This is a genomic window from Pseudomonas palleroniana (genome assembly GCF_022836895.1).
Taxonomy (GTDB): Bacteria; Pseudomonadota; Gammaproteobacteria; order Pseudomonadales; family Pseudomonadaceae; genus Aquipseudomonas; species Aquipseudomonas palleroniana.
In genome coordinates this window covers 519,045-576,715 of the sequence record NZ_CP092411.1, presented here as the reverse complement: position 1 = coordinate 576,715, position 57,671 = coordinate 519,045, and the positions used below count along the sequence as shown (strand labels likewise).

49 protein-coding genes (2 of these 49 cut by a window edge) are annotated in these 57,671 nt (G+C 59.5%); 19 read left to right on the top strand and 30 right to left on the bottom strand.

All coding sequences use genetic code 11. The features are described 5' to 3' along the window. Positions 1–978 carry the 5' portion of an N-acetylmuramoyl-L-alanine amidase gene (locus tag MJP36_RS02450; protein WP_104995058.1) on the bottom strand. Its footprint begins 246 nt before the window's first position, so only the first 978 of its 1,224 coding nucleotides appear in the window; it begins with the start codon at positions 976–978; its stop codon lies beyond the left edge, outside the window. A 127-nt stretch (positions 979–1,105) separates the two neighbouring features. On the opposite strand from MJP36_RS02450, the gene folE2 reads away from it, so the two are divergent. The 6 genes from folE2 (at position 1,106) to MJP36_RS02420 (ending at position 6,389) form a co-directional block, all read left to right on the top strand. Next, positions 1,106–1,996 (top strand): GTP cyclohydrolase FolE2, encoded by an 891-nt coding sequence (gene folE2 / locus MJP36_RS02445; protein WP_244384803.1) that lies wholly within the window; start codon positions 1,106–1,108, stop codon positions 1,994–1,996. Then, positions 1,993–2,661: a metal ABC transporter ATP-binding protein gene (locus tag MJP36_RS02440; RefSeq protein WP_198761056.1), complete on the top strand. Its 669-nt coding sequence runs from the start codon at positions 1,993–1,995 to the stop codon at positions 2,659–2,661. The genes folE2 and MJP36_RS02440 overlap by 4 nt, the downstream gene beginning before the upstream one ends. Next, complete coding sequence (locus MJP36_RS02435; protein ID WP_205344286.1) at positions 2,661–3,527, top strand: metal ABC transporter permease; 867 nt, start codon at positions 2,661–2,663, stop codon at positions 3,525–3,527. Before MJP36_RS02440 ends, MJP36_RS02435 begins: the two co-directional genes overlap by 1 nt. 11 nt (positions 3,528–3,538) lie before the next feature. Continuing rightward, the gene (locus MJP36_RS02430) at positions 3,539–4,417 is read left to right on the top strand and encodes a metal ABC transporter substrate-binding protein (RefSeq protein WP_205344285.1); all 879 of its coding nucleotides are present in this window, start codon (positions 3,539–3,541) and stop codon (positions 4,415–4,417) included. A 70-nt stretch (positions 4,418–4,487) separates the two neighbouring features. Beyond that, positions 4,488–5,048, top strand: coding sequence for a gamma carbonic anhydrase family protein (locus tag MJP36_RS02425; RefSeq protein WP_060756602.1), 561 nt, complete (start codon positions 4,488–4,490; stop codon positions 5,046–5,048). A gap of 3 nt (positions 5,049–5,051) precedes the next feature. Beyond that, positions 5,052–6,389, top strand: a complete 1,338-nt coding sequence (locus MJP36_RS02420; RefSeq protein ID WP_104995061.1) for a dihydroorotase — start codon at positions 5,052–5,054, stop codon at positions 6,387–6,389. Here MJP36_RS02420 and MJP36_RS02415 read toward each other — a convergent pair. Continuing rightward, entirely contained in the window at positions 6,386–6,907 is a 522-nt protein-coding gene (locus tag MJP36_RS02415; RefSeq protein ID WP_090367856.1) for a DUF3617 domain-containing protein, read from the bottom strand. The genes MJP36_RS02420 and MJP36_RS02415 overlap by 4 nt on opposite strands. Before the next feature lie 130 nt (positions 6,908–7,037). On the opposite strand from MJP36_RS02415, the gene cls reads away from it, so the two are divergent. Next, positions 7,038–8,477 (top strand): cardiolipin synthase, encoded by a 1,440-nt coding sequence (cls, locus tag MJP36_RS02410; RefSeq protein ID WP_060756599.1) that lies wholly within the window; start codon positions 7,038–7,040, stop codon positions 8,475–8,477. Between the two features lie 26 nt (positions 8,478–8,503). Here cls and cfaB read toward each other — a convergent pair whose 3' ends face one another. The 8 genes from cfaB to hflK (MJP36_RS02370) form a co-directional block, all read right to left on the bottom strand. After that, positions 8,504–9,688: a C17 cyclopropane fatty acid synthase CfaB gene (gene cfaB, locus MJP36_RS02405; RefSeq protein ID WP_198761059.1), complete on the bottom strand. Its 1,185-nt coding sequence runs from the start codon at positions 9,686–9,688 to the stop codon at positions 8,504–8,506. A gap of 87 nt (positions 9,689–9,775) precedes the next feature. Further along, a complete protein-coding gene (locus MJP36_RS02400; protein WP_244384801.1) occupies positions 9,776–10,564 on the bottom strand; it encodes an HvfC/BufC N-terminal domain-containing protein in 789 nt (262 codons plus the stop codon). After that, the gene (gene bufB / locus MJP36_RS02395) at positions 10,555–11,400 is read right to left on the bottom strand and encodes an MNIO family bufferin maturase (RefSeq protein ID WP_090367852.1); all 846 of its coding nucleotides are present in this window, start codon (positions 11,398–11,400) and stop codon (positions 10,555–10,557) included. The genes MJP36_RS02400 and bufB overlap by 10 nt, the downstream gene beginning before the upstream one ends. Before the next feature lie 67 nt (positions 11,401–11,467). Further along, positions 11,468–11,719: a BufA2 family periplasmic bufferin-type metallophore gene (bufA2, locus tag MJP36_RS02390; protein WP_060756595.1), complete on the bottom strand. Its 252-nt coding sequence runs from the start codon at positions 11,717–11,719 to the stop codon at positions 11,468–11,470. Positions 11,720–11,837: 118 nt separating this feature from the next. Next, on the bottom strand, positions 11,838–13,724 hold the full coding sequence (locus MJP36_RS02385) for a cation-translocating P-type ATPase (protein ID WP_244384798.1): 1,887 nt from the start codon (positions 13,722–13,724) through the stop codon (positions 11,838–11,840). Then, positions 13,721–14,755, bottom strand: coding sequence for a protease modulator HflK (hflK, locus tag MJP36_RS02380; RefSeq protein ID WP_060756593.1), 1,035 nt, complete (start codon positions 14,753–14,755; stop codon positions 13,721–13,723). The genes MJP36_RS02385 and hflK (MJP36_RS02380) overlap by 4 nt, the downstream gene beginning before the upstream one ends. Next, complete coding sequence (gene hflC / locus MJP36_RS02375; protein ID WP_161548619.1) at positions 14,752–15,753, bottom strand: protease modulator HflC; 1,002 nt, start codon at positions 15,751–15,753, stop codon at positions 14,752–14,754. Before hflC ends, hflK (MJP36_RS02380) begins: the two co-directional genes overlap by 4 nt. Positions 15,754–15,762: 9 nt before the next feature. Continuing rightward, positions 15,763–17,679 carry a protease modulator HflK gene (gene hflK / locus MJP36_RS02370; protein WP_244384795.1) on the bottom strand — a complete coding sequence of 639 codons (1,917 nt, stop codon included), beginning with the start codon at positions 17,677–17,679 and terminating at the stop codon, positions 15,763–15,765. A gap of 247 nt (positions 17,680–17,926) precedes the next feature. Here hflK (MJP36_RS02370) and MJP36_RS02365 point away from each other — a divergent pair, with 247 nt between their 5' ends. From MJP36_RS02365 to pbpC, 9 genes are all read left to right on the top strand, one after another. Then, positions 17,927–19,720, top strand: a complete 1,794-nt coding sequence (locus MJP36_RS02365; RefSeq protein WP_244384792.1) for a hypothetical protein — start codon at positions 17,927–17,929, stop codon at positions 19,718–19,720. Between the two features lie 237 nt (positions 19,721–19,957). After that, on the top strand, positions 19,958–20,578 hold the full coding sequence (locus tag MJP36_RS02360) for a CDP-alcohol phosphatidyltransferase family protein (protein WP_060756590.1): 621 nt from the start codon (positions 19,958–19,960) through the stop codon (positions 20,576–20,578). 11 nt (positions 20,579–20,589) lie between these two features. Further along, positions 20,590–22,344 carry a bifunctional alpha/beta hydrolase/class I SAM-dependent methyltransferase gene (locus MJP36_RS02355; RefSeq protein WP_161548536.1) on the top strand — a complete coding sequence of 585 codons (1,755 nt, stop codon included), beginning with the start codon at positions 20,590–20,592 and terminating at the stop codon, positions 22,342–22,344. A gap of 2 nt (positions 22,345–22,346) precedes the next feature. Beyond that, positions 22,347–23,645, top strand: coding sequence for a phosphatase PAP2/dual specificity phosphatase family protein (locus MJP36_RS02350; RefSeq protein ID WP_244384788.1), 1,299 nt, complete (start codon positions 22,347–22,349; stop codon positions 23,643–23,645). Beyond that, positions 23,635–24,078, top strand: a complete 444-nt coding sequence (locus MJP36_RS02345) for a hypothetical protein (protein WP_060756587.1) — start codon at positions 23,635–23,637, stop codon at positions 24,076–24,078. Before MJP36_RS02350 ends, MJP36_RS02345 begins: the two co-directional genes overlap by 11 nt. Before the next feature lie 9 nt (positions 24,079–24,087). Further along, positions 24,088–24,708, top strand: a complete 621-nt coding sequence (locus MJP36_RS02340; protein WP_161548533.1) for a lysophospholipid acyltransferase family protein — start codon at positions 24,088–24,090, stop codon at positions 24,706–24,708. Position 24,709: 1 nt separating this feature from the next. Continuing rightward, entirely contained in the window at positions 24,710–25,642 is a 933-nt protein-coding gene (locus MJP36_RS02335) for a phosphatidate cytidylyltransferase (RefSeq protein WP_060756585.1), read from the top strand. A 144-nt stretch (positions 25,643–25,786) separates the two neighbouring features. After that, on the top strand, positions 25,787–31,597 hold the full coding sequence (locus MJP36_RS02330) for an alpha-2-macroglobulin (RefSeq protein WP_244384786.1): 5,811 nt from the start codon (positions 25,787–25,789) through the stop codon (positions 31,595–31,597). Continuing rightward, positions 31,578–33,887, top strand: a complete 2,310-nt coding sequence (gene pbpC, locus MJP36_RS02325) for a penicillin-binding protein 1C (RefSeq protein ID WP_244384783.1) — start codon at positions 31,578–31,580, stop codon at positions 33,885–33,887. Before MJP36_RS02330 ends, pbpC begins: the two co-directional genes overlap by 20 nt. Before the next feature lie 22 nt (positions 33,888–33,909). On the opposite strand, the gene MJP36_RS02320 is transcribed toward pbpC, so the two are convergent. The 18 genes from MJP36_RS02320 to mnmG all read right to left on the bottom strand — a co-directional run bounded on the left by MJP36_RS02320 (position 33,910) and on the right by mnmG (position 51,457). Next, entirely contained in the window at positions 33,910–35,112 is a 1,203-nt protein-coding gene (locus tag MJP36_RS02320) for a Fic family protein (RefSeq protein WP_244384780.1), read from the bottom strand. Between the two features lie 130 nt (positions 35,113–35,242). Next, positions 35,243–35,605, bottom strand: a complete 363-nt coding sequence (locus MJP36_RS02315; RefSeq protein WP_244384775.1) for an avidin-fold protein — start codon at positions 35,603–35,605, stop codon at positions 35,243–35,245. Positions 35,606–35,667: 62 nt separating this feature from the next. After that, positions 35,668–37,500 carry a glutamine--fructose-6-phosphate transaminase (isomerizing) gene (glmS, locus tag MJP36_RS02310; protein WP_090367819.1) on the bottom strand — a complete coding sequence of 611 codons (1,833 nt, stop codon included), beginning with the start codon at positions 37,498–37,500 and terminating at the stop codon, positions 35,668–35,670. Positions 37,501–37,510: 10 nt separating this feature from the next. Further along, entirely contained in the window at positions 37,511–38,278 is a 768-nt protein-coding gene (locus tag MJP36_RS02305; protein WP_244384773.1) for a DeoR/GlpR family DNA-binding transcription regulator, read from the bottom strand. Between the two features lie 206 nt (positions 38,279–38,484). After that, positions 38,485–39,852 carry a bifunctional UDP-N-acetylglucosamine diphosphorylase/glucosamine-1-phosphate N-acetyltransferase GlmU gene (gene glmU, locus MJP36_RS02300; protein ID WP_244384772.1) on the bottom strand — a complete coding sequence of 456 codons (1,368 nt, stop codon included), beginning with the start codon at positions 39,850–39,852 and terminating at the stop codon, positions 38,485–38,487. 123 nt (positions 39,853–39,975) lie between these two features. After that, positions 39,976–40,392, bottom strand: coding sequence for a F0F1 ATP synthase subunit epsilon (locus MJP36_RS02295; RefSeq protein WP_003177061.1), 417 nt, complete (start codon positions 40,390–40,392; stop codon positions 39,976–39,978). Between the two features lie 44 nt (positions 40,393–40,436). Further along, positions 40,437–41,813: a F0F1 ATP synthase subunit beta gene (gene atpD / locus MJP36_RS02290; RefSeq protein ID WP_060756579.1), complete on the bottom strand. Its 1,377-nt coding sequence runs from the start codon at positions 41,811–41,813 to the stop codon at positions 40,437–40,439. 27 nt (positions 41,814–41,840) lie between these two features. Further along, on the bottom strand, positions 41,841–42,701 hold the full coding sequence (gene atpG / locus MJP36_RS02285) for a F0F1 ATP synthase subunit gamma (protein ID WP_010207685.1): 861 nt from the start codon (positions 42,699–42,701) through the stop codon (positions 41,841–41,843). A gap of 50 nt (positions 42,702–42,751) precedes the next feature. Further along, the gene (gene atpA / locus MJP36_RS02280; protein WP_060756578.1) at positions 42,752–44,296 is read right to left on the bottom strand and encodes a F0F1 ATP synthase subunit alpha; all 1,545 of its coding nucleotides are present in this window, start codon (positions 44,294–44,296) and stop codon (positions 42,752–42,754) included. Positions 44,297–44,317: 21 nt separating this feature from the next. Further along, positions 44,318–44,854 (bottom strand): F0F1 ATP synthase subunit delta, encoded by a 537-nt coding sequence (locus MJP36_RS02275; protein ID WP_060756577.1) that lies wholly within the window; start codon positions 44,852–44,854, stop codon positions 44,318–44,320. A 12-nt stretch (positions 44,855–44,866) separates the two neighbouring features. After that, the gene (locus tag MJP36_RS02270; RefSeq protein WP_060756576.1) at positions 44,867–45,337 is read right to left on the bottom strand and encodes a F0F1 ATP synthase subunit B; all 471 of its coding nucleotides are present in this window, start codon (positions 45,335–45,337) and stop codon (positions 44,867–44,869) included. 56 nt (positions 45,338–45,393) lie between these two features. Beyond that, a complete protein-coding gene (gene atpE / locus MJP36_RS02265) occupies positions 45,394–45,651 on the bottom strand; it encodes a F0F1 ATP synthase subunit C (protein WP_002555987.1) in 258 nt (85 codons plus the stop codon). A 132-nt stretch (positions 45,652–45,783) separates the two neighbouring features. Beyond that, positions 45,784–46,653: a F0F1 ATP synthase subunit A gene (gene atpB / locus MJP36_RS02260; protein WP_024078254.1), complete on the bottom strand. Its 870-nt coding sequence runs from the start codon at positions 46,651–46,653 to the stop codon at positions 45,784–45,786. A 16-nt stretch (positions 46,654–46,669) separates the two neighbouring features. After that, on the bottom strand, positions 46,670–47,077 hold the full coding sequence (locus tag MJP36_RS02255; RefSeq protein WP_090367811.1) for a F0F1 ATP synthase subunit I: 408 nt from the start codon (positions 47,075–47,077) through the stop codon (positions 46,670–46,672). A 148-nt stretch (positions 47,078–47,225) separates the two neighbouring features. Further along, positions 47,226–48,098, bottom strand: coding sequence for a ParB/RepB/Spo0J family partition protein (locus tag MJP36_RS02250; RefSeq protein WP_244384770.1), 873 nt, complete (start codon positions 48,096–48,098; stop codon positions 47,226–47,228). A 9-nt stretch (positions 48,099–48,107) separates the two neighbouring features. Then, positions 48,108–48,905, bottom strand: a complete 798-nt coding sequence (locus tag MJP36_RS02245) for a ParA family protein (RefSeq protein ID WP_060756572.1) — start codon at positions 48,903–48,905, stop codon at positions 48,108–48,110. An 18-nt stretch (positions 48,906–48,923) separates the two neighbouring features. Then, complete coding sequence (gene rsmG, locus MJP36_RS02240) at positions 48,924–49,568, bottom strand: 16S rRNA (guanine(527)-N(7))-methyltransferase RsmG (protein WP_060756571.1); 645 nt, start codon at positions 49,566–49,568, stop codon at positions 48,924–48,926. Continuing rightward, a complete protein-coding gene (gene mnmG / locus MJP36_RS02235; protein ID WP_060756570.1) occupies positions 49,565–51,457 on the bottom strand; it encodes a tRNA uridine-5-carboxymethylaminomethyl(34) synthesis enzyme MnmG in 1,893 nt (630 codons plus the stop codon). Before mnmG ends, rsmG begins: the two co-directional genes overlap by 4 nt. A 567-nt stretch (positions 51,458–52,024) precedes the next feature. Here mnmG and MJP36_RS02230 point away from each other — a divergent pair. The 3 genes from MJP36_RS02230 (at position 52,025) to MJP36_RS02220 (ending at position 56,002) form a co-directional block, all read left to right on the top strand. After that, the gene (locus MJP36_RS02230; protein ID WP_205344273.1) at positions 52,025–52,531 is read left to right on the top strand and encodes a sigma-70 family RNA polymerase sigma factor; all 507 of its coding nucleotides are present in this window, start codon (positions 52,025–52,027) and stop codon (positions 52,529–52,531) included. Continuing rightward, positions 52,531–53,475 carry a FecR domain-containing protein gene (locus MJP36_RS02225; RefSeq protein ID WP_244384769.1) on the top strand — a complete coding sequence of 315 codons (945 nt, stop codon included), beginning with the start codon at positions 52,531–52,533 and terminating at the stop codon, positions 53,473–53,475. Before MJP36_RS02230 ends, MJP36_RS02225 begins: the two co-directional genes overlap by 1 nt. Positions 53,476–53,566: 91 nt before the next feature. Further along, positions 53,567–56,002 (top strand): TonB-dependent siderophore receptor, encoded by a 2,436-nt coding sequence (locus MJP36_RS02220; protein WP_244384768.1) that lies wholly within the window; start codon positions 53,567–53,569, stop codon positions 56,000–56,002. A gap of 17 nt (positions 56,003–56,019) precedes the next feature. Here the strand turns inward: MJP36_RS02220 and mnmE are convergent, their stop codons facing one another. Together mnmE and yidC are read right to left on the bottom strand one after the other, a co-directional pair. Further along, positions 56,020–57,390 (bottom strand): tRNA uridine-5-carboxymethylaminomethyl(34) synthesis GTPase MnmE, encoded by a 1,371-nt coding sequence (gene mnmE, locus MJP36_RS02215; protein WP_060756566.1) that lies wholly within the window; start codon positions 57,388–57,390, stop codon positions 56,020–56,022. Between the two features lie 79 nt (positions 57,391–57,469). Beyond that, positions 57,470–57,671, bottom strand: partial view of a membrane protein insertase YidC gene (gene yidC, locus MJP36_RS02210; protein ID WP_060756565.1) — the 3' end only. Its footprint extends 1,481 nt past the window's final position; 202 of the gene's 1,683 nt are visible here — the last part of the coding sequence; its start codon lies beyond the right edge, outside the window; its stop codon occupies positions 57,470–57,472.

The window sequence follows — 57,671 nt, the reverse complement described above, 5'->3', positions numbered from 1 at the left end:
GGTGATGTTTTGCAGGCTGCCCAGTACCGAGCTGCCCAATTGCAGACTGGACGCGATGGTGGCGTTCATCGACATATCAAGAATCACCCCCGCGAGCATCGGGTCCTTGTCCTTGAGATTGAGCAACGTGGTGGCGCCGAGCAGGTCCGCGCCGTTTTCGCGCTGAGCCATGAAGCGCGCCGTGGCAGAGGTAGCCCCCCCTTCGGAGAGTGCATACACCGACGCCCCGGAGGCCGTCAGCCGTGGCGCGGCATCGGCATGCACCGAGATGAACATATCGGCCTTGTGCTGACGGGCGATGTCCACGCGCTTGCGCAGCGGCACGAAGAAGTCGTCATTGCGCACCAGTTTCACGGCGAAGCCCTTCTCGCGCTTCAAGCGTTTAGCCAGCAACTGCGCGATGGACAGCACCACGTCTTTTTCGCGCTGGCCTTTGGAGCCAACGGCACCTGGGTCCTTGCCGCCGTGGCCGGGGTCGACCACCACGATGATGTCACGCTTGGGGTGCGCTTTATCTACCGTCGCCGCTGATGCAACTGTTGGGGGCGCCGTTTCTGAGGCCATCAGGCGAGGCGCGTGGGTGGCATTAGTCAGGTCCAGCACCAGGCGGTGACCTTGGCCATCCTGCGGCGGTAAGAGAAAGCTGTTGAGCTGCATCGGCGCGGCCAGGTCCAGCACGATACGGGTGTCGTTTTTGCCGAAATGCCCGGAGCGGATCGAGGTGATCCCACTGTTTTTCAATGCCAGCTGAGAAAAATCCCCCGCGAGCCCGGCACCGCTCAGGTCGATGATCACCCGTTCCGGCGCGGTCAGGGAAAAGGTCTTGTATTGCACCGGACCGCTGAGATCCAGCACCAACCGCAGTTTGTCATCCGAGCGCCACAGGCGCGCATTGCGAATCTGCGTGGCGTAAGCCCCCAAAGGCAAGGTGAACAGGGGACTGACCAACAGCAGGTTAAGGAGCTGACGTCTGTGCATGGCAAATACCGCAAATAAAGGAGCGTCCTGCTCGACTTGACTGAAGAAAGGCTGAAGCAGAAAAATCATCGTCGACTCAATAGTTATAATATAACATGTCTTTTTATTTCCAACGATGGACCTGCCCATGAATGCGCTGACTCTGCCGGATATCGCCGCGCAGGCTTCACGCCAAGCCTTGCCACTCGATTGGGTGGGCATGTGCGGCATCGCCCTGCCCATCCTTATCGATGGCCAACGCCTGACCGCCATTGCCGACGCCGGCGTCAGCCTGGACGATGGCGCGGCCCGTGGCATTCACATGTCACGCTTGTACCTGGCCCTGGAAATGCTGGATCAGCAGCTTCTGACGCCTGCACTTCTGCGTAATGTACTTCAACGTTTTCTCGACAGTCATGAAGGATTATCTAAGAACGCTTACTTGCGTATTCACACGGATCTGCTGTTGAAACGCCCGGCTCTCGTCAGTCCATTGGCCGGCTGGAAAAGCTACCCGGTGAGCATCGAAGCGCGTCTGGAAAACCAGATGTTCCACGTGGAACTAAAAATTGACGTTACCTACTCCTCAACCTGCCCATGCTCGGCAGCCCTCGCCAGGCAGTTGATTCAGCAGCAATTTCACCAGGATTTTGCCAATGCCCAGTTGCAGCATGCGGACGTGTTGACCTGGCTCGGCAGCGCCAGCGGCATCGTTGCCACTCCTCATAGCCAACGCAGCAGTGCCCAATTGCACGTTCAACTGCAAGGCGAGCACCTGCCGTTCACTGACCTGATCAATGCCGCGGAAGCCGCCCTGGGCACCGCCGTACAGACCGCAGTGAAACGGGCGGACGAACAAGCCTTCGCCCTGGCCAACGGGCAGAACCTGATGTTCTGCGAAGACGCCGCCCGCCGCCTGAACCTCGCCTTGAAACGCTCGGATGCCGTCAAAGCCTTCCACCTGAAAGTGATCCACGCCGAAAGCCTGCACGCGCATGATGCCGTGGCTGAAAGCCGCTGGACGAGACCCTCTGCATGATCACCTGCACCGCCTTACGCTGGGGCGCTCCCGGCCAGCCACTGACGCCCGCCCTGGATCTCACGCTGGCAAAAGGCAGCCTTACAGGGATCATTGGTGCCAACGGCACCGGCAAAAGCAGCCTGCTCAAAGTCATCGCCGGCCTGCAAAAGCCGCTGGCCGGCAAAGTCAGCGTGGAGGTGCCACGCCGCGGGGGCTTGTCGTTCCTGCCCCAGCAACAACACCTCGATCGCCAGTTCCCCATCAGCCTGCAAGAGTTGGTCGCCGCCGGCTTCTGGGGCACCCAGCTCAGCCCGGAGCAACGCAGCCAGCGTCTGCAAACAGTACTGAAAGACTGGTGCCTCAGCGGCCTTGAGCACCGCCCATTGATGGCGTTGTCGGGTGGCGAATTGCAGCGTGCACTGCTCGCTCGCATGAGCCTGGCTGAGGCGCCAGTCTTGCTGCTGGATGAGCCTCACGCGGCGCTCGATGAAGAAGGCCAGGCGCTGTGCTGGAAACATGTACATGCCTGGCATGAGGAGGGCCGCACCGTGGTCATCGTTTGTCACGACCTCGCCTCCGTGCGCCATCACACCCAGCAAGTGGTACACATCAAAAGCACTGGCTGCGTGTTCGGGTCGAGCCAGGAACTGATCCGTCCACAACCGCACATGCAGGTGGCTTGATGCATTTCACCGCCCACCTGTGGTTGCCCTTCCATGACTTCGTCTTCATGCGCCGCGCGCTGATCGGCGGCCTGGTGCTCGCCTGCAGCACAGCGCCGCTCGGGGTATTCCTGATCCTGCGGCGCATGAGCCTGATCGGCGACGCCGTCGCCCACGGCATCCTGCCCGGCGCCGCGCTGGGCTTCTGGTTCGCCGGCCTCAGCCTGCCTGCCTTGACCATCGGCGGCCTCGGCGCAGGTCTGAGCATGGCGGGTTTATCCGCATGGATCACCCGCCGCACCGGCCTGCGTGAAGATGCCAGCCTCGCCGCCATCTACCCCATCTCACTCGCCGCCGGCGTGCTGATCCTCGGCCTCGCCGGCAAGCGCCTGGACCTCTTGCACCTGCTGTTCGGCTCCGCCCTGGCCGTGGATGAAACCACTTTGACAGGCATGCTCTGGGTGTCCGGTTTCAGCCTGGTCGCCATGGCACTGATCTATAAGCCGCTGCTGCTGGACACCCTCGACCCGCTGTTCCTGCAAACCGTCAGTCGCCTCGGCCCTCTCGCACACGGGTTGTTCCTGACCCTGGTGGTGCTGAACCTGGTGATCGGCTTCCAGGCCATCGGCGCGTTGATGGTGGTGGGCTTAATGATGTTGCCGGCCATTGCTTCACGCTTCTGGAGCCGGCGCCTGCCGGTGTTGATCGCCGTCTCGGCGGTGCTGGGATGCCTGTCGGTGTGGTTGGGCCTGTTGTTGTCGTTCTACTACTCGCTACCCAGCGGCCCGGCCATCGTGCTGGTGGCTGGCGGCGGGTACCTGCTGTCCGTGGTCTTCGGTCCGGTGCACGGCTTGCTGCGCCGCCCGCCTTTGCTTACATCCCAATGAGGTGTTTCCCGATGCGCGCTCTACTCGTGCTGTTCAGCCTGCTGCTACCGCTGTCGATGGTCCAGGCCGCCGACAAACTCCAGGTGGTTACCAGCTTCAGTATTCTCGATGACATCACCCACCAGATCGGTGGCGATCATATCCAGATCAGCAACATGGTCGGCCCCGACGCCGACGCCCATACCTACGAGCCCACCCCGGATGACGCCAAGGCGCTGCTCAAGGCCAAGCTGATCATCAAGAACGGCCTGGGTTTCGAGCCGTGGCTTGACCGCCTGGTGACCAGCACCGAAACCCAGGCGACCGTGGTCACCGCCAGCAAAGGCGTGATTTCCCACACCATGGAAGAAGACGGTGAAACCATCCCCGACCCACATGCCTGGCACAACCTGGCCAACGCCGAAATCTACGTGAACAACATCACCAAGGCGCTGGTGGCAGCCGACCCGGCCAACAAGGCCGATTACCTGCGCAACAGCCAGGCGTACCTGAAAGAGATCTACCGCCTGCTGGCCGAAGCCAAAACCAAATTCGGCGCACTGCCGGCGGGCAACCGTCGCATCGTCACTTCCCATGACGCGTTCGGCTACCTGGGCCAGGCCTACGGCATCCAGTTCCTGGCACCTCAGGGCCTGTCGACGGAACGTGAGCCTTCGGCCGCCGAAGTGGCCGCGCTGATCACCCAGATCCGCAAAGACAAGGTCAAGGCCGTGTTCATGGAAAACATCAAGGACTCGCGCCTGCTCAAGCAGATTGCAGACGAAAGCGGCGCGCAGATCGGCGGCACGCTGTACTCCGACGCCCTCGCCGCAGAAGGCCCGGCCAGCACCTTCACCGGGCTGTTCGAATACAACCTCAACACCCTGTGCGCCGCCCTGAGCAAACCATGACCTTGAGCATGCTCGACCGGGAAAAGACGGCCCCTGGCAATTACGTCCCTATCATTACGGAGCCAGACGCATGATCCGCAAGAACCCTTCCGGCGATCTCCCAGTGATCGCCGAATCGGCCTACGTCGACAAGACCGCAATCATCTGCGGCAAAGTCATCATCGGCGAGAATGTGTTCGTCGGCCCCTATGCCGTGATCCGCGCCGACGAAGTCGACGCGTCCGGCGACATGGACCCCATCACCATCGGCGCCAACTCCAACATCCAGGATGGCGTGGTCATCCACTCCAAATCCGGCGCGGCGGTGACGATTGGTGAGTTCAGTTCCATCGCGCACCGCTCCATCGTCCACGGCCCCTGCACCGTCGGCGACCGAGTGTTCATTGGCTTCAACAGCGTGCTGTTCAACTGCGCCGTGGGCGACGGTTGTGTGGTGCGCCACAACTCGGTGGTCGACGGCCGCGACTTGCCCGCCGCCTTCTACGTGCCGTCCACCACGCGCATCGGGCCTCACACCGACCTGTCGCAGTTCCCGCCGGTCAGTGTCAGCGCCTCGGAGTTTTCCGAAGACGTGGCCCGCACCAACGTCGACCTGGTGCGGGGTTACAAAGCCCTGCAAAACGAGTTCTGAGCCATGAGCCGCCTGCTGATCCGCAATGCCCGCCTGGTCAATGAAGGCCTGGAGTTCGACGCTGATGTGCTGGTCGCCAATGGTCGTATCGAGAAAATCGCCGGCAGCATCGAAGGCGGCAACGAGCCGGTGGAGATCGACGCCCAGGGCCAATGGCTGCTGCCAGGCATGATCGACGACCAGGTGCACTTTCGCGAACCTGGCGCGCCGGACAAAGGCAGCTTCTACAGCGAGTCCCGCGCCGCGGTGGCCGGTGGCATCACCAGTTTCATGGACATGCCCAACACCCACCCTGCCACCCTGACCCTGGAGGCGCTGGCCGATAAAAAGCGCCGCGCCGCCTTGAATTCGGTGGCCAATTACGGCTTTCACTTTGGTGTGAGCAACGACAATCTCGATACCGTGGCCGCCCTCGACCCACGGGAAGTCGCCGGGGTCAAAGTGTTCATGGGGGCCTCCACCGGTAATATGCTGGTGGACGACCCGCGTATTCTGGAGCGACTGTTTGCCGAAGTGCCGACCCTCCTGCTGGCCCACTGTGAACACACGCCCAGCATCCTGGCCAATGAACAGCGTCTGCGCGAGCGCTTCGGCGAACGGATTCCCGCCGTTGCCCACCCACTGATCCGCGATGCCGAGGCCTGTTACCGCTCGTCTTCGTTTGCCGTGGAGTTGGCCCAACGTCACGGCACGCGGTTGCATGTGTTGCACCTGACCAGCGCGCTCGAACTGGCTCTGTTCGAAGACAAACCCTTGTCTGAAAAACGCATCACCGCCGAGGTCTGCGTGCACCACCTGTTGTTCGATGACCGCGACTATCACCGTCTCGGCCACCAGATCAAATGCAACCCGGCCATCAAGACCCGCGCCGACCGCGACGCTCTGCGCCGTGCCTTGTTGAGTGATCGCCTGGATGTCATCGGCACCGACCATGCTCCGCATACCTGGGCGCAGAAACAGCTGGGCTATCGAGAAGCGCCGTCCGGGCTGCCGCTGGTGCAGCATGCGTTGCCGGCATTGCTGGAGTTGGTGGCTGACGGGCACCTGCCGCTCACCACGCTGGTGGCGAAGACCAGCCACCGAGTGGCTGACCTGTTTGCCATTCCCGAACGCGGCTACTTACGCGAAGGCTATTGGGCCGACCTGGTGCTGATCCGACCCGAGCCCGAAGGCAAACCCGTCAGCAACCAACCGATCCTGGCACGCTGCGGCTGGACACCGTTTGCCGAACGCAGCTTTCGCCACAGCGTCAGCACCACATTGGTGTCCGGCCACTTGGCGTGGCACAACGGCCAGGTCGTCGACAGTTGCCAGGGCTTGCCCCTGCATTTTTTGCGTTAAGCGCGGGGTTTGACCGTACCGCAGTCGTTGCCCAGCCACTGGGCATGGGTGTCGAGGCTGCCCTTCTGCTGGATGCCGGTGGCATTGAAGGTGCCGTTGACGGTGGTGCTGAACTCCTTCTGGCTCTGGAAGGTGGCGACGCCACTACCTTGGGCTTTCGGGCAACTGAAACGGAATTTCCACTGGTTGCCGGTCTTGTCGGTCACTTCCTGCCTGCAGCCCGATTGCGGATCGGTCAGCGGGATCGAATCGGAGGCGACCTGAGCAGGCGTGAGGCACACCTGCACGCCTTTGCCGGCCATGGTGATGCCCTGTTTTTCCAGCATTGCACGTTGTTCGGGAGTCATCTGTTGCTTGAGCTGACCGAGGATCAGCGAAAGGTCCGGCAAGTCCTGGTTATCAACTTTCATATTGCTGGTAGTCAATTCCCACAACCCCGGCGCCAGCATCTGCGCCTGAGCCGCCACGGGCAGCGACAATCCAACAACCATGGCCAAACCAAGCAGACGAGCATTCATCGAGTAACTCCTGGGTAATTGTGGGCGTTAGACGCCGCAAAGGCGCCAGTGTTGCACGGCAAATAAAATAGCGACATTCGCAGCCGTTCATGGTCTGTTAGGCAGTCGATTGTCTGGAGATATGTCGTCCATGGATTTTTTTGGCCCGCACCTGCTCGCCTACTTCATTGCCACGCTGCATTTTCTCGGGACTCTCGCCGCGATCCACGCTGTGCTGACTGTCAGGACCGCCCAAGGCTCGATCGCCTGGGCGTTGTCGTTGATGTTCATGCCATACCTCACGTTGATCCCTTATCTGATCTTCGGCCGCAGCACCTTCGACGCTTATATCCAGGCACGCCGCCAGGCCAACCAGGAAATGCACACCGCCATTGCCGAGCTGAACTGGCGCCCTTGGGTCGAAGAAGCCCTCGCCGCACGCAATTCCAGCGCCTACGCGTCGCTGCGCGCAATGCCCAAGCTGGGACGCATGCCGTGCCTGGCCAACAACCAAGTGCGCTTGTTGATCAATGGTGATGCCACCTTCAGTGCAATCTTCGACGCGATCCGCAGTGCCAGGAGCGCCGTGCTGTTCCAGTTTTTCATCATTCATGACGACGAACTGGGCAGGCAGTTGCATGCTCTGCTGAAGGAAAAGGCTGCCCAGGGCGTAGCCGTATATATGCTGTATGACCGCATCGGCAGCCATGCCCTGCCCCATCATTACGTGCAATCGCTGCGCGACGCAGGCGTACAGGTCAAGGCGTTCGCAACGCGCAGCGGCTGGCTCAACCGTTTCCAGGTCAACTTCCGCAACCACCGCAAGATCGTGGTGGTGGACGGCATCACCGGGTTTGTCGGCGGGCATAACGTCGGTGACGAATACCTGGGCAAAAAGCCGCCCCTGGCGCCGTGGCGCGATACTCACGTACAGGTGACCGGTCCGGTGGTGGCGTGCCTGCAAGAGTCGTTTGCCGAAGACTGGTTCTGGGCCGCGCGCAAGTTGCCGCCGCTGATCCTGCCGGACGCCTACCCCGAAGACGGCGTACTCTGCCAGTTGCTCGCCAGTGGGCCGGCCGACTCGTATGAAACCTGCTCACTGTTTTTCGTCGAAGCCATCCACGCGGCAACCGAGCGAGTGTGGATCACCAGCCCGTATTTCATCCCCGATGAGGCCGTGTTCTCCGCGCTGCGCCTGGCCGTGCTGCGCGGCGTCGACGTACGCCTGCTGCTGCCTTCACGTCCCGACCACCGCATCGTCTACGCTGCGTCCAGCCTTTACGCGATCGAAGCCGTACGCGCCGGGGTGCGCGTGTTCCGCTACACGCCGGGCTTTCTGCACCAAAAAGTGGTGTTGGTGGACAGCGAAATCAGCGCCATCGGCAGTGCGAACATGGATAACCGTTCGTTCCGACTGAATTTTGAAGTGATGTTACTGACGGTGGATGAGGCGTTTGCCGGTGAAGTCGAGCAAATGCTGATGGACGACTTCGCCCTGGCCCATGAAGTCAGCCAAGAAGAAAGCCGCGAGACCCGCCGCCTGCAACAACTGGGCATGCGGGTCGCACGACTGATCTCCCCGATTCTCTAAATGTGGGAGGGGCGGTGTTTTGAACGTCAGCGGTAGAGATCTTCCCGTGTCCACGGCAGTTCATGGCTGCCATCGGCATGGGGTTTCACCGCAAGGATCTGGTGCAGGTTGATCCAGCCCCGCGCAAACGCATAAGCGCAGCCTGCCAGGTACAACCGCCAAATCCGCAAGGCCTGCTCCGGCACCATCTGCGCCGCCGCTTCAAGGTTGTCCTCAAGGCGCTCGCTCCAGTGGTCCAGGGTGCGTGCGTAATGCAGGCGCAGGCTTTCGACGTCGACCACTTCCAGCCCGACTTCACTGATCTCGGCGGTCATCATCGCCAGGTGCGGCAACTCGCCGTTGGGGAAGACATAACGCTCGATGAAGTCCCCGGCGCCGCGGCCGACAGGACGACCGTCAGTGTGCTTGGCGGTAATACCGTGGTTCATCACCAAACCGCCCTCGCGCACCGCGCCAAACAGGGTTTGGCAGTACTGCGCCAGGTTGGCGTGGCCGACGTGTTCGAACATGCCCACGCTCACCACCTTGTCGAACCGGCCATCCTGAGGCAGGTCACGGTAGTCGAGCAATTGCAGGTCAACCTGGTCGTCCAGGCCCTCGGCTTTCACCCGTTCCCGGGCCAGCGCCAACTGCTCCTTGCTCAAGGTGATGCCAAATACTTTGACCCCGAACTCCCGCGCCGCAAAGCGCGCCAGCCCACCCCAGCCACAGCCTACGTCGAGCAAATACTCACCCGGCTGCAACCGCAGTTTGCGGCACAGGTGGCGAAATTTGTCTTGTTGGGCCTGGTCGAGGGTTTCGCTGCCGGTTTCGAAATAACCGCAGGAGTACGCCATGTCCTGATCCAGCCACAGCTGGTAGAACTCGTTGGACAGGTCGTAATGGTAGGAAATTGCCGCAGCGTCGGTGGCCTTGTCGTGGATCGAGCGCACCGGACGACTCCCCTCGTCGTCGTCGATCAGGGCATGACTGAGCTCGTCACACACCCGGATGACCTCGGAAATGGAGCCTTCCAGCTCCAATTTGCCCTCAACGAAGGCTTCGCCCAGTGAATCGAGCGTTGGATGGGTCAGTTGGGACACGACCGTGGGGTCCTTCACCACGATGGTCACACTGGGCGCAGGGCCCAGGTTGAATTCATGGCCGTCCCAGAGTCGAAGACGCAGCGGTAGCTGAAGATTCTGTAAGGCCGGTGGAAGTTGCGCGAGCATGAGTAGTCCCCCCTTGTTTCAGACGTCTGGAGTGAGGGTAGACCATCAGAAGACAAAGTAGGAGGCTATCGAATTGATAGTGCTCTTCTATGGGGCTCTACGTTCGAGCAAACCATCCTGGACCCACTGCTTAAGCCACGTAACCGCCTGCAGTGGCGCACCCTCTGCATAGGTGACTACCAATTGCGCGCACAGTTCTGAAAAATTCCAGCCGGTGGTCACCATTCCCGCCAGGGCAAACGCTTCATCAGGTTCAAGGCTGCGGTAGTGGCACACGTTCTGGTGACGCCATACCAGGCAGTTGTGTGCCGGCGCCAGTGCGTGACTGCCGGGGAAGTCCGACTGATCCTTGCTTGCACGCCATATCGCCACGCTGTTGAAATGGCACGGCATCTGCTGCACCGAAGGTACCAGGGCGACCTGCAAACCCGGCCAGTCTGCAGGCGGCAGTTGCGCCATGTCATCCAAGCCAAGCGGCTCACCCTGCGGTGCATCGAATGCCAGGGTAAAGGCCCATTCGAGCCGCGCCAGTTCGGCCAGCGGCGCGCTCTGTTCAGCCACCAAATGCTCGACGATAAACGCAGGGAACCGCTCGCCCAGCCAGCGCAAGCTGTAATGGGCAGACGGATAACGACGCACGTAGGCTTCGGTCAGAGACGCAAACTCTTCATCCCCCAGCCAATACCAGATGGCGCCGAAGTCATGCCGCAGCACTTCCTGCAGCCGCGCCAGGTAGGCGTTGTGATAGATCGCCAGGCCCGTGTCGACATCCAGCGTCGGCCCCCCCAGCAACGTGTCGGCAAAACCGCTGTTGGCCGCCGGGGTTGCGGATAACAGATGCTGCTCAAAGGCCAATTGCCAGTCGGTCAGGCGCATAGCGACCTCCTGGCCAGCGCAGCAGCGCCCAGTTCACGAGCCTTGCCCAGCTCGGTGAGCAACTCTTCAAACGGTGGAAAATGATCGTCGCGCTCCAATAGCGTCGAGATCGGCCCCAGGTGTTCCAGGGTTTGTTGATACAGCGCCCACACCGGATCGCACACGGGATGGTCATGGGTATCGACGACATAGTCGCCGTAGTCCATATGCCCGGCCAGATGCAGTTGGCGAATGCTGTGTGGCGGCAGGTTGCGGATGAAAGTCCAGGCATCGAAGCCGTGATTACGCGAGCTGACGTAGACGTTGTTGACGTCCAGCAACAACTGGCAGCCCGTCAGGTGGGTCAAGGCATTGAGGAATTCCCATTCGGTAAATTCATCCGCCTTGGAACGCACATAGCTGGAGACGTTTTCCAGCACCAGTGGACGCTGCAGTACGTCCTGCACTTGCAGAACACGCGCCGCCACGTGGTAAAGGCTCTCCTCGGTATAGGGCAACGGCAGCAAATCATGCAACTGATGCGCGCTGCCGCGGCTCCAGCACAGATGATCGGAAACCCACGCCGGTTGCAGACGTACGGCGAGCTGTTTGATTTGCTTCAGGTAATCGGTATCGAGGGCATGGGGCCCACCGATGGACAAGGACACGCCATGCATCACCAGGGGATAGCGCTCGGCTATCGCCTCCAGGTAATACAAGGCTTTACCGCCCTGGACCAGATAATTCTCGGAGATGACCTCGAACCAATCCACCGCCGGTGATTGTTCAAGGATCTGCTGGTAGTACTCACTGCGCAGGCCCAGGCCGTAACCCAGACTCGGAAAGGAAGCGGACATGATGCACTCCTGGGCAAAGTGTCCGCAGCGGCAAAGGGCATCCGCTGCGGTTGCACTCGGTTGCCGGTTACTCGCCGACTTTGCCGCCAGCCGCGTCGCACGCTGCCTTGCTCATGGCCTTGAAGCCGTGGCCTTTGCAGACCGCCTGACCTTTGCAAGCGTTTTCAGCGGTTTTGCAGTCATTCATGCCTTTGCAAGAAGTCACACCGTAGCAATGAACAGTAGCGTCGGCGGCCTGTACCTGGGTAGCAACACCAGCAAACATAGTGGCGGCAGCGATGGCCAGGGCAGCACCGGAAACGGCATTTTTAATGTTCATTTTTGGTTCCTCAGAGATCGATAGTGGGTGTCGGTCTGAACGGTTTGTTCAGTCTCGACACACCACTAGAGTGAGGTCCCTTGGCGGCGTTACAGCCTTTTGAAAAAACTTCCGGAAATTATTCCTCGAGCTTCAAAAGCGGCTCCTGGAAACGCAATAAACGCCCAGCATTGCCCAGCACCAACAACGTACTGAGGTTATGCAATACCGCTGCAATCATTGCGCCTGCGGCCCCCAGCCAGCCAAAGGCGGCAAACACCACGATCGCCAGGGTCCACCCCAGGCCGATGACGACGTTGACCTGCAAAGTGTGTCGACACTGGCGGCTCAAGCGCACACAGGTGCCCAGACGCCGCAAGTCGCTGCCGATCAGCACCACATCCGCCGACGCCAGGGCGATGTCCGCGCCACCGGCGCCCATCGCCACGCCGACCACACCGGCCTTCAGTGCCAGGGAGTCGTTGATACCGTCGCCCACCACCATCGGGCGGAAACCACTGCCGATCTCGCCCAGCACGCGGTTGAGCTTGTCCTCCGGCAAGGCTTGCGCCTCGACATCGCTGATGCCCACGTCCAACGCCAGGCTGTCGGCGACGCTTTGACGGTCGCCGGTCAGCAGCAGTTGGCGTCCCAGGCCCAGCTCGCGCAGCTCTTGCAGCGCTTGGCGTGCTTCCGGCTTGACGCTATCGGCCAGCAGCAGCCAGGCCAGGAACCGCCCATTCAACGCCAACCCGGCAATCGGGCCGTCGTGGTTCGGAACGGACGTTGTCGCGATACCCAATTGTTCGAACAACTCCGGCCGGCCCAGCGCGGCTTCGCCCTGTTCGGTCTGTGCCACCACCCCCAGGCCCTGGCGTTCGCGGATGTCGGTCAGTGCGAGCATTTGCTCCTGGGTCGCCAGGCTCGCCAACGCACGGCTGACCGGATGACTGCTGGCCGAACCCAGGCTGGCCGCCAGATTCAACAACACCTGCCGATCCGGTGCGGTGGTTTCGATCGATTGCAGACGCAAGGTGCCGAAGGTCAGCGTGCCGGTCTTGTCGACCACCAACGAGGTCAGGTCCGCCAATTCCTCCAGGAACGCCGAGCTGCGGATCAGGATCCCATGCCGAGCCGCCACGGCGATCCCGGCAATCGCCGTGGCCGGTGCTGATAGCACCAAGGCACACGGGCACGCCGCCACCAGCACCGCCAGCATTGCCTGGGCGTCATTGGTCACAAACCAGGTCACCGCCGCCAACAACAGCACCAGTACCATATAACTGCCGGCATAACGCTCCAGCAGCCGTGTGATCGGCGGCTTGGAGCGTTCGGCGTTCTGCATCAGCGCGATCACCTTGCCCAAGGTCGACTCGTTACCGGTGCGGGTCACTTCCAGGCGCAGCAAGCCATCGAGGTTGATCGCCCCACCAAACACCTGCACACCCACGCTGGCTTCCAGCGGCACCGACTCACCAGTGATCGGCGCCGTATCCAGGCTCGCCTGCCCCGACAGCACCACGCCATCAGCCGGCACTCGATCACCGGCGCGCACTTCGACGATATCGCCAGTGTTCAGCGTTCCGTTATCCACTTCGACAATGTTGCCGTCGGCCTGCACCAACCGCGCATGGCTGCGGGTCAGTTTGCCCAGGGCATGGATCGCCTCCTGGGAGCCGATCACGCTGCGCTCCTCCAACACATGACCGAAGATCATGATGATCGGCAGCAACGCAGCCGTCAGCAGATCGCCCGTGGCCCAGGCACCGAGCATCGCCAGGGCGATCAGTTGATCGGTGATCCCGTGCAGGCTGGGAAAACGCAGGCTGTACCAGGCCGAGCGCATCACGGGTACGGCCACTAGCAACGATGCCACGCCCAGCAACAACTGACTCACGCCTGTCTGGTCCGGCGCCAGCCAGCGCCACACCAAGCCCAATATCAACAACCCCAGGGCCAGCATGGCCAAGGTCAATTGCCGGGCAGCACTGCGCTGCTCGGCTGAAGTCAGCATGGGTGCGCTCATTGTTCGGCTCCCTGGATAATCAAGCGGGAGTCGTCTTTAGGATCGACCGTGGTCACGGAGCCGGCCTGGCCGAGAATTTTCGGTAACCGCTCGCGGTACAGACGCAGCAGCAAGCCGGGGTCTTTCACCTGGGCCAGGCTGGCGACGGTGGCGGTTTGCGCCTGGGCATTGGCCAGGCGTTCGCTGGCCTGGGCATGGGCGACCTGCACCAGGCGGTCAGCCGTCTGGTTGGCGGTTTGGGTGAGTTTTTCCGCGTCGGTGCGCGCATTGGCCACCGCTTTATCAGCTTGCTGGCTGGCGGTCAGTACCGCGTTGAACGCATTCACCGCCGGGCCCGGCAGACTCGACTGCACATCGACGCGAGTGACTTCGATGCCCAACCCCAAGCCCGTAGTGGCCAACTCGGCCAACCGTTTATTGATGCCCTGCACCAAGTCCCCGCGCAGTCGCTCGCGGCGCTCGGCGGCGCCGTTGTCGGTGCCTATCAATTCAGGGCGCGCCACCAGGATCGTGTCCAGATCGCGCGCGGCGGTCAGGGCCACGGCGCTGCGGGTGACCAGGCGATCCAGGGCCGGCAGCACATGCTCGCCCTGCAGCACAAACGCGTAGGGCTCGGTGACTTTGTAGAACACCCGTACATCCAGCTGTACCACGCCGGCATCACCGGTCAACAGGTAACCGGAGCCGGCCAGGGAATCGCTTAACGGCGTGGCGAAACTGGCCACGCGATCAGCCTGCGTCGCCGCATCGGAGCGCAGCAGGTTCTCCACCCGACGCTCGATTACGCGGTCCGCCGCCGGCAACAGCACCACTTGCTCGAACGGCTGCGGCCAGGCCAGCAGCAGCCCGGCATTCTGAATCCGATCCAGTGCGCCGAAGTGCAACACCACCGCACGATTCTGCGGGTCGATCTGGCGTACGTTGGAAAACGCCCAGGCCAACGCCGCCAAAACGGTCACCGCGTACAGCGCCACGAAGGTCAGGCGCCCGGCCTGGATCCATGGGCTGTCCGGGTTGTCACGCTCGATCATGGCTGGATGTCCTTGGGCCCATCGACCAGTGCGCGGAACGGCGCGGCGTCGGTGCGCAAGATGATCTTGGTGCCTGGCGTGACCACGGTGCCCAAGGTATCCAGCGAACGCAGCAGGTTATACAGCTGCGGATTACCTGCGTAAGCGCGGCCATAAATTTGCGCGGCTTCGACCCGCGATTGCGCTTCGATATCGGCGGCTTTCACCGTGGCGTCAGCCTGCACGATCCGCGCATCGCGCTCGGCAGCGGAACGAATCTGCGCGGCTTCACGCTTGCCCACGGCAGTGCGCTCGGTGGCGATGGTTTCACGTTCGGCACGCATGCGGTCGACGGTAGCGGTGAGGGTCACTGACGGTAAGGTCAGACGCTCCACGCCCACTTGCGCCACGCGCACGCCATAGGTAGTGAGCAATTGTTGATCAATCTGCTGACGCAACTGCGCTTCGAAATCGGCGATGCGCACCTGGCTGGCGTCAGTGTTGATCAGGCTCGACAGATCGAAACTCGCCGCCGTGGTTTCCAACGCCGAGCCCACGAACGTGCGAATCTGCCGCGCCGCTTCATCCGGCTGGTTCTGCACGGCGCGCATAAAACGCTGCACATTGTCGGCATCGCCCTGCACCTGCCACGCCACGTAAGCCTGCACGATGATGCGCAAGCCATCGCGGGTGCCCACGTCCTGCAAGCCGCTGGAGGTCGTGCGCAGGCGCAGGTCCACGGGGATCGCCGCTTCGAACGGCGCCGGCCAGCGCCAGCCCAGGCCCGGCTCCAGCAGTACCCGCGACGGGTTGCCAAAGCGCGTTATCACCGTGGCTTCGCCGGAACGCACCTGCACCAGGCTCGCCGCCGCCACCGCAAACAGCACCAGCAACACGGCCCAGGCCATTCGCCGCCAAGGGAAGGGGCCAGCGGCGTGTTCATCACCGTGATGGTGGTGGCCATGGTGATGGTGGTGGTGGTGACCGTGGTCATGATCGTGAGAATGAGCGCTCAACAGACAAACTCCTTATTGAACGGCTTTGCGCGGCGCCATTGGGTCAGCCGGCAACGTAAAAGAACGCAGATCGATCGTCGGCGCGACATCGGCGCCCAGGCGGTGATCCAGAATAAGCAGTTTGGCATTGGCCAGGCCCTGGCTGAGTTGGCCGAGGTACTGTTCCAGCACGAACGCTTTGCCTGCGGTGGCGTAAGCCTTCTGTTCAGCGGCAAAACGCAGGTCGGCGACCTGGGCACCGGCGTTCACTTCGCGGGCGCTGGCCTGGGCCTGGTCGCGCACCGTGCTGGCTTGCAGCAGCGCCTGATTGGTTTGCTCGCTGGCGGCTCCGCGCTCACGGGAGATCAGTGCCTGGGCGCCGATCTGCGCCGCCTGCACGCCGTGATAGGCGTTGGCCGCACCGGCCGGTGGGTGAATGGCCTCCACCACCGTAGCGAGGATTTCCACACCGCTGTCGAGCTTGTTCAGGTCTGCCTGCACCGCCCGGCCCACTTCATCGGCGAGGCTGGTACGTTGCTCACCCAGCAGTTCGTCGAGGGTGCGTGAAGCAAAGTCGTGCACGAGAATACGGCTGGCGGTGCTGCGGATCAGCGTCGGCACATCCGCGCTGTTGTAAGTGGCGGCGAGCGCGGCCTGATCGGTCAGGCCGATACGGTAGACAAAACGCACATCCATATTGACGATCTGAAAGCTCTGCTTGTCGCCGCTGCTGCTGGCGATCACCTGAGACTTGTCATTCACATGGCTGGCGTCCCACAACCGGTTGGCAATCGTCGGCGCCGGGCCTTCGGCAGAAGCCAGTTCGGGCGTGGCGGCTTCGCTGACGCTGGTTGCCAGCTCATGCACCACGCCGTTCTCCACATTCAATACGCGCCCCAGCGGCCAAGGCAAACCGGCATGCAGGCCAGGGCCGAAGACTTCAACAGGTTTACCGAAGCGTTCATAAATCCCGCGGCCTTGCAGGGGCACTTCATGCACGCCGGTCAGCGACCAGCCCACGGCGAGAACCACCAGCAACACTGGTAGAAACGCCCGGCGCATGTAGGTAAACGCCCAGATCTGGCGCAGGTCGATGCCGAAGCGGTTGTGCAATTCATGCTGCAAGGCAAGCAGGGGTTGCGGCGGCCAGCGCAGCAGCCCGGCAATAAAACTCTGGGCCATCAAGCGCGGTTCGAGGCGCGGTTGGCGCGGGCTGAACAACGACAGCACGCCCCTGAGCAGGAACTCCAAAGCCACCAACGCCGGCAAGAGCCCCATCAGCGTCGCCAGCCGCAACGGCCAGACCGATTCGGCACCGGCAAACAACAGGCAAATTGCACTGATCACCAGGCAGATGATTGCCACCCGGCTCAATTGCGCCAATTGCTCAGCTTCCGGCCATTGCGTCAGCGTTTCCTGGGCCAGGCGGCGCTCGAACACCAGCAAACCGAAGGCCAGCGCCAACGCCAAGGCAGCGCCGATGCTGGCAGACTGGCCTACGGCGGCGGCGGGCAACGCCAGGTTCCAGAACTCGAAGATGCTGACCAGCACCAGTAGAGACCAACCGCATAACCACAATACCGGGGTGCCGATCTGCGCCAACAGGCCACTACCCAGACGCCCGATCAGCCGCGTGTAACCTTCCGTGTCCGCCACGGGCACATCGGCGCTCGGCTCTTCCAGCGACTGGGCGCGCCAATCGGCCACCCACCACGCCGATTGCAACCCGGCCACCAGCACCAGCAACGCCGAGGAGCAGTTGATCAGCACCACGGGCCAGATCGATAGCGGGGCGAACAATGCGACGAACAGGGCGAGCACCCAACCCGCGACCGCCAGGGTCGTCAGGCTGATGCCGGCCTGGCGCAACCGACGGGCATGGAACAACCCTTGTTGAAAACGCGGCAGGCCCTCAACCGAAGCGCCGTCAGCTTCTAGATCCACTTGCATTCACAACACCCACCTAAAACCGATCGTTATCCTATAACAAAAAACGTGAAATTTCTGTTTGGCCATGAGGCATCGAACACGGGCTCTCAACACAGCCCGCCCTGTGAATCCAGGATCACTGCATAAACAAGTAAAAGAAACACTTAGATAAATAGTTGGCTGGAACGCTTCACTTGCTTTGCTTCACACAAAGACACGTCTATTTTATTACATAGGCGCAACTATCAGTCCTACAGGAAGCAGAGAATTGGCCATCAGTTTCAATCCATCTCATAACGTAAATTTTTCCTATCCAACAAATTCAGTTACACCTCCTAAGCAAGAAGTGCCACAGCACGAGACTGAAGTCCGTTCAAAAGATAAATCGGCAATAGACGCTAGAAACGCCCAAGACAACTTCAACCAAATTTCCCAACGCAAGACACGCTGCGTCAACACCCCTTCGGAGAGTTCTCAACCGGTCATTCACATGCAGGGAGGAGGTGCATTGCATCAATACTATCTAATCTACGGAAATCTCTGGGGTTATCTGCCTCCGGAGAAACCACCCGTTCGTCAAAAAGTCGCGGATCAAGACGACTCCGCCGACGGCCTTACGTTGACCTTGGATGAATATGAACAAGAACATAAATATGAAGAGGGCGATTACAAGCTGAGCCAGACCGTATCCAAGCATATGCTAAAACACGATCCGGCCACTGACAGTCAGCCCATGATTGACGTCAATCAAAACTCGACAATTCATGGTTGGCTTGAGCAATTAAGAAATGCATTCTCCAGTAATATCCTGAAAAAGTGGTACGAGACCAATGAAATTACTCCCGGCAGTTTGAGCTACGACTCAAAATACCAAAAGGTTCAATTTGTCAGAAATGATGGAAGCACCTTGAGCATGTCGGTTGAGCAATTTTATGAGCGATACCCGACTGCTCGCCAGGGGCTTGAGCCAGTGATCGATGCCTGCAAGAAGCTGGCGCCAGAGGGAAGTGATGTGGCATTCACGGCCTGGCCACAGGGCAAGGCACCGCTTGATGTGATTCAGAATTTCTATGGGATCAAGCCGCCAGAAACCAAGGAGGCCTCCACGGCATGGGGCAAAGAACTGCAGAAAATCAAGGCATTCCCGGAACACACCTTGAACCTTCCGGAGAATGACTGGGCACTCTCACGCCAGCAACGCAGGTTGCAAAATATCAACGAAGGCTTTGTGACACAGCCCAAATATGTCGTGGAATATGAATCGTCTGCCGACCAACTCCACCGGGATCTAAATGCATGGCCCCTTAAACACAAAAATCCTGCCGATTATGAGCTCTCCCAATCCATCGGCGACATAATGTCCACGATGACAGAAGAAGCATTTACGAAACCGCTTCCAGAGATAACAGTTGAAAAAGGCACCTCGTTTTACCGTTGGATCGGTGTAATCAATCAGGCCTTTGAAAACAAAGCGCTTACGGAGTGGGCTAAAAAAAATAATGCCCGTGAATTCAGTTTTGACCCTGAGACTAGAACATTCCATGCCACGGTGGGCAACGAATCAAAAAGTTATACGGCCGATGAGTTCGACAAACAATTCCCGGCCTATTCCGGAGCTCTTGACCCGCTGAATGATGTTGCCAAAGTCGTTGCACCTTTCCAGACCGGAATTAAACTTCGGCCGATCAAAGATGACAAGGTTCCGGTTGACATGCTCCTTAGCTTTTACGGGCTGAAGTCCATGCGCGAGATCCTGATTGAAACACATGAAGATGCTAAGGCGCAAGCAAACTCGATCATTGATGAAAACCATCGGAACACGGCTATTTCCAACATCGACAGTACCGCCCAAAAAGAAGCTATTGAAAAAATAAACAGGATGGGGACCCAATTAAAAAACAACGATAGCGTCTTCAGCCAGGAACCTTCATGGCGACGCGAAGATGAGACCTACGAGCACTCGCTGCGGGTCATAGAAATCACCAATTCGGAATACGGAAAGCCCAATAAACGAATGGTCATTGAATATAGCGGGCGCGACTCCGAAATTATTTATGCGTAAAGGGCTCCGAACCTGAGGTTCCGCCCTCTCAACGGTGCCCGCTCGTTTGGAACGCTCGGGCACTTGTTTTTTGCTGGCCCGACTTTTGGGACAACCAGTCCGAAAGGATTTGTCCTACTTCGCAAAAACTCAAGAAACACGCGGCCAAGGTGAGCCATCACTAGAGTCCGCGGCAAGAAATCGGCACACTTCAGCACAGTTTTTCACGGGTTAACGGACAAGGAAGCGTCACCCCCCATGATTTCCATCTACCAACTCAAGCCACGCTTTCAAAACCTGCTGCGCCCCCTCGTGCAGCGTCTCTACGACAATGGCACCACCGCCAACCAGATCACCGTACTGGCCGGGGTCGTTTCCTTGCTCGTCGGCCTGCTGGTCGCAGGCTTTGCCCAACATCTGTGGCTGTTTGCGCTGATCCCTGTGTGGATGATCCTGCGCATGGCCCTCAATGCCATCGACGGCATGCTCGCCCGCGAGTTCGGCCAGCAATCGCGCCTGGGTGCCTACCTCAACGAATTGTGTGATGTGATCGCCGACAGCGCACTAATCCTGCCGTTCGCGCTGATTCCCGGCGTCAGTCTGGTACCGGTGGTGCTGGTAGCGCTGTTGGCGGTATTCAGCGAATACGCCGGGGTCCTGGGGCCGATGGTCGGTGCGTCACGCCGCTATGACGGGCCAATGGGCAAGAGCGACCGTGCCTTTGTATTGGGCGTGCTGGCCACCGGTGTGGCGCTCGGCTGGCTCGGCGCCGGTTGGGTCGACACGCTGATGTGGCTGGTTGCCGCCCTGCTCGCCTACACCCTGGTCAACCGTGTGCGCCAGGGCCTCAAAGAAGAACAAACCTCCCCGATTGCATAAGGATTTTTGCGATGCGCGAACAACAAGAGCACACCTTCACGACCCATGATGGCGTCGAGCTTTTCTACCGCCACTGGCCGGCCAGCGCACCTTCGAGTGATGAGCCGCGCAAGGCAATCCTGTTGTTCCATCGCGGGCATGAGCATTCGGGGCGCATTGCCCATCTGGTTGACGAACTCGACCTGCCGCACTTTGACTTCTTCGCCTGGGACGCCCGTGGCCATGGCCAGTCCCCCGGCGAGCGTGGCGACAGCCCCAGCTTCGCCACCAGCGCCCGTGACGTGCAAACCTTTTGCGACCACATTGGCGCCACCTACGGCATTGCAGAAGAAAACTTCGCCGTTATCGCGCAAAGCGTCGGCGCGGTGATCGCGGCGACCTGGGTCCATGATTACGCGCCGAAAATCCGTGTACTGGTGCTCGCCTCCCCGGCGTTCAAGGTCAAGCTCTACGTGCCCTTCGCACGCCCGGGCCTGGCACTGATGCGCAGGTTTCGCGGCAATTTTTTCGTCAACAGTTACGTCAAGGCCAAGTTCCTCAGCCACGACCCGCAGCGCGTGGCGTCCTACGACAGCGACCCGCTGATCACCAAGGCCATCTCGGTGAATGTACTGCTGGGCCTGTACGAAGCGGCTGATCGGGTGGTCGCCGATGCCCAGGCGATCCAGGTGCCGACGCAGTTGCTGATCTCCGGTTCCGACTTTGTGGTGCACCGCAAACCCCAGCAGCAATTTTTCGACCGCCTGGGCAGCCTGAAGAAAGAGCTGCACATCCTCCCTGGCTTCTTCCACGACACCCTTGGCGAACGCGACCGTGCGCCGGCTGTGAGCAGTGCCAAGCGCTTTATCCTGCAAAACTTCACCCAGCCGCTGGACCGCGCCTCATTGCTGGATGCCGATAAGCTGGGCGCCACCTGCGCCGAGTCCGAAGCCCTCGCAGCGCCACTGCCGCGTAATTCCCTGCGCGACCTGTATTGGCGCATGACCCGCGCCAGCATGGGCCTGGGCAAAACCCTGTCGGAGGGGGTGAAACTGGGCTTCGACACCGGTTTCGACTCCGGCAGCACCCTGGACTATGTGTACCGCAACAAGCCCAGCGGCAAGGGCGGGCTGGGCCGGATGATCGACAGCAACTACCTCAACTCCATCGGCTGGCGCGGCATTCGCCAACGCAAGCTCAACGTCGAGGAACTGCTGCGTTTGGCCATGGCCAAGTTGCGTGCCGATGATCGCCAAGTACGCATTGTGGACATTGCCGCCGGCCACGGTCGCTATATTCTGGAAGCCTTGCAGGGCGTGTCGCCGCTGCCGGAATCGATCCTGCTACGTGACTACAGCGACATCAACGTGCGCGATGGTGGCGCACTGATTCGCGAGAAAGGCCTGGGGGATATCGCGCAGTTCGTCAAAGGCGATGCCTTTGACCGGGCGGATCTGGCGGCGTTGGACCCCAAGCCAACCCTGGCGGTAGTGTCGGGGCTGTATGAGTTGTTCGCCGATAACGCCATGGTCGGCGGTTCGTTGGCCGGCCTTGCCGAAGCGGTGGAGCCCGGCGGTTACCTGGTCTACACCGGCCAACCGTGGCACCCGCAACTGGAATTGATCGCGCGTGCACTGACCAGCCACCGCCAGGGCCAAGCCTGGGTGATGCGCCGTCGCAGCCAGGCGGAAATGGATCAGTTGGTCGAAGCGGCGGGCTTTCGCAAGATCACCCAACGCGTGGATGAATGGGGCATTTTCAGCGTGTCCCTGGCACAGAAGATCTGAAGATGCGCGAGCCCGGTTTACTGAAACCTGCCGTCCTGTGGCTGCTGCTGTTGGCACCGCTGTTTTTCAGCACCTATGGCTTCGCCACTTGGGTGACCAGCCAACGCAGCGACGTCGGCACGCTGGTGTTCGGCTGGGAAACCCATATGCCATTCTGGGCCTGGACCATCGTGCCGTATTGGTCGATCGACCTGCTTTACGGGTTTTCCCTGCTGCTTCCCAACAGTCGGCATGAGTTGAAACAGCACGCGCTGCGGCTGCTGTCCGCCCAGGTTATTGCGGTCAGTTGCTTCCTCATCTGGCCGCTGCGCTTCACCTTCGAGCGGCCGGAACTGCACGGCATATTCGGCTGGCTGTTCGCCGTGCTCGCCGGCTTCGACAAGCCGTTCAACCAGGCACCGTCACTGCATATCGCCTTGTTGGTGATCTTGTGGGTCATGTACCAACGCCATACCCGTGGGCTGTGGCGATGGCTGGTGCACGGCTGGTTCGCCTTGATCGGCATTTCGGTGCTGACCACTTATCAACATCACTTTATCGACTTACCCACAGGCGCCCTGGCGGGATGGATGTGTGTGTGGTTATGGCCGGTAGAGCATCCCAGCCCGCTGCTGAATGCACGACTGACCCACGACCCTCGGCGCTGGCGCCTGGGCGTGCGGTATGGCCTGGGCGCTGTGGTGCTGGTGATCCTGGCGTTTGTATTGGGCGGGGCGTGGTTGTGGCTGCTGTGGCCAGCGGTAGCCCTGGGTCTGGTCAAGGCGAATTACTTCGTCCTCGGCGCGCCGGGCTTTCAGAAACGCGCCGATGGTCGGCTGACCCCGGCGGCACGCTGGCTCTATGCGCCCTACCTGGCTGGCGCATGGATAAACTCACGCCTGTGGACACGCAAGCATCCACAACCTGACCTTATTGTGGATAACGTTTGGCTAGGGCGAATTCCCACAATCCAGGAGCAAGATTCATTCAAGACCATCGTCGATCTCTGCGCCGAATTGCCGATTAATCCACAGGGCCGCGCCTATCAATCCATCCCTATGCTGGACCTGATCGCCCCCACTCCGGCCGAGTGCCGACAAGCCGCCAAAGCCATCGAGCAATTGCGCTTGAACGGCCCATTACTGGTGTGTTGTGCCCTCGGTTACTCGCGCAGCGCCACCGCCGTTGCCGCCTGGCTGCTACATAGCCGGCGTGCCACTACGGTAGATGAAGCGCTGGCTATCATTCGTACAGCGCGGTCCGAAGTGGTCCTGCACCCCGCTCACCGTGAAGCTTTGGAGGGTTTACCCGATGCCCGCTGATATAGAACTCCAGGTAACTGCCAGCCTGCTACGTCGTGGGCGTTCCCTGGATCAGTTATCCACAGGTCTGACGGTGCTCGGCTTTTTGTTCGGCCTGGCGCAGCTGCTGATGGCCAGTATCTCGACCGTCTGCCTGTTGCTGGCCTTGTGGATGATTATCCTGGGGCTGCTGCAAAAGTACTGGGCACTGCGTGTGGCGTTTGACGCCGACCTGTTCGCCCTGCTCGCCCGCGATATCGCACGCACCCCGGACCTCGATCAGGCCCTGTTGACCCTGGGCCTGCAATCGGCCAAGCGCGTCGGCCGGCCCTGGACCGAACGCCGGCGTGGCGCGCTGAAATTGCTGCGCAAACAAGCCTGGTTGCTCGGCGCGCAAGCGCTGCTGACACTGGCCGTGATTCTCGCCAGCCCTTGGCTGCCTTTCGCCGGATAAGGAACGCCCATGTTCGAACCCGTAGTCGCCACGCTGATTACTTCGATGGCCCGCACCGTCACCGGTGCCCGCAGCCTGTGGCTCGGCTGCGCCCCGGTGCCGGTGCAGCGCATCTACTTCGCCAACCACAGCAGCCACGGCGATTTCGTACTGCTATGGGCCTCGTTGCCGCAGAACCTGCGCAAATTCACGCGCCCGGTGGCCGGCAGTGACTACTGGAACGCCAGTGCCTTGCGCCGCTACATTATCAACCGCGTGTTCAACGGCGTGCTGATCGACCGCGACCGTAAAGACCCTGTGGATAACCCACTGCAACCCATGCTCACGGCCCTGGAAGGCGGCGACTCATTGATCATCTTCCCGGAAGGCACGCGTAATCTGGAAGACGGCCTGCTGCCGTTCAAGAGCGGTCTGTATCACTTGGCAAAAAGTTACCCACAGGCCGAACTGATCCCGGTGTGGATTGCCAACCTCAACCGGGTCATGCCCAAAGGCCGCGTACTGCCGCTGCCATTGCTGTGCACCACCAGCTTCGGCGCGCCGCTGCAACTGGAGGACGGCGAAGACAAGGCCGCCTTCCTCGCCCGCAGCCGCGACGCCCTGCTCGCCCTTGCCCCGGAGCACGTCTGACATGGATAGCCAAACCCTGATGTTATTCGGCGGCATCGGCGCGATCCTGGTGCTCGCCTCCCTGATCGGCCTGATCCTCAAGCTGCGCACGCGCGGTACGCCAAACGCGGTGATCGACAATCTCAACGCGCGCATCAATGCGTGGTGGGTGATGGTGGTCGTGATCGGCATCGCCTTCTGGCTCGGCACCGGCGCGGTGATCCTGCTGTTCTATGCCGTGTCGTTCTACGCCCTGCGCGAATTCCTGACCCTCACGCCGACTCGCCGCAGCGACTACCCGGCCCTGGTGGCCGCGTTCTACCTGGCGTTGCCGCTGCAATACCTGCTCATCTATTCGGATTGGTACGGGCTGTTCTCGATCTTCATTCCGGTGTACGTGTTCTTGCTGCTGCCGATCCTCGCTTCACTGGGGGGCGACAGCACACACTTCCTGGAGCGCGCCTCCAAGGTGCAATGGGGTTTGATGATCGCCGTGTTCTGCGTGTCCTTCGTACCGGCGCTGCTGACCCTCGACATCCCCGGCTACGAAGGTCGCAACCTGTTGCTGATCGCCTATCTGGTGATCGTGGTGCAGTTGTCGGATGTGCTGCAGTACGTGTGCGGCAAGCTGTTCGGCAAACACAAGATCGCGCCTAACCTGTCACCCTCGAAAACGGTGGAGGGGTTTGTCGGCGGGATCCTGCTCTCGTCCCTGATCGGCGCGGCATTGTGGTGGACCACCCCGTTCAGCCCCTGGCAGTCGTTCTTGATTGCGCTGCTGATCAATCTGCTCGGATTTGCCGGCGGCATCGTGATGTCGGCGATCAAGCGCGATCGAGGGGTGAAGGATTGGGGCCATATGATCGAAGGGCACGGAGGGATGCTGGATCGACTCGATTCAGTGTGCTTCGCAGCGCCGATTTTCTTTCATCTGGTGCGCTATTGGTGGACCTGATCCCCAGGCTCCAGAAGCCCAAAAATGAAGATCAAGCATGTGGGAGCAAGCCCGCTCCCACAGTAGAATTTTGTGATGTATTCACGTCATCTTTTATCTCAAAGACGCGTGTAAGATAGCCGCACTTTGCCAGGGATGCTCACCATGTTCGATTCGTTGAAAGCGATCAGCCGCCGTATTGCCGGTGCCTTATTGACCGTGGTGGGGGCCGTTTTCGGTCAATGGCATCCGCCGCGCTGGCTACGCGCCATTGGTCAAGGCCTGGCCAACCTGGGCGGCAAGGCTCGCGCTTATCCACGCCAATCCGGTGCAGCAGTTGTGGGTCTGGCGTTGTTGGCGGGTGCCGGTTTCTATGGCTGGCAGTGGTATTCACATCTGCCCAAACCCCATACCGTGGGTTACTCGCTGCACAAACCGAACCTGACCGATTACACCCAACCACAACCGGTTGTGGATAACTTGCAGGTGCGCTTCGCCGAGTCCGTCGCCCCACTGGCAGCAATTGGCAAGCCGGTGACCCATGGCATCACCCTGAAACCAAACGTAGCGGGTAGCTGGCGCTGGTCCGATGACCGTACGTTGCTGTTCGTGCCGGAAAAAGACTGGCCCATCGATGCTCACTACACCCTCGATATGGGCAAGAAAAACCTGCTGGCCGACGGCGTGCTGCTGGACCAATACAGCACTCAGTTCTCCACCCAACCGTTCCGCGCCACCCTGGCGCAAAACGAGCTGTATCAGGACCCGTCCAACCCGACACTGAAACAGCTGGTGGCGACTTTCCATTTTTCCCACCCGGTAGATGAAGAAAACCTGCGCAAGCGCGTGTCGATCACCCTCGGCAAAGGTTTGGCCTACCGCGACGCGCAGTTGCCCAACCGCCCGGAAATCACCTTCGACGAGAAGAAACTCAACGCCTACGTGCGCTCCGCTGCCTTGGCCACCCCGCTGGAAAGTACGCCGGTCAGCGCCAAGCTCGACGAGGGCATCAAGGCCCGCGACGGCGGCAACGCCAGCACGGCGCCGCTGGTGTCGGAAGTCACCGTACCCGGTCGCTACCGCCTGACCTTCACCGGCGCCGAAGTGAGTTTTGTCGACAACCAACGCGGCGAACCCGAACCGGTATTAATGTTCAGCAGCTCCAGCGCCGTGGCCGACGAAACCATCGCCGGTAAGGTCCAGGCTTGGCTGTTGCCGGAAAAAGCCCAGGACGATACGCGCCCCTATTCCGCCAACGACATCGACGACGCCCTGCTTGCCCGCAGCACCAAGGTCAACCTGACCCACGTGCCCAGCGTCGAACCCCTGAACACGCTGCACGCGTTCAAATTCAAGGCTCCGGCCGGTCGCGCACTGTATGTGCGCGTTCCTGCCAACCTGGAGGCCATCGGCGGCTATCTGGCGAAAAACCCTACGGCATCGCTGATCAGCATGCCGGCGTACCCTCGCACGTTGCAGTTCCTGTCTGACGGCGCGTTGCTCAGTCTCAACGGTGAAAAACGCCTGGGGTTCATGGCCCGTGGCGTACCCGGCGCCCATGTGGAAATCGCCCGCCTGCTGCCCAACCAGTTGCAACACCTGGTGGATCAGAGCAGTGGCAGCTTCGCCCGGCCGAATTTCAGCAACGAATATTTTGATCGCATGGTCGAGCGCCAGGCATTGGAGATTCCCCTGTCATCCAATGACCCGGCGAAAACCGTCTACGACAATGTCGACCTCAGCCCCTACCTCACCGCCAATGGCGGCCGGCGCGGCATTTTCGTGCTCAAGCTCAGCCCGCAGGATGACCCGGCCACGCGCACGTTCGAATACGACCGCAGCAGTACCAGCGACCTGCGTTTCATCGTAGTGACGGATCTGGGCATCATCGCCAAACGCTCCAGCGACGGCAGCCACGATGTGTATGTGCAGTCCATCAGCAATGGTTCGCCGGTGGCCGATGTGCAAGTCGACATCATGGGTCGCAACGGCCTGCCGGTCGCCAGCGGTCATACCGACAGTGAAGGCCATGCGCATTTCGCCAAGCTGGATGAATTGCGTCGTGAGAAAACGCCGCTGATGTATGTGGTCACTCGCGGCAACGATCAGTCGTTCCTGCCGATTGCCCGTCAGTCCCAGCAGCTGGATTTATCGCGCTTCGATGTCGGCGGCTTGCAAGAAGACGGTGCGATTGATCGCCTCAGCGCCTACCTGTTCACTGATCGCGGGCTCTATCGCCCAGGCGAAACCGCGCACCTGGGCATGATCGTGCGCAGCGGCAATTGGAAAGGTGCTCTGCTGGGGCTGCCGGTGGAGCTGCAAATCACCGATCCCCGTGGTCTGGAAGTGATTCGCCAGCCGTTGAAGCTGTCCGCCAGCGGTTTTGAAAGTTTCGATTTCCCCAGCAGTGAAGTCGCCCCCGCCGGCGAATACACCGCGACCTTGCAGTTGATTGGCCAGAAGCAGACACGCACCGATTTGGGCAGCGTGAACTTCAAGGTCCGCGATTTCGAGCCCGACCGCATGAAGGTCAACCTGAGTTTGCACGACACCCCGGTACAGGGCTGGATCCCACCGGACCAGGTGGTGGCCAAGGTCACCGCCATGCACCTGTTCGGCGCCCCGGCAGCCGGCCGGCGGGTCACCGCAAAAATGTCCCTGAGCCCGACGCTCGCGGCATTTGACCGTTACCCCGACTACCGTTTCCGCCTCAATAACGGCCTGGAAGAAACCAACACCGAAGACCTGGCGGAAACCACCGTCGACGACAACGGCCAGGCCGTGCTCGACCTCAACCTACAGCGTTTTGCCAACAGTACCTATCGCTTGCAAGTGATGGCCCAGGTATTCGAAGCCGAAGGAGGCCGTAACGTCGCGGCGCAAAGCGCATTGCTGGTGTCGCCCGCGCCTTACCTGGTCGGTGTGAAAAGTCAGGATTCACTGTCATACGTCGCCAAGGACACCCCGCGTGAAGTGCATTGGCTGGCCGTGGCGCCAGACCTGACGCCACTGGCGGTAGACGGCCTGACCACTGAAGTGGTCGAGCATCGCTATGTGTCGGTACTGGTGAAACAGTCCAATGGCACCTACAAGTACGAGTCGCGCATCAAGAACATCAGCCAGCCGGCCTCACCACTGACGATGACCAAGGAAGGCGCCAAGCAGGCCCTGAACACCGGCACGCCAGGGGATTTCACCCTGCAGTTGAAAGACGCCAATGGCAACCTGCTCAACCAGATCGACTACAGCGTGGCCGGGCGTGGCAACACTTCGCGTTCCCTGGAGCGCAACGCCGAACTGCAACTGCGCCTGGACAAGCGCAGCTATGCCACGGGCGATGAAATCGCCATCAGCCTGCGTGCGCCGTATACCGGTGCCGGTTTGATTACCATCGAGCGTGACAAGGTCTACACCCAGCAGTGGTTCAAGGCCGATAGCACCAACAGCGTGCAACATATCCGCGTGCCGGCCGGGCTTGAGGGCAATGCCTACGTCAACGTGCAGTTTGTGCGCGATATGGGTTCGGCTGAGGTGTACATGAGCCCGCTGTCCTACGGCGTGGTGCCGTTCAGCATCAACCTGGATGCGCGACGCATGGCGCTGAAGGTAGAAGGCCAGGAGAAGATCGAGCCGGGGCAGACCCTGGACATCAAGGTCACCGCCGACCGACCAGGCCGTGCGGTGGTGTACGCGGTGGACGAAGGCATCCTGCAAGTAGCGCGTTATCAGGCGCCGGACCCGCTGGGCTTCTTCTTCCAGAAGCGTGCGCTGGAGGTCGGTACGAGCCAGATTCTTGACCTGATCCTGCCTGAATTCAGCCGCCTGCTCAGTGGGGCGGCGCCCGGCGGTGATACCGAAGGCGCGCTGGCCAACCACCTGAACCCGTTCAAGCGCAAACATCAACCGCCCGTGGCATGGTGGTCCGGCCTGGTGGACTTGCCGGCCGGTGAAACCGTGCTGCATTACCAGGTGCCGGACAGCTTCAACGGCAAACTGCACCTGTTCGCAGTGGCGGTGGACAGCGACAGTGTCGGTGTCAGCGAGGCCAATACCGAAGTGCGTGGCCCAATTGTGATCACGCCGAACGTGCCCGCCTTCGTGGCGCCGGGGGATGTGTTCAACGTCAGCGCCGGGGTGTTCAGCAACCTCGACGCAGCGGCGGATGTGAAGTTTGAAGTGCAGACCAGCGACGGCCTGGCGGTGCAGGGCGGTAAAGGCAGCACCCTGTCGCTGCAACCACGCAAGGAAGGCACCGCCGAGTTCAAGATCAAGGTCGGCGAAACCCTCGGCTCAGCGGACCTGCGTTTTGTCGCAGTGTTGCCCAATGGCAAGCGTATCCAGGTCGCCGAAACCACGTCGATCCGCCCACTGAGTGAACACCGCGTCGCCCTGAGCCTGGGCCGTTTCGACAGCGCCAGCAAAGAGCTCAAGCCGACCCGCGAGCTGTTCAGCCAGTTGCGCGACGTGCAACTGGGCGTAGCGGCATCGCCGCTGGTGTGGGCCAACGGGCTCAAGCATTACCTGGATGACTACGGCTACGCCTGCACCGAACAACTGGTGTCCAAGGCTATGCCGGCACTGATCTGGGGTGGCACCGCCCCCGAAGCCGAGCAGGCATTCAGCGGCGCGGTGCGTATGCTGCGCCAGCGCCAGAACTCGGCCGGCGGCTTCGGTCTGTGGGCTGCCAACCCGGACGTGGCGCCGTACACCAGCCTGTACGCCACCGATTTCCTGATCGAAGCCAGGGAGCGCGGGCTGCCCGTACCGGAAGATCTGTTGGTGCGTTCCAACGCTTACCTGACCGACCTGGCCAATGGTCCAAGCGAAGGTCTGTCGGAATTGCGCAACCGGGCCTACGCCAGTTACCTGCTCAGTCGGCAGGGGATCCTGGTAAGCGGCGCCCTGAGCGATATCCGCGAGCGCTACGAGAGCTACTTCAAGGACAGCTGGCAGAACGACCTGGGCGCAGCCTACCTGGCCGCCAGCTACAAGTTGCTCAAGCAGGATCGCCAGGCCGATACGCTGTTCCGTAAAATCCCGTGGCGCTCGCTTGTGGATAAGTGGGACAGCGACGGCCTGTATTACGACCCGCTGGTACACGATGCCGAACACCTGCACCTGCTGGCGCGGCATTTCCCCGAGTTGCTGGACGAGGTGCCGACAGCCTTGCTGGATAAGCTCGGCAAACGCCTCAACGAGCAGCGCTACAACTCGCTGTCGGCGGCACTGCTGTTGCGTGCGCTGGATAACTATGGCCAACGTGCGCAGAGCGACATGACCCTCAAGGCCACCGCCTGGCTGAGTGACAAGCAGCAGCAATTGCTGGAGATGGCCGGCCAGCCGCCACGCGCTGCCGTGCCGCGCACCACGCAAAAGCTGGTGATGGAGAAAACCGACGGCCCGGCCGCGTTCTACATGCTCAGCGAGGCCGGCTTCGACAAGGGCGCCAAGCTCAAGCCGATCAACAATGGCCTGGAAATCATCCACGAATACCTCGACCTCAAAGGTGAGCCGGTGAGCAAGGTCGCCGTGGGTGATGAGTTCCTGGTGCGCCTGCGTCTGCGCGCCACCGACCGTGATCAGGTGCAACAAGTGGCCGTGGTCGACCTGCTGCCAGGTGGCGTCGAGCCTGTGTATAACCTGCCGCCGGAGCCGGAGCCCGCCAACACCGAGGAAAGTGAAGGCGACGACGCCGAGTACGTGGAAACTGCAGACGGCGACGAAGCGGCGGACGCCTGGCAAGCGCCGATCGGCGAAACCGAGCTGAGCAACTGGCAGCCCGATTACGTGGACGTGCGGGATGATCGAGTGGTGTTGTACGGCACCGCGCTGCGCGACGCAGGGACCTTCGTCTACCGTGTACGCGCCACCAACGCGGGTACCTTCAATACGCCACCGGCTTACGCCGAGGGCATGTACGAAACCACCCTGCAAGGGCGCGGCAAAGTAGGCCAGCTTGAAATTACCAAGCCTTAAACGCGTGACGCCGCTGCTGGCAACGGCAGCGTTATTGGTGGGAGGGCTGGCGGGGCTGCGGTTGTGGCCCCACGCCTCGCTGGAGCAAGCGGTTACGTCGTCACGGGTGGTATTGGCTGACGACGGTTCGCTGCTGCGCATGACCCTGGCGGACGACGGGCAATATCGCCTGTGGCTCCCACTGGAGCGCATGTCACCGTCACTGGTCGAAGCCTTGTTACTCAAGGAGGACCGCAATTTCTACTGGCACCCGGGGATCAATCCCCCGGCGTTGCTGCGCGCGGCCATGGCCACCTACAGCGGCGGCCAGCGCCAGGGCGGTTCGACCTTGAGCATGCAACTGGCGCGACGCCTGTGGGATTTGAACACCCGCCAAGTGCCCGGCAAATTGCAGCAGATGGCCCTGGCCGTTTGGCTGGAAGCACGTTACAGCAAGCACGACATTCTTGAGGCCTACCTGAACCTGGCCCCCATGGGCGGCAATATCGAGGGCGCCGAGGCGGCCAGCCGTATCTACTTCGGCAAGTCGGCGACCCAGTTGTCGTTGTCCGAGGCCTTGGCGCTGGCGGTGATTCCACAGCAGCCAGGGCGGCGCGCGCGCTTTGGGCCGTCATTGCAAAACGCGCGGCTGCGGTTGATGGCCGACTGGCGCGAGACTTATCCACAAGACCCGCGCAACGACAGTTTGCTGGAGTTGCCCCTGGAGGCACGCAACCGCCAGCAGATCCCGTTTCTGGCGCCACACCTGAGTGAACAATTGCTGGCGTCCCAAACCGGCAATGAGTTGAACACCACCCTCAGCCTGCCCTTGCAGCAACTCCTGGAACGCCTGATCAGCGGCTTTATCGCCGAGCGGCGCAGCACCGGTGTGGAAAATGCCACGGCGATCCTGATCGACAGCCGCGACCAGAGTGTCAAGGCGCTGGTGGGCTCGGCCGATTACTTATCCACAGGCATTCATGGTCAGGTCAACGGCGTGTTGTCACGACGTTCGCCAGGGTCGACGCTCAAGCCGTTTTTGTATGGGCTGGCACTGGATCAAGGGGTGATTCATCCCATGAGCATCCTCAAGGACCTGCCCAGTAACTTCGGCTACTTCCAGCCAGAAAATTTCGACGGCAGTTTTGTCGGCCCACTGACGGCACGCGATGCGTTGATCCGTAGTCGTAATATTCCTGCTGTTTGGCTGGCCAGCCAGCTCAAATCGCCTTCGCTGTACGGTTTGCTGCAACGAGCCGGGATCAAGGGCCTGCGCAACGAGAGCCACTACGGCTTGGCCCTGGCCCTCGGCGGCGGCGAAATGACACCTGAGGAGCTGGCACGCCTGTATGTGATGCTCGCGGGTGATGGGCACCTGCGGCCGTTGCGCTATCTGCAGGAACAACCGCAAAGCACCGGCGCACAATTGCTGACGCCTCAGGCCGCCTTCATGGTGCGCGACATGCTGCGCCATAACCCGCGCCCGGACGGCTTGCCGGGCCGCCATTGGCGCACCGCGTGGAAAACCGGCACATCCTGGGGTTTTCACGATGCCTGGAGTGCCGGCCTGGTCGGCCCCTATGTGCTGGTGGTGTGGGTCGGTAACTTCGACGGTCGGCCGAACCCGGCGTTTATTGGTGCCAAGACCGCTGCGCCGCTGTTCTTCCGCATTGCCGACGCCCTGCCACTGGCCTTGCCCAACGTGGTGATCAAAGCCGACAAACCGCCCGCCGGGCTGGTGCGCATCGATGTGTGCACAGCCTCCGGCGAACTGCCCAACCGCTGGTGCCCGCAAACCCGAAAGACCTGGTACATCCCTGGCGTGTCACCGATTCGCGTCTCCAACCTGCACCGACCGGTGCTGATCGATACCCGCACCGGCAAGGCGGCGTGCCCGCCGTTCGATCCGCAATACACGCGTGAAGAAGTCTTCGAGTTCTGGCCCAGCGACGTACAGCGTCTGTACCGCGCAGCCGGCCTGCCCCGACGAACACCGCCCAATGTGATGAAAAACTGCCAACCCAACCGCATCAGTGATTCAAGCGAAGCGCCGCAGATCCGCTCGCCGCTGACGCAGGTCAGTTATCAACTGCGACTGTCCCAACCACAGGAAAGCATCCCCCTGAATGCCAACGCAGCCAGCGATGCGGTGACGTTGTATTGGTTTGCCGACCAGACGTTGATTGGCCAGGGCTCACCGCAGACCACACTGAACTGGCGGCCGGGCAAGTCGGGAGAGTATCGGTTACGGGTCAGTGATGATCAGGGACGCAGTGCGAGCCGGGGGTTGAGGGTGGAGTTTGTGCCGTGAACCGGCACCTCTGTTACCTGACTCAGTAAAACCGCCGGTGAAGATCCGGAAATATCATCTGTGCAAACCAGACGGGAAGCCCGGGATAGATCGAGCGCGACTTTGCCGAAGGCGCTTCAACCACCCCCATATCAATCAACTTCTTAAGCTGATCGCTCGCTACACGGTCATGCAAACCAGAGAAAGTCTTAAAGTCCGCCCGAGCAATTTCACCCTGAGTCAGCAAGATATGGATGGCCTTGGCCATTTCTTGTTTCACTCCGGACTCTACGAATACCCCTTCAAGCCCGATCACCCTCTCAAGTCTCTGGCGTAATGTTACAAGGTCCATCGCTTTCTCCACGTACTCCATCTGATCAATACAGACTTGCAACATGAACTCTACAAACTCGAACAACCCACCTTGAGTCAACTGACCACGACCGTCGAGGTCCCCTCGACGAGGCTGATCAGCAGCGCGCAAGCGCCCATAATATTCTTCCTGCTTTCTCGCCAATCCTCGGGAAAGCGACCAAAGGGGCGATGCGAGTCCCAGACGCATCAGTTGCAAGTGCGTAATCATGCGCACCACTCGGCCATTCCCATCTTCAAATGGGTGAACAAACGCGAGACGATGGTGATAAGAAAGAGAGCTGAGAATGCGTGAAGTCAGGTCAGGTTGCCCACCGTATACATGCTGTAGGCGCTTGAGCATTGGAGTGACTGACTCCCACGCAGGCGCAGCATGGTCCCCTACCAGAACATTACGTTTTGCTGTATCCCGCAATTGGCCGGGCGCGAGTAATCGACCATCACTGAGCCGCAAGTCCTTATCGCCAGCACCTGCAAAAAGCCGGCGATGTATCACAGACATAAATTCAGGGGCAAAGAAAACGCCCCAAGGCGCGTCAACTGCTTTTGGTCGTCGTACCACCCGCTCTAGCAACTCCTGAACGCCGATATGACTTTCCGCCAATTCGCGCAACTCTTTGGAGTCACGCCTCGGCACTCGCGCAGACAAGGTTGCAGGCTCCGTATACTGGCCTTCGATCAGGTTGCTGTAATAGCTATTGGTGATTCGCATCAGCCCACCGATACGCGTGGCGGTGTTTTCGGGGAGTAAGCCAGTGAGTTTTCCTGCACGGAACGACAGCGTCTCCGCCGTACGTAAAATCGACGCAGGGAAACCAGGAGATGGCCAGATAGGCTCCAACCAGTGATTTCCGGATATGAATTGCTGCGCCATTTTTCTCACCTTATTCCGATTTATTTTCGGATCTATTTCCCCCTAATCTCCAATAATAACGGGATGATTCGACATTTTTATACAACTATTTAGTAGAGAATTTTCCGATTTATTTTCTGATTATTTAAACCTATGCAATAAGCTCCACATAACTCGATTCCCCTCCCCCCGTCGCCCCCGATAACCAGCCCCATTTGAAATGCAACGTGGTATGTCCGGCGGCGTCGACGCCGAGGGTGCCACGCGACCAACCGCACAGCAGCTCACCTTCCACGGTCAGGCACTGATAAAGCAACTCGATAGTGTCCGGGCCGGTCACTCGCCCGACTTGCGTGCCCAGCCGAATCCGACCGCCCTGGTAGGTGCCGGAAATGGCCTCACCCTCGACCAGGTAATGAAACACCGTACCCGCGCCGGATAGCCCGTGGGCGTTATTGGCGACGGTGAATCGGCGGTTGTTCAAGCGCTGGTGAATCTGGGAAGGGGTTTGCATCGAAGTGGCATCCTTGCGCGGGAAGCCTGGAGACCCAGGACGGGTCTCCAAGGTGCAGCGGGTTACTCCACAGTCACCGACTTCGCCAGGTTACGCGGCTGGTCCACGTCGGTGCCTTTGAGCACGGCCACGTAGTACGACAGCAACTGCAGCGGGATGGTGTAGAGGATCGGCGACAGGGTGTCGTGGATGTGCGGCATATTGATGACGTGGGTGCCTTCACCGTTGGCCATGCCGGCCTTCTCATCGGCGAACACGATCAGCTGGCCACCGCGAGCGCGTACTTCCTGCAGGTTGGATTTGAGCTTCTCCAGCAGTTCGTTGTTTGGCGCCACGGTGACGACTGGCATGTCGTCATCGACCAGGGCCAGCGGGCCGTGTTTCAACTCACCGGCCGGGTAGGCTTCAGCGTGGATGTAGGAGATTTCCTTGAGTTTCAGCGAACCTTCCATCGCTACCGGGTACTGCGCACCACGGCCGAGGAACAGGGTGTGGTTCTTGTCGGCGAACAGTTCGGCGACTTTTTCCACGGTGGCATCCATCGCCAGGGCTTCGCCCAGACGGGTTGGCAGGCGGCGCAGTTCTTCAACCAGGGTCGCTTCAAGGCCTTCAGCGAGGGTGCCGCGCACCTGGCCCAGGGACAGGGTCAGCAGCAGCAGAGAAACCAACTGGGTGGTGAAGGCTTTGGTGGAGGCCACGCCGATTTCACGACCCGCCTGGGTCAACAGGGTCAGGTCGGATTCACGTACCAGGGAGCTGATGCTGACGTTGCAGATCGCCAGGCTACCGAGGAAACCCAGCTCCTTGGCGTTACGCAGTGCAGCCAGCGTGTCGGCGGTTTCGCCGGACTGGGAGATGGTCACAAACAGGGTGTCAGGTTGCACCACCACCTTGCGGTAGCGGAACTCACTGGCCACTTCGACTTGGCACGGGATGCCGGCCAGTTCTTCCAGCCAGTAACGGGCGACCATACCGGCGTGGTAGCTGGTACCGCAGGCGACGATCTGTACGTTGCGCACTTTGGCGAACAGTTCGGCGGCCTGCGGGCCGAATGCATTGACCAGCACTTGGTTCTGGCTCAGGCGACCTTCCAGGGTACGTTGCACCACGGACGGTTGCTCGTGGATTTCCTTGAGCATGAAGTGGCGGAATTCACCCTTGTCAGCTGCCTCGGCGCCATCACGGTATTGCACGGCCTCGCGCTCGACAGATTGGCCGTTGATATCCCAGATCTGCACGCTTTCACGGCGAATGTCAGCGATATCGCCTTCTTCCAGGTACATGAAGCGGTCGGTGACCTGGCGCAGTGCCAGTTGATCGGACGCCAGGAAATTCTCACCCAGGCCCAGGCCGATCACCAGCGGGCTGCCACTACGGGCGGCAACCACACGGTCGGGCTGGCTGGCGCTGATCACGGCCAAGCCATAGGCACCGTGCAGTTCCTTGACCGTGGCCTTGAGGGCATTGGTCAGGTCGCTGTGGTCCTTGAGTTTGTGGTTCAGCAAGTGCGCGATGACTTCGGTGTCGGTGTCCGAAGTGAACACATACCCCAGGCCTTTGAGCTGTTCGCGCAGCACTTCGTGGTTTTCGATGATGCCGTTGTGCACCACAGCCAGGTCACCGGAGAAATGCGGGTGAGCATTGCGCTCACACGGCGCGCCATGAGTCGCCCAGCGGGTGTGGGCGATGCCCAGGCGACCTACCAGCGGCTCGCCGGCCAATGCCTGGTCCAACTCACTGACCTTACCTGGGCGACGCATGCGCTCAAGCTTGCCCGCGTTGGTGAAAACCGCCACGCCGGCACTGTCATAGCCGCGATATTCGAGACGCTTGAGGCCTTCGATCAGGATGGCCGTAATACTACGTTCAGCGACTGCGCCAACAATTCCACACATGGTGTTTCTCCTAGATGACTGCCGCGCATATCAGCGTAATGCCGCGGGCTTGGATCTGGTCGCGGGCCTCAGGCGGCAGGCGATCATCGGTAATTAAGGTATGGACGCTGCTCCAGGGCAGTTCCAGGTTGGGAATCTTGCGGCCGATCTTGTCGGACTCGACCATCACCACCACTTCACGAGCGACTTCGGCCATTACGCGGCTCAAGCCGAGCAATTCGTTGAAAGTGGTGGTGCCACGTTCCAGATCGATGCCGTCGGCACCGATGAACAACTGGTCAAAGTCGTAGGAACGCAGCACTTGCTCGGCGACCTGGCCTTGGAACGAGTCCGAATGCGGATCCCAGGTGCCACCGGTCATCAACAGCACCGGCTCATGTTCCAGCTCACTCAACGCACGGGCCACGTGGAGGGAGTTGGTCATCACTACCAGGCCGGGTTGATGACCCAGTTCGGGAATCATCGCGGCGGTCGTACTGCCGCTGTCGATGATGATGCGTGCGTGTTCACGCAAACGCATCACGGCCGCACGGGCAATCGCGCGCTTGTAGGTCGAGATGGGCTGAGCGGCGTCGCCGACCAGTTCCTGCGGCATGGTGATAGCGCCACCGTAACGGCGCAGCAGCAGGCCGTTGCTCTCAAGGGCAGCCAGGTCCTTGCGGATGGTCACTTCCGACGTTTCGAAATGCTTGGCCAATACGTCCACGCTGACTTCGCCCTGCTCATTGAGCAAGGTCAGGATGTTGTGGCGTCGTTGGGGGGTATTTCGTTTCAACATGGTGACGATAAGTTTCGTTTCGAAAGATAACGAACGCAATCAAAACCTATTACCGAAAGATCGTCAAGTAACATTTCTTGAAATGTGGGAGGGGGCTTGCTCCCGATAGCGGTAGATCAGTCAACTCAGGCATCGACTGAAAACCGCCATCGGGAGCAAGCCCCCTCCCACACTGGAGTCTTGTTGCTGGGGAGAGTGTGGATAACTCAGCTCTTTTTGAGCTTGACCGGGCGTTTCCAGCCGTCGATGTTGCGCTGGCGAGCACGGGCTACGCCGAGCTGCAAGTTATCCACATCCTGGTTGATGGTGGAACCTGCAGCTGTGGTCGCGCCATTACCAACTTTCACCGGGGCGACCAGTGAATTGTTAGAGCCGATAAACACATCTTCACCCAATACAGTCTGGTGCTTGTTGGCGCCGTCATAATTGCAGGTGATGGTGCCAGCGCCGATGTTGGTGCGTGCACCGATAACCGCATCACCCAAGTAGGTCAGGTGACCAGCCTTGGCGCCTTGGCCCAGGTGGGCGTTCTTCAGTTCAACAAAGTTACCCACATGGGCTTTGGCTTCAAGCACGCTACCCGGACGCAACCGCGCAAACGGGCCTGCATCACTGCCCTCGCCCATCACCGCGCCATCGAGGTGGCTGTTAGCCTTGACCACCACACCTTTGCGCAGGGTACTGTCCTTGATCACGCAGTTCGGGCCAATCACCACGTCGTCCTCGATCACGACGCGACCCTCCAGAATCACGTTGATGTCGATGAGGACGTCTCGGCCCACGGTGACTTCACCGCGCACGTCGAATCGCGCCGGGTCGCGCAAGGTCACGCCTTGGGCCATCAGGCGGCGACCTTCGCGCAGTTGGTAGTGACGTTCCAGTTCGGCCAGTTGCTTGCGGTCGTTGGCGCCCTGCACTTCCATCGGGTCGTGAGGTTGCTCGGTAGCGACCAGCAAGCCATCGCTGACGGCCATTTCAATCACGTCGGTGAGGTAATACTCGCCCTGAGCATTGTTGTTGGACAGACGGCTCATCCAGTCAGCAAGCTTACTGGCCGGGACCGCCAGAATGCCGGTGTTGCCTTCGGTGATAGCACGCTGGGCTTCGGTGGCGTCTTTGTGCTCGACAATGGCCGCAACCTTGCCGTCGGCGTCACGCACGATGCGCCCGTAGCCGGTAGGGTCGTCCAACTCCACGGTGAGCAGGCCCATCTGGCCGGGTACTACGTGTTTGAGCAGGCGTTGCAGGGTTTCCACTTCGATCAGCGGCACATCGCCATAGAGGATCAGCACCGTGTCGGCACTGATGAACGGCACGGCTTGTGCCGTGGCGTGGCCAGTACCCAGTTGCTTGTCTTGCAATACGAAATTCAAGTCATCCGCGGCGAGACGTTCACGTACCACATCGGCACCGTGCCCGATCACCACGTGAATCCGCTGCGGGTCCAACTGCCGAGCGCTGTGGATAACATGGCCGAGCATGGAGTTCCCCGCGACCGGGTGCAGCACCTTGGGCAGGGCCGAACGCATGCGAGTGCCCTGGCCTGCGGCGAGAATGACGATTTCAAGAGACATGAATGGCTACCAATCCTGGGCGGTCCGAGTTCAGACCAAAGAAGTGTTTTACAAAAAAAGAAAAAGGGTAGCCGAGGCTACCCTTTTTAATCAATCGCGCATGAAGCATGACGGCATGGCCGTTTACTTCTTGCGGATCTGCTGGAGCGTGCGCAGCTGAGCTGCAGCCTCGGCCAGACGTACAGCAGCAGCGCTGTAGTCGAAGTCCGCACCCTTTTCGTTCAGGGCCTTCTCGGCAGCCTTGACGGCTTCCTGAGCGGAGGCTTCATCCAGGTCGCCAGCACGTTGCACAGTGTCGGCAAGTACCTTGACCATGTTCGGCTGAACCTCGAGGAAACCACCAGAGATGTAAAACACCTCTTTTTCCCCGCCTTGCTTGGTCAGAGTGATCGGACCTGGCTTCAAGCTGGTGATCAACGGCGCGTGACCCATGGCAATACCAAGGTCACCGAGTTCGCCGTGTGCAATCACCATCTCTACCAGACCGGAGAAGATTTCCCCTTCCGCGCTGACGATATCGCAATGGACTGTCATAGCCATCTGATTGCCTCAACCTGATGAGCGCCCGTTTCCGGGCGCCTGGATTACAGTTTCTTGGCTTTCTCGATCGCTTCTTCGATGCCGCCGACCATGTAGAACGCTTGTTCTGGCAGGTGGTCGTAGTCACCGTTGAGGATGCCTTTGAAGCCAGCAATGGTGTCTTTCAGGGAAACGTATTTACCCGAAGCACCGGTGAAGACTTCAGCCACGAAGAACGGCTGCGACAAGAAACGCTGGATCTTACGAGCACGGTTTACCAACTGCTTGTCGGCTTCCGACAGCTCGTCCATACCCAGGATCGCAATGATGTCCTTCAGTTCTTTGTAACGCTGCAGCACGTACTGAACGCCGCGAGCGGTGTCGTAGTGCTCCTGGCCGATCACGTTCGGGTCCAGCTGGCGCGAAGTCGAGTCGAGTGGATCGACCGCTGGGTAGATACCCAGGGAAGCGATGTCACGGGACAGAACGACGGTGGCGTCCAAGTGGGCGAAGGTGGTCGCAGGCGACGGGTCGGTCAAGTCATCCGCAGGTACGTATACCGCTTGGATCGAGGTGATCGAACCTTCCTTGGTCGAAGTGATACGTTCTTGCAGAACGCCCATCTCTTCAGCCAGGGTCGGCTGGTAACCTACTGCCGAAGGCATACGGCCCAGCAGTGCGGATACTTCAGTACCGGCCAGGGTGTAACGGTAGATGTTGTCGACGAACAACAGTACGTCGTTACCTTCGTCACGGAACTTCTCGGCCATGGTCAGGCCAGTCAGTGCTACGCGCAGACGGTTTCCCGGCGGCTCGTTCATCTGACCGTAAACCAGTGCCACTTTGTCCAGAACGTTGGAGTCCTTCATCTCGTGGTAGAAGTCGTTACCCTCACGAGTACGCTCACCCACACCCGCGAACACGGAATAACCGCTGTGCTCGATGGCGATGTTACGGATCAGTTCCATCATGTTTACGGTCTTGCCTACACCGGCACCACCGAACAGACCGACTTTACCGCCTTTGGCGAACGGGCAAACCAGGTCGATAACCTTGATGCCGGTTTCCAGCAGATCGTTGCCGCCAGCTTGCTCGGCGAACGAAGGTGCTGGACGGTGAATGCCCCAGCGCTCTTCGGTGTCGATCGGGCCAGCTTCGTCAATCGGGTTGCCCAGTACGTCCATGATCCGGCCCAGGGTCGCTTTACCGACCGGTACGGAGATGGCTGCGCCAGAGTCGACAACGTCCAGACCGCGCTTCAAGCCTTCGGTGGAACCCATCGCAATGGTACGAACTACGCCGTCGCCCAGCTGCTGCTGAACTTCCAGAGTAGTGTCCGCGCCTTGTACTTTCAGCGCGTTGTAGATGCTCGGTACGTTGTCGCGTGGAAATTCCACGTCGATAACGGCGCCGATGATTTGAACGATACGTCCGCTACTCATAGCTGGATCCTCTGAATATTTGAACCGTTAAACCGCGGCAGCGCCGCCGACGATTTCCGAGATCTCTTGGGTGATCGCAGCCTGACGCGCCTTGTTGTAGATCAGCTGCAAATCGCTGATCAGATCACCGGCGTTATCGGTAGCGTTTTTCATCGCGATCATCCGCGCCGCTTGTTCAGCTGCGTTGTTCTCGACCACCGCCTGGTACACCTGCGACTCCACGTAGCGCACCATCAAGCCGTCAAGCAGCTCTTTGGCGTCTGGTTCGTAGAGGTAGTCCCAGTGGTGCTTGAGTTCCTGATCCGGAGTCGCCACCAGTGGAATCAATTGCTCCACGGTTGGCTGCTGGGTCATGGTGTTGATGAACTTGTTGGATACCACGGAGAGACGGTCAATCCGGCCTTCCAGGTATGCATCCAGCATCACCTTCACACTGCCGATCAAATCATTGATCGACGGCTCTTCACCCAGGTGGCTGATAGCTGCAACGACGTTACCGCCGAAGTTACGGAAAAAGGCCGCACCCTTGCTACCAACAACACACAGATCGATCTCGACGCCCTTTTCGCGGTTTACCGCCATGTCCTTGACCAGGGCCTTGAACAGGTTGGTATTCAAACCACCGCACAAACCACGGTCACTGCTCACAACCACATAACCAACGCGCTTTACTTCGCGGTCGATCATGAATGGGTGGCGGTATTCCGGGTTGGCGTTGGCCAGATGCCCAATTACCTGGCGGATACGCTCCGCATAAGGACGGCTAGCAGCCATGCGCATTTGTGCCTTGCGCATTTTGCTGACCGCCACTTTTTCCATGGCGCTGGTAATTTTTTGCGTGCTTTTGATGCTCGCAATCTTACTGCGAATCTCTTTTGCGCCTGCCATGTAACACCTATCAGGTTAGCAAGCGGGAGCCTTGCGGCTCCCGCTGCGGCTTACCAGGTTTGGGTGGCCTTGAACTTCTCGATACCGGCTTTCAGGCCAGCGTCGATTTCGTCATTGAAGTCACCCTTCACGTTGATCTTGGCCAACAAGTCGGCGTGATCGCGGTTGAAGTAAGCAATCAGCGCTTGTTCAAAGCTGCCGACCTTGGCGATTTCGACGTCAGTCAGGAACCCACGCTCAGCGGCATACAGCGACAACGCCATGTCAGCGATCGACATAGGGGCGTATTGCTTCTGCTTCATCAGCTCGGTAACGCGCTGACCATGCTCAAGTTGCTTACGGGTCGCTTCGTCCAGGTCAGAAGCGAACTGGGCGAATGCCGCCAGTTCACGGTACTGAGCCAGAGCGGTACGGATACCACCGGAGAGCTTCTTGATGATCTTGGTCTGAGCGGCACCACCCACACGGGATACCGAAACACCGGCGTTCACAGCAGGACGGATGCCTGAGTTGAACATGGCCGATTCCAGGAAGATCTGACCGTCGGTGATGGAAATCACGTTGGTCGGAACGAACGCGGAAACGTCGCCAGCCTGGGTTTCGATGATCGGCAGAGCGGTCAGGGAACCGGTTTTGCCGGTCACTGCGCCGTTGGTGAACTTCTCTACGTACTCTTCCGAAACGCGGGATGCGCGCTCCAGCAGACGGGAGTGGAGATAGAACACGTCGCCTGGGTAAGCTTCACGGCCTGGTGGACGGCGCAGCAGCAGGGAAATCTGGCGGTAAGCCACTGCTTGCTTGGACAGATCGTCATAAACGATCAGCGCGTCTTCACCGCGGTCGCGGAAGAATTCACCCATGGTGCAACCGGCGTACGGTGCCAGGTATTGCAGCGCAGGAGATTCCGAAGCACTGGCAGCCACGATGATCGTGTTTTTCAGTGCACCGTTTTCTTCCAGCTTGCGAACCACGTTGGCGATGGTCGATTGCTTCTGACCAATGGCTACGTAGACGCAGAAAATGCCGCTGTCTTTCTGGTTGATGATCGCGTCGATGGCCAGAGCGGTTTTACCGATCTGACGGTCGCCGATGATCAGCTCACGCTGGCCACGGCCGACAGGGATCATGGCATCGACAGCCTTGTAGCCAGTCTGTACAGGCTGGTCTACCGACTTACGCCAGATCACGCCTGGAGCAACTTTCTCGACCGCGTCGGTCTCGGTGTTGCCCAGTGGACCTTTGCCGTCAACAGGGTTACCCAGTGCGTCGACTACGCGACCCAGCAGTTCCTTACCAACCGGAACCTCCAGGATGCGGCCTGTGCACTTGGCGCTCATGCCTTCAGCCAGAGACTGGTATGCGCCCAGGATAACGGCACCTACGGAGTCCTGCTCCAGGTTGAGGGCCATACCGTAGACGCCGCCCGGAAACTCGATCATCTCGCCGGACATGACGTCGGCCAGACCGTGAATCCGCACGATACCGTCAGATACGCTGACGACAGTGCCTTCGTTACGGGCTTGGGAGGTCACATCGAGTTTGTCGATGCGGCCCTTGATGATTTCACTTATTTCGGAAGGATTGAGTTGCTGCATTGCTCTGCTGCCCCTTCAAACTCAAGATTTCAATGCTTCGGCAAGTTTCGCGATTTTGCCGCGAATCGAGCCATCGATAACCAGGTCGCCGGCACGGATAACAACACCACCGATCAGTGATGCGTCCTCCGAAGCTTGCAGGCGCACTTCCCGATTGAGTCGTGCACTGAGAACCTTGGCGAGTTTGTCTTGCTGTTCTTGGTTCAATGCAAAAGCACTGGTCACTTCAACGTCTACCGACTTCTCTTCTTCGGCCTTGTACAGGTCGAACAGAGCGGCAATCTCCGGCAAAAGCAGGAGACGGTCGTTTTCGGCAACGACGTGGATGAAGTTCTGCACTTTCACATCAAACTTGTCGCCGCACACTTCAATAAAAGTGGCGGCCTTGTCTGCGCTCGTCAGGCGCGGGGCCTTGAGCACGCGCTGCATGGTGTCGTCTTGCGACACTGCTGCAGCCAGGCCGAGCATGGCTGACCAAGAGGCCAGCTGCTGGTGGGCCTGGGCGTGCTCGAAGGCTGCCTTGGCGTAAGGTCGGGCCAACGTGGTCAGTTCTGCCATGATCGCCCTCGCTTAAATTTCAGCAGCCAGTTTATTAACCAGCTCCGCGTGCGCGTTTTGATCGATTGTGGCACCGAGGATCTTCTCAGCGCCGCCGACCGCCAGGGCACCCAGTTGGGCACGCAGCGCGTCTTTGACGCCGTTCAGTTCCTGTTCGATCTCGGCATGAGCCGAAGCCTTCACACGGTCAGCTTCGACGCGGGCTTTTTCAACAGCCTCTTCGACGATCTGGTTACCGCGTTTCTTGGCTTGCTCAATGATTTCAGCTGCCTGTGCTTTAGCTTCGCGCAGTTGATGACCCGCTTTCTCTTGGGCCAACTCCAGGTCGCGAGCTGCACGGGTGGCAGCGTCCAAACCATCCGCGATCTTCTTCTGACGTTCGTGCAAAGCCGCGATGACCGGAGGCCACACGAACTTCATGCAAAACACTACAAAAATGAAGAACGCAACGGATTGGCCAATCAGGGTTGCATTAATGTTCACGCCAACACCTCGCTCATTCGTTGTCCATCACCCTAATCACTCGAAAATTCGAGTGATTAGCCAGCGAGTTGACCAACGAAGGGGTTCGCGAAGGTGAAGAACAGAGCGATACCAACGCCGATCATGGTCACGGCGTCGAGCAGGCCGGCGACGATGAACATTTTAACTTGCAGCATTGGAACCATTTCTGGCTGACGCGCTGCGCCTTCCAGGAATTTGCCGCCCAGCAGGCCGAAACCAATGGCAGTACCCAGAGCGCCCAGGCCGATCAACAGTGCAACAGCGATAGCGGTTAGACCAACTACAGTTTCCATCTTTCCTCCCGACTTTTACGTCGTATGGTTTAGGTTTTTAGATTTTAAAGCGGTAAAACAAATCGTTTCATAGCCCGCTAGGGCCACCTTCCCGTATTACCGGGAAGGACATCAGACTAGTCGAGACTGGTCTTAATGGTTCTCTTCGTGCGCCATCGACAGGTAGACGATGGTCAGCATCATGAAGATGAAGGCCTGCAGGGTGATGATCAGGATGTGGAACACAGCCCACGCCCACTGCAGAACCACGCCCAGGCCGCTAAGCCAGAGCAGACCGCTGCCGAACATCACAGCGATCAGGATGAACACCAGCTCGCCGGCATACATGTTGCCGAACAGTCGCAGGGCCAGGGAGATAGGCTTGGCGACCAGGGTCACGAATTCCAGCAGGAAGTTCACCGGGATCAGCAAGGCTTGAACGAAGATGTTCTTGCTGCCGAACGGGTGCAGGGTGAGTTCGCCGATGAAGCCGCCGATGCCCTTGACCTTGATGCTGTAGAAGATGATCAACGCAAACACCGACAGGGCCATGCCCAGGGTGGCGTTAGGGTCCGTGGTGGAAACCGCACGGAATGGAATGTGGTGGTCGCCGGAGATCAGGATGGCCAGCTGAGGAATCCAGTCGACCGGTACCAGGTCGACGGCGTTCATCAGGAACACCCAGACGAAGATGGTCAGTGCCAGCGGTGCGATCACCGGGCTACGGCCATGGAAGCTGTCTTTCACGCTGCCATCGACGAATTCGACCAGTACTTCAACGAAGTTCTGCAATGCACCTGGCTGACCGGAGGTCGCCTTCTTCGCCGCCATGCGGAAAATCAGGACAAAGATCAGACCCAGTGCGACCGACCAGCCCAGAGTATCCAGGTGGAAAGCCCAGAAGCCCATTTCCTTGGCTTCAGCTGCGGTATGGGCGAAGCCCCAGCCGCCGTTGGGAAGCTGACCGAAAGTCAGGTTCTGCAAGTGGTGCTGGATATAGCCCGAAGCGGTTGTTTCTGCCATGTGTGCCTCAAACGCCCTAAGGTTTCGAAAGTCTTGTTTTCATTAGCAGGGGAGCGAACCAGCTGACCAATTGGGTCAACACGAAGGCGCCGAATACAGCCAGCGGCGCCAATGGCTTCACACCTGCAAAGGTCAGTGCGAACAGCACTGCCGTCAAAATCAGTTTCCCTGCTTCACCGGCATAGAAAGACCGGACGATAGCCTGGGCTGCTCGGGCGCCGGAAAACCGAAAGGCCCTGTGAGCAAAATACATATTGGGCAGCAAGGCTATCAGGCCTCCGCAGAGTCCTGAATATCCGGCTACGACTCCATGCCAGTACCAAAGCGCCAATGCGGCGATCAGCAAAACGACAAATTGAGCCAATAAAACCGGAAAAACGGCCAAGCGATGGAACGGCAACGTGTTTGGCGTGCGGGTTTCCATCACTCTTGCTCCTCAATGGTCGGCTGCCGGAAATCAATAACTTGGCATAATTTGTGCCGACAAAATGCGCGCAGAGTATAGGGGCGGTTCAGCCCCTATTCAACTGTCGGGTAGTGTTTTCCGATCGCGCGCTACATAAGCAAATGTTTCAGCGGATGTGGGCAAGGACGCCCTGAAGCTCATCAAGGGAGTTATATCCGATGACCAGTTGCCCTTTGCCCTTCTTGCCATGGCGAATTTGCACCGTCGAGCCCAGCCGCTCGGCCAGGCGCTGCTCAAGGCGCGCGATATCCGGATCAGGTTTGGCCGCTTCGACCGGTGCAGGTTTGCCGCTGAGCCACTGGCGAACCAGCGCCTCGGTCTGACGAACGGTGAGGCCGCGTGCGACAACGTGTCGCGCCCCTTCAACCTGTTGATTTTCCGGCAATCCGAGCAAAGCACGAGCGTGACCCATTTCCAGGTCGCCATGGGACAACATGGTCTTGATGACTTCCGGCAACGCGATCAGGCGCAGCAAGTTGGAAACGGTGACGCGGGATTTACCCACCGCCTCAGCCACTTGTTGCTGGGTCAGCTGGAATTCCTGCTGCAAACGCTGCAAGGCAATCGCTTCTTCGATCGGGTTGAGATCTTCACGCTGGATGTTTTCGATCAACGCCATCGCGATGGCGGTTTCATCCGGCACATCGCGCACCATCGCCGGGATGGTTTCCTTGCCGGCCTGCTGGCTGGCACGCCAGCGACGTTCGCCCGCGATGATTTCAAAACGGCCACCACCAATGGGGCGTACCACGATGGGCTGCATCACCCCCTGTGTCTTGATCGAGTTGGCCAGTTCCTCCAGCGCCTGGGGGTCCATGTCCCGACGTGGCTGGTACTTACCGCGCTGGATCAGGTCCAGCGGCAGGTGTTGCAGCTCGCGCTCATCGGCCTGCACCGCTTGTTCTTCAAGCGATGTGACGGTCGGACCACTCAACAGTGCATCCAGTCCACGTCCGAGACCTCGTTTCTTGACGGCCATGGGGATTCCTTAAGTTGGCTGAGCTGCAGCGGTACGTGAGTTGCGGCGCTGACGGCGAACCATCTCGCCGGCCAATGCCAGGTAGGCAATGGCACCACGTGAGGATTTGTCATACGCCAGCGCGGGCATGCCATAGCTTGGCGCTTCGGCCAGACGGATGTTGCGCGGGATCACGGTGTCGTACAACTGATCGCCGAAGTGTTCCTTGAGCTGCGCCGACACGTCGTTCATCAGGCTCAGGCGTGGGTCGAACATCGTCCGCAGCAGACCTTCGATCTGCAGGTTCGGGTTCAACAACTCGGCGATACGCTTGATGTTATCCACAAGGTCGCTCAACCCTTCCAGTGCGTAATACTCGCACTGCATGGGGATAATCACCCCGTCGGCGGCCACCAGCGCGTTCAACGTCAACATCGACAGCGACGGCGGGCAGTCGATCAAAATGTAGTCGTAGTTTTCGCGAATCGGCGCCAGTGCGCTGCGCAGACGGCTTTCTTTCATCTGCATTTCCAGCAGCACCACTTCCGCCGCGGTCAAATCGCGGTTGGCCGGCAGCAGTTGATAACCGCCGTGCTCGGAAAAGTGCATGGCCTGGGTCAGGTCGCACTCACCGATCAGCAAGTCGTAGACCGAGTTTTCCAGGCCATGTTTATCCACACCGCTACCCATGGTGGCGTTGCCCTGTGGATCAAGATCGATCAACAGCACCCGACGCTTGGTAGCGACCAGGGATGCTGCGAGGTTGATGCAGGTGGTGGTTTTGCCCACGCCACCTTTCTGGTTCGCTATCGCGAATACCTTAGCCATTCTTGCTTGTGTTCCCAATCATGCCGTGCGGCGCAGTATCAGCAGATGGCGTTGGCCTTGGCAACCAGGTACGGCCAAGGCGTGTTCGCTATCGAGGTGGAAGTCTGCCGGCAATGCTAACAGCTCGTCGCTTGGATGAACGCCCTTCATTGCCAGCCAGCGCGTATCGCGGTCGCCCAGGTGGCGGGTCCAGTTGCTGAAGTTCTCCATGCTGCTGAACGCCCGGGAGACGATACCGTTGAATGGCTGTTCAGGTGTGAAGGCTTCGACACGGCTGTGGATAACTTGCAGGTTATCCAATTTGAGTTCGAGTTTGACCTGGGTCAGGAAGCGGGTTTTCTTGCCATTGCTGTCCAGGCACGTCACTTGCGACTCTGGAAACAGGATGGCCAGCGGAATACCGGGCATGCCACCGCCGCTGCCGACGTCGAGCCAGCGACCGTTTTCGATAAACGGCATCACGCTCAAGCTGTCGAGCAGGTGGCGGGAGACCATTTCATCGGGATCACGCACAGCGGTCAGGTTGTAAGCCTTGTTCCATTTGATCAACAGGGCCAGGTAGCCCAGCAGCAACTCATGCTGGGCGGCGGTCAGGTCGACGCCCAACTGGCGTGCACCTGTGGATAACTCTTCGGCGTGTTGTACGGTGACCAACGAACTCAAGCGCTTTGCTCCAACTGACGGCCCGCGCCGCGTTTTTTCAAATGAATCATCAACAGCGAAATCGCTGCCGGAGTGACACCGGGAATACGTGAAGCCTGGCCCAGGGTCTCCGGACGCGTTATCCCCAGCTTGCTTTGAATTTCTTTCGACAGACCGGAAATCCCGGTGTAGTCGATATCCACAGGCAGCTTGGTGTCTTCACTGGCGCGCAAGCGGGCGATCTCATCCTGCTGGCGGTCAATATACCCGGCGTATTTGGTCTTGATTTCGACCTGCTCGGCCACTTGTGGATCTTCTGCACCTTGTCCGGTCACTTCGACCAAGCCAGCGTAGTCGATTTCCGGCCGGGACAGCAGGTTCAGCAAGTTGTACTCGTGGGTCAGCGGCGTGCCGAATTTTTCTGCAATCGCATCGCCTTGCTCGGTGCCTGGGCGGACCCAGGTGCTTTTCAAACGCTGCTCTTCCAGCGCGATGCTCTCGCGTTTTTTGCAGAATGCCGCCCAACGCACGTCATCGACCAAGCCCAGCTCGCGACCTTTCTCGGTCAGGCGCAGGTCGGCGTTGTCTTCGCGCAGGATCAGGCGATATTCCGCCCGGGAAGTGAACATCCGGTAGGGCTCCTGAGTACCCAGGGTAATCAGGTCATCCACCAATACGCCGATGTACGCTTCATCGCGACGCGGGCACCAGCTGTCTTTGCCTTGTGCACGCAGTGCTGCGTTGGTCCCGGCCAGCAAACCCTGGGCGCCGGCTTCTTCGTAGCCGGTGGTGCCGTTGATTTGCCCGGCGAAGAACAAGCCGCCGATGACTTTGGTTTCCAGGCTGTACTTCAAGTCACGCGGGTCGAAGTAGTCGTACTCGATGGCGTAGCCCGGCCGCACGATGTGGGCGTTTTCCATGCCGCGAATCGACTGCACGATCTGGATTTGCACGTCGAACGGCAACGAAGTGGAAATCCCGTTCGGGTACAGCTCGTGAGTGGTCAAACCTTCCGGTTCGATAAAGACCTGGTGGCTTTCCTTGTCGGCAAAGCGGTGGATCTTGTCTTCAATCGATGGGCAATAACGCGGGCCGATGCCTTCGATCACGCCGGAATACATCGGTGAACGGTCGAGGTTCGCGGCAATGATTTCGTGGGTACGCGCATTGGTGTGGGTAATCCAGCAACTGACCTGTTTCGGGTGCAGCTCTTTGGACCCCATGAACGACATCACTGGGATTGGCGTATCACCGGCTTGTTCGGTCATCACCGAAAAATCTACAGAACGCCCGTCGATACGTGGCGGGGTTCCGGTTTTCAGGCGGCCGACACGCAGCGGCAATTCACGCAGGCGTTTTGCCAGGGCGATCGAGGGTGGGTCACCCGCACGACCACCGGAATAGTTTTGCATTCCGATGTGGATAAGTCCGCCGAGGAAGGTACCGGTGGTCAACACCACGGATTCTGCGAAAAAACGCAGGCCCATTTGAGTGACAACACCGCGTACCTGGTCCTGTTCAACGATCAGGTCATCTGCTGCCTGTTGAAATATCCACAGGTTCGGCTGGTTTTCCAGGGTTTCACGCACCGCCGCCTTGTACAGGATGCGGTCAGCTTGTGCCCGCGTAGCACGCACGGCCGGGCCTTTGCGGCTGTTGAGCACGCGAAATTGAATGCCGCCTTTATCAGTAGCCATAGCCATCACGCCGCCAAGGGCGTCGATTTCTTTGACCAGATGGCTTTTACCGATCCCACCAATGGCGGGGTTGCAACTCATGGCACCGAGGGTTTCCACGTTATGCGTCAACAACAGGGTTTTTACACCCATGCGTGCTGACGCCAGTGCTGCCTCGGTACCGGCATGACCGCCGCCGATGACGATCACTTCAAAACGGGAAGGGAAATCCACCACGCACCTCGTGCCTGCTTATGTAGGTAATTAGGAATTGATTGGTTGAGCTGGTTTTAGAGCTTTGGCGGCAAGTATAGGGACTTAGCCCTTCCTAAAGAACCCTTTGCACAAAATTTAACCAGCTGTGGATGAGTCACGAGCAAAAGAAATTAAAAAGAAAGAAATTTATAAGATCTTTGTTTTTATGTTTATTTCTACTGAGCTACCTTTCTGTGGATAAAGCTCTGTATCCCTTTATTTATGGTGTGTACAGAGATTCAAAAGGTTGTGGTCATGTGCCAATGAGCCCCTTGGATAACTGCTTTAAGCCTGTGGATTAAATGCGTTGTTATCCACAGAGGGGGTTTTACTCAGGTTTCAGGTCTTGTTATCAACCGGGCACAAGGGCGGTTATTCACAGGGCTTAACTCACAGAAAAGTACCGATATGCTCAAGTTTCGAGCACGGCAGAGCTCCCCCGGATCCTTCGATGCAGGGAGTAACGCTTCAGATAGCGGGCTATTGTGAGAAGTCAACGGCGCAGTTAATAATAGCGATTATCATTAACCTGTGTTGTCGTGCCTAATGCCCCTTCCTCCACACACGGTTTCAGTCCAGCACATCTATGAGCAGCACCATTCCTGGTTGCAGGGTTGGCTCAAGGCTAGATTGCATAACGCCTGCGATGCAGCCGACGTCGCACACGATACGTTCGTGCGTATTCTGGGCGGCCGGAACGCCGCGCAAATCCTGGAACCCAGGGATTATCTGGCGACTATTGCCAGGGGTTTGGTGATTGATCGATATCGCCGGCATGCCGTTGAACAGGCCTATCGGCAGACCATGGCCGAGCGCCAGGAAGCCACCGCGATCAGCGAGGAGGATCGGGCAATCATCATTGAAACGTTGGTGGCTGTGGATAAAGCCCTGTCGGGGCTGGGTGAACGGGCTCGACGGATTTTCATGCTTTCACAGATCGAAGGCCTGACTTATCAACAGATTGCCGATCAATTGCAGGTGTCGCTGACCACCGTTAAAAAACACATGATCCGTGCCCTGACTGAATGCACTCTGATCATGGCAGGCCTGTAATGGTCGCCCCCGATCGCAAGACCTTCAAAGCCGCGGCTATCTGGTATGTGCAATTTCAATCCCAACCGCCCACCGCCGCCGAGCGCCAGGCCTGGCAGCAATGGCTTGACCACGATCCCTCCCACCAGCTCGCCTGGAGTCAGATGGAGCAGTTGCAACGCAGCCTTGGCACCCTGCCGCAGGATTTTACTCGGCGTGCGTTATCCACAACGCACCAAAGGCGGCAGGTGCTCAAGTGGATGCTGGCACTGGGCGGCACGGGTTATCTGGGTTGGAACGTCCAGCAACACACGTCGATGGGGAATGTCTGGGCCGATTACCGCACACGGGTGGGCGAACACCGCCGCGTCGAACTGGCCGATGGCACTCGGATAGACCTGAATACCCGCACAGCCATCGATGTGGTGTTTGATGGGCGCCAGCGTTTGATCCGCCTGCGCGAAGGTGAAGTACTTATCCATACTGGCAAGTCAGGCGGGCAAACACCGTTCTATGTAGAAACCCGCCAGGGACGCGTACAGGCATTAGGTACCCGGTTCACGGTACGCCAGTTGCCGGACTCCACCCGGGTCGGAGTCCTGGAAGACCGCGTGAGTTTGTCGCCCGGGGATAAACCGGATCAGGCTCGCTTGCTCGTAGCCGGGGAAAGCGCGGACTTCAATCGACAGGCCGTGGAGGCCAACCAGCCCTATAAGGGAACCCAGGCTGCCTGGGTCGATGGGCAAGTCATCGTACTGGATACCCGGCTTGGCGATCTGCTCGAAGATTTGGCGCGCTATCGACCCGGCGTTCTGCAGTGCGATCAGGCCTCGGCACGACTGCGGGTTTCCGGGACTTTTCGACTGGACTCCACCGATGCCGTGCTGTCCAACCTGCAAGCGACCTTGCCGATTCAGGTGAAATACTTCACACGCTATTGGGTTTCGGTAAAGCGCGTCGCTTGATCAAAAAAATAATCCACAAGAGGGTTATCTTTTTTTGACCTGGCACGGCCCTAAGGATAATCACGACGCTACCTTCAGGGCTTATCCGCTAATGCGCCTTCCTACTACGCTTCGCCAACGACTCTCCTGCCATGGCATGACCTATGGTCTGCTGCTCACCACCGTCACTGCAGCCACCATGCTATCCAGTGGTGCCATGGCTGCCAGTTCGGTTCAACACTACGCCATTGCTGCCGGCTCCCTGGACACTGCTCTGAGCCAGTTTGCCGCGAGGGCGAATGTGATTCTGTCCTTCTCGCCTCAGCAAACTGCGGGCCTTACGACGTCAGGCCTTGAGGGCGACTATTCGGTGGAGCAGGGTTTTGCGCTATTGCTGCAGAATTCTCAGTTGCAAGCGGCAGCCCAGGGTCCGGGAAGCTATGTACTGCAAGCGGCGCCCTCCGGCCAACTCACCCTCGCCCCGACTACGGTGAGCACTTATCAACAGAATGGGTTCAATCAGGACATCGCCCGGGACGTGGGTTACAAGGCGCAAAACAGCCGTATCGGCACCAAGACCAGTACACCCCTGTCGGAAACCCCGCGTTCCGTCTCGGTGGTCACGGGCCAGCGCATCAAAGACCAGAAGTCACAGACGCTGACTGAAGTGCTGGGCTACGTCCCGGGTATCTTCGCGCCGCCCTTTGCGGCCGGCGATAGCTTGGCCGGTGACCTGTTCTTCATTCGCGGTTTCAACGCCACAGATTATGGCTACGGCTTGCTGCGAGACGGCCTGCGTGTACAGGGCAATCGGTACGACACTACCAGCGAGCCGTATGGCCTGGAGCGGGTTGAAGTTTTCCGCGGGCCTTCTTCACTGCTCTACGGCGAAAACGCGCCCGGTGGGTTGGTCAATCTGGTCAGCAAACACCCGACCGCCACTCCGCAAGGCGAAGTGCAACTGGGCTATGGCTCCAACAATCGGCGCCAATTGGGTGTGGATATCTCCGGGCCACTCAATGGCAGCGACAATATCCTCGGCCGCGTTGTGTTGCTCGGCCGCAAATCCGACACCCAGACCGACCACGTGCCAGATGATCGCCTCTACCTGGCGCCGTCCCTGACCCTGAACTTCGATGACTACAACACCCTGACGCTGTTGGCTAACTATCAGAAGGACCACACCAACCTGGAACTCGGCCTGCCCGCCGCCGGCACGTTACTGAAAAATCCCAACGGCAAGCTCTCCAAGCACACCATGCTCGGCGATCCGGACTGGAACACCTTTGAACGCGAAGCCTGGAGTACCGGTTACGAATTCAGCCACAGCTTCAATGACGATTGGCAGTTCCGTCAGAATTCGCGCTACATGCAGTCACGCATCAATCGCCATGAGACCTGGCCTGGTGCCTTGAATAACGGTGGTTTCGGCACACAATTGAACATGACCGCCTACGATCGCTACAACAAGTCGATGGTCTATTCCCTGGATAACCAGCTCGAAGGCAAATTCCAGGTGGGCGGGCTGGAAAATACCGTGCTGTTCGGTGCCAGCTACGACCGCACCTCCTTCAATCAGGACTGGGACGCGGGGTTTGCCGGCACCATCAATGTGTACAACCCGGTGTACCTGCGCGATCCGCTCACCCCAATCGCAGTGCAGAACACTTTGCTCGAACAGCGGATGAAAGGGGTTTATGCACAGCTCCAAAGCAAGTACGACCATTGGCTGTTACTGCTCGGTGGCAGACAGGACTGGGTCGACAGCGATTTCCGCGACAAGGTGAACAAGGCCAGTAATACCAGCTCCGAAGACCGTAAGTTCACCTATCAGGGTGGCGTGATGTATCAGTTCGACAACGGTCTTACGCCGTATGTCAGCTATTCCACCGCGTTCGTACCGGTGCAGCAGATCTCCAACGCGGGCTCCCCGCTGAAACCGATCACCAGCAGCCAATATGAAGCGGGTGTGAAGTACGAGCCGATCGGCTGGGATACCGCGATGACCCTGTCGGTGTATGACCTGCGCAAACAGGACGACACTTACCTGGATGCCACCACCAATAGCTACCGCCAGGTGGGTGAAAGCCGGGCCAAGGGCGTGGAGGTAGAGGTCAACAGCAATATCACGCCCAATCTGAATGTGACGGCGGCTTACACTTATACCGACGCACGGATCACCAAGGATTCGGCAACATCGCTGGTTGAAGGTCATCAGATGACCGGCGTCCCACGTAACCAGGCGTCAGTGTGGGGAAAATATCGCTTCCTCGATGGCCAACTCAAGGGCCTGTCCCTGGGCGGCGGCGTGCGTTATTTCGACAGCACTTTTTCCTACACAGCACCTACGCTGTACGGGAAACTGGACGCGGGAAGTGTGACGTTGGTAGATGCGTCCGTTGGCTATCAGATCGATAAGAACTGGTCGGTGGATCTGAATGCCAAGAACCTGTTCGACAAGGAATATGTGTCTGGTTGCAACGATGCAGGGCGTTGCTACTGGGGCGACAGCCGTACCTTGCTGGGTACGGTGTCCTACAACTGGTGACGGTGTGGATAACTCGGTTATTTGCCGATACAGAAGCTGGAGAAGATTCGCCCGAGTAAATCATCGGAGCTGAACGCGCCGGTGATTTCGCCCAACAGCTGCTGCGCCTGGCGCAAGTCCTCGGCCAGCAGCTCGCCCGCACCCGCCAAAGTCAGCTGAGCTCGGCCGTGTTCCAACGCTGAGCTGGCATGGCGCAGTGCCTCCAAGTGCCTGCGGCGCGCACTGAAGCTGCTTTCCGAGGTCTGTTCGTAGCCCATGCAGGCCTTGAGGTGCTCGCGCAGCAGTTCCAGGCCATCCCCTGCCGACTTGGCGCTCAGGCTGAGCGTGACGTGGCCATCCTCGCTGGTTTCCATGGTAATCGCTTCGCCGGTCAAGTCGGCCTTGTTGCGGATCAAGGTGACTTTGCTCGGGTCGGGCCGTTGCTCAAGGAATTCCGGCCAGAGCGCAAAAGGATCTACAGCCTCCGGTGCCGTGGCATCGACGACCAGCAGTACCCGGTCCGCTTCACCGATAGCCTTGAGCGCCCGTTCCACGCCGATTTTTTCGACCTGATCGTCGGTATCACGCAACCCCGCCGTGTCGACCACATGCAGGGGCATGCCATCGATGTGGATATGTTCGCGCAAGATATCCCGCGTGGTGCCGGCGATCTCCGTGACGATAGCCGCTTCTCTACCTGCCAAGGCGTTGAGCAAGCTGGATTTGCCGGCATTGGGGCGGCCAGCGATCACAACGGTCATGCCATCGCGCAGCAAGGCCCCCTGCCCGGCTTCACGCAGCACTGTGGATAATTCATCACGAACCTTATCCAGCATCGCCAAGACATGGCCATCGGCGAGGAAGTCGATTTCTTCCTCCGGAAAATCAATTGCCGCCTCGACATAAATGCGCAAGCTGATCAGTTGCTCGGTCAAGTTATGCACACGCAGGGAAAAGGCACCCTGCAACGAGCGCAGAGCATTGCGCGCGGCCTGTGCAGAACTGGCCTCGATCAGGTCGGCAATTGCTTCAGCCTGGGCCAGGTCAAGCTTGTCGTTGAGGAATGCCCGCTCACTGAACTCGCCTGGGCGTGCCAACCGGCAGCCCAGTTGCAGGCAGCGCTGCAGCAACATATCAAGGACCACCGGGCCACCGTGGCCCTGCAGTTCCAGCACGTCTTCACCTGTGAAGGAATTGGGGCCCGGAAAATACAGGGCCAAACCTTCGTCCAGCACGGCTTCATCGGCATCCAGAAACGGACCGTAATGAGCAAAACGCGGCTTCAGCTCTCGACCACTGATTGCCCGCGCCGCCACACCCGCAAGCGGCCCGGAAATTCGAACGATGCCGACACCACCGCGACCTTGAGCGGTAGCGACAGCAGCGATGGTTTCACGAGGAGCGCTCATCATCAGGTTCCAGAACAAAAGTGACGGAAAGCAAAACGCCCCACTAGGGGGCGTCTTGAGTGGTTATCCACAGAGTAAGTTACGCCGCGGCTTTTTTGGTAGCCGCTTCGATCTTACGAGTGATGTACCACTGTTGGGAGATCGACAACACGTTGTTGACTACCCAGTACAGAACCAGACCAGCTGGGAACCACAGGAAGAAGAAGGTGAAGATGATTGGCATCATTTTCATTACCTTGGCCTGCATCGGGTCCGGTGGAGCCGGGTTCAGACGCTGCTGG

Bases quoted from the DNA above. Each gene is read 5' to 3' on its own strand.
- folE2 (WP_244384803.1), top strand. From the start codon at position 1,106: ATGAATGCGCTGACTCTGCCGGATATCGCCGCGCAGGCTTCACGCCAA.
- bufB (WP_090367852.1), bottom strand. From the start codon at position 11,400: ATGTCCGCTTCCTTTCCGAGTCTGGGTTACGGCCTGGGCCTGCGCAGT.
- MJP36_RS02420 (WP_104995061.1), top strand. From the start codon at position 5,052: ATGAGCCGCCTGCTGATCCGCAATGCCCGCCTGGTCAATGAAGGCCTG.
- MJP36_RS02400 (WP_244384801.1), bottom strand. From the start codon at position 10,564: ATGCGCCTGACCGACTGGCAATTGGCCTTTGAGCAGCATCTGTTATCC.
- atpG (WP_010207685.1), bottom strand. From the start codon at position 42,701: ATGGCAGGCGCAAAAGAGATTCGCAGTAAGATTGCGAGCATCAAAAGC.
- MJP36_RS02345 (WP_060756587.1), top strand. From the start codon at position 23,635: ATGCCCGCTGATATAGAACTCCAGGTAACTGCCAGCCTGCTACGTCGT.
- MJP36_RS02330 (WP_244384786.1), top strand. From the start codon at position 25,787: ATGTTCGATTCGTTGAAAGCGATCAGCCGCCGTATTGCCGGTGCCTTA.
- MJP36_RS02435 (WP_205344286.1), top strand. From the start codon at position 2,661: ATGCATTTCACCGCCCACCTGTGGTTGCCCTTCCATGACTTCGTCTTC.
- MJP36_RS02430 (WP_205344285.1), top strand. From the start codon at position 3,539: ATGCGCGCTCTACTCGTGCTGTTCAGCCTGCTGCTACCGCTGTCGATG.
- glmS (WP_090367819.1), bottom strand. From the start codon at position 37,500: ATGTGTGGAATTGTTGGCGCAGTCGCTGAACGTAGTATTACGGCCATC.
- cls (WP_060756599.1), top strand. From the start codon at position 7,038: ATGGATTTTTTTGGCCCGCACCTGCTCGCCTACTTCATTGCCACGCTG.
- bufA2 (WP_060756595.1), bottom strand. From the start codon at position 11,719: ATGAACATTAAAAATGCCGTTTCCGGTGCTGCCCTGGCCATCGCTGCC.
- glmU (WP_244384772.1), bottom strand. From the start codon at position 39,852: ATGTCTCTTGAAATCGTCATTCTCGCCGCAGGCCAGGGCACTCGCATG.
- mnmE (WP_060756566.1), bottom strand. From the start codon at position 57,390: ATGAGCGCTCCTCGTGAAACCATCGCTGCTGTCGCTACCGCTCAAGGT.
- MJP36_RS02425 (WP_060756602.1), top strand. From the start codon at position 4,488: ATGATCCGCAAGAACCCTTCCGGCGATCTCCCAGTGATCGCCGAATCG.
- MJP36_RS02350 (WP_244384788.1), top strand. From the start codon at position 22,347: ATGCGCGAGCCCGGTTTACTGAAACCTGCCGTCCTGTGGCTGCTGCTG.
- MJP36_RS02335 (WP_060756585.1), top strand. From the start codon at position 24,710: ATGGATAGCCAAACCCTGATGTTATTCGGCGGCATCGGCGCGATCCTG.
- MJP36_RS02295 (WP_003177061.1), bottom strand. From the start codon at position 40,392: ATGGCTATGACAGTCCATTGCGATATCGTCAGCGCGGAAGGGGAAATC.
- MJP36_RS02245 (WP_060756572.1), bottom strand. From the start codon at position 48,905: ATGGCTAAGGTATTCGCGATAGCGAACCAGAAAGGTGGCGTGGGCAAA.
- hflK (WP_060756593.1), bottom strand. From the start codon at position 14,755: ATGATCGAGCGTGACAACCCGGACAGCCCATGGATCCAGGCCGGGCGC.
- MJP36_RS02340 (WP_161548533.1), top strand. From the start codon at position 24,088: ATGTTCGAACCCGTAGTCGCCACGCTGATTACTTCGATGGCCCGCACC.
- MJP36_RS02385 (WP_244384798.1), bottom strand. From the start codon at position 13,724: ATGAGCGCACCCATGCTGACTTCAGCCGAGCAGCGCAGTGCTGCCCGG.
- MJP36_RS02360 (WP_060756590.1), top strand. From the start codon at position 19,958: ATGATTTCCATCTACCAACTCAAGCCACGCTTTCAAAACCTGCTGCGC.
- atpE (WP_002555987.1), bottom strand. From the start codon at position 45,651: ATGGAAACTGTAGTTGGTCTAACCGCTATCGCTGTTGCACTGTTGATC.
- MJP36_RS02355 (WP_161548536.1), top strand. From the start codon at position 20,590: ATGCGCGAACAACAAGAGCACACCTTCACGACCCATGATGGCGTCGAG.
- MJP36_RS02255 (WP_090367811.1), bottom strand. From the start codon at position 47,077: ATGGAAACCCGCACGCCAAACACGTTGCCGTTCCATCGCTTGGCCGTT.
- hflK (WP_244384795.1), bottom strand. From the start codon at position 17,679: ATGCAAGTGGATCTAGAAGCTGACGGCGCTTCGGTTGAGGGCCTGCCG.
- MJP36_RS02220 (WP_244384768.1), top strand. From the start codon at position 53,567: ATGCGCCTTCCTACTACGCTTCGCCAACGACTCTCCTGCCATGGCATG.
- MJP36_RS02415 (WP_090367856.1), bottom strand. From the start codon at position 6,907: ATGAATGCTCGTCTGCTTGGTTTGGCCATGGTTGTTGGATTGTCGCTG.
- MJP36_RS02320 (WP_244384780.1), bottom strand. From the start codon at position 35,112: ATGGCGCAGCAATTCATATCCGGAAATCACTGGTTGGAGCCTATCTGG.
- MJP36_RS02230 (WP_205344273.1), top strand. From the start codon at position 52,025: ATGCCCCTTCCTCCACACACGGTTTCAGTCCAGCACATCTATGAGCAG.
- cfaB (WP_198761059.1), bottom strand. From the start codon at position 9,688: ATGCTCGCGCAACTTCCACCGGCCTTACAGAATCTTCAGCTACCGCTG.
- MJP36_RS02250 (WP_244384770.1), bottom strand. From the start codon at position 48,098: ATGGCCGTCAAGAAACGAGGTCTCGGACGTGGACTGGATGCACTGTTG.
- atpA (WP_060756578.1), bottom strand. From the start codon at position 44,296: ATGCAGCAACTCAATCCTTCCGAAATAAGTGAAATCATCAAGGGCCGC.
- atpD (WP_060756579.1), bottom strand. From the start codon at position 41,813: ATGAGTAGCGGACGTATCGTTCAAATCATCGGCGCCGTTATCGACGTG.
- MJP36_RS02275 (WP_060756577.1), bottom strand. From the start codon at position 44,854: ATGGCAGAACTGACCACGTTGGCCCGACCTTACGCCAAGGCAGCCTTC.
- MJP36_RS02305 (WP_244384773.1), bottom strand. From the start codon at position 38,278: ATGTTGAAACGAAATACCCCCCAACGACGCCACAACATCCTGACCTTG.
- MJP36_RS02225 (WP_244384769.1), top strand. From the start codon at position 52,531: ATGGTCGCCCCCGATCGCAAGACCTTCAAAGCCGCGGCTATCTGGTAT.
- MJP36_RS02440 (WP_198761056.1), top strand. From the start codon at position 1,993: ATGATCACCTGCACCGCCTTACGCTGGGGCGCTCCCGGCCAGCCACTG.
- MJP36_RS02315 (WP_244384775.1), bottom strand. From the start codon at position 35,605: ATGCAAACCCCTTCCCAGATTCACCAGCGCTTGAACAACCGCCGATTC.
- atpB (WP_024078254.1), bottom strand. From the start codon at position 46,653: ATGGCAGAAACAACCGCTTCGGGCTATATCCAGCACCACTTGCAGAAC.